This is a genomic window from Pilimelia columellifera subsp. columellifera, assembly GCF_039532605.1.
In the GTDB taxonomy this organism is placed as follows: domain Bacteria; phylum Actinomycetota; class Actinomycetes; order Mycobacteriales; family Micromonosporaceae; genus Pilimelia; species Pilimelia columellifera.
In genome coordinates this window covers 1-57,671 of record NZ_BAAARY010000010.1, presented here as the reverse complement: position 1 = coordinate 57,671, position 57,671 = coordinate 1, and the positions used below count along the sequence as shown (strand labels likewise).

At 72.8% G+C, this 57,671-nt stretch carries 46 protein-coding genes (1 of these 46 running past the window's edge); 26 read left to right on the top strand and 20 right to left on the bottom strand.

Features of this window, described 5'->3' with window-relative positions; translation table 11 throughout:
- From ABD287_RS12040 to eno, 4 genes are all read right to left on the bottom strand, one after another.
- Positions 1-696, bottom strand: partial view of a Ppx/GppA phosphatase family protein gene (locus tag ABD287_RS12040; RefSeq protein ID WP_344172459.1) — the 5' portion only. The gene continues 213 nt to the left of window position 1, outside the view; 696 of the gene's 909 nt are visible here — the first part of the coding sequence; its start codon is at positions 694-696; its stop codon lies beyond the left edge, outside the window.
- A gap of 58 nt (positions 697-754) precedes the next feature.
- On the bottom strand, positions 755-1,339 hold the full coding sequence (locus ABD287_RS12035; protein WP_425565608.1) for a DUF501 domain-containing protein: 585 nt from the start codon (positions 1,337-1,339) through the stop codon (positions 755-757).
- A complete protein-coding gene (locus tag ABD287_RS12030) occupies positions 1,336-1,962 on the bottom strand; it encodes an FtsB family cell division protein (RefSeq protein ID WP_344172298.1) in 627 nt (208 codons plus the stop codon). Before ABD287_RS12030 ends, ABD287_RS12035 begins: the two co-directional genes overlap by 4 nt.
- A gap of 61 nt (positions 1,963-2,023) precedes the next feature.
- Positions 2,024-3,307 carry a phosphopyruvate hydratase gene (eno, locus tag ABD287_RS12025; RefSeq protein WP_344172296.1) on the bottom strand — a complete coding sequence of 428 codons (1,284 nt, stop codon included), beginning with the start codon at positions 3,305-3,307 and terminating at the stop codon, positions 2,024-2,026.
- A gap of 233 nt (positions 3,308-3,540) precedes the next feature.
- Between eno and ABD287_RS12020 the strand changes: the two genes are divergently transcribed.
- Together ABD287_RS12020 and ABD287_RS12015 are read left to right on the top strand one after the other, a co-directional pair.
- On the top strand, positions 3,541-4,170 hold the full coding sequence (locus ABD287_RS12020; protein WP_344172294.1) for a PilZ domain-containing protein: 630 nt from the start codon (positions 3,541-3,543) through the stop codon (positions 4,168-4,170).
- Positions 4,171-4,213: 43 nt separating this feature from the next.
- Positions 4,214-4,942 (top strand): hypothetical protein, encoded by a 729-nt coding sequence (locus ABD287_RS12015; protein ID WP_344172292.1) that lies wholly within the window; start codon positions 4,214-4,216, stop codon positions 4,940-4,942.
- Between the two features lie 9 nt (positions 4,943-4,951).
- Here the strand turns inward: ABD287_RS12015 and ABD287_RS12010 are convergent, their stop codons facing one another.
- Positions 4,952-5,926 (bottom strand): nucleoside triphosphate pyrophosphohydrolase, encoded by a 975-nt coding sequence (locus ABD287_RS12010; protein WP_344172457.1) that lies wholly within the window; start codon positions 5,924-5,926, stop codon positions 4,952-4,954.
- Between the two features lie 4 nt (positions 5,927-5,930).
- On the bottom strand, positions 5,931-6,716 hold the full coding sequence (locus tag ABD287_RS12005; protein WP_344172290.1) for a hypothetical protein: 786 nt from the start codon (positions 6,714-6,716) through the stop codon (positions 5,931-5,933).
- Positions 6,717-6,825: 109 nt separating this feature from the next.
- Here ABD287_RS12005 and ABD287_RS12000 point away from each other — a divergent pair, with 109 nt between their 5' ends.
- Together ABD287_RS12000 and ABD287_RS11995 are read left to right on the top strand one after the other, a co-directional pair.
- Positions 6,826-7,302 (top strand): RrF2 family transcriptional regulator, encoded by a 477-nt coding sequence (locus ABD287_RS12000; protein ID WP_344172288.1) that lies wholly within the window; start codon positions 6,826-6,828, stop codon positions 7,300-7,302.
- Positions 7,296-8,516, top strand: a complete 1,221-nt coding sequence (locus ABD287_RS11995) for a globin domain-containing protein (RefSeq protein ID WP_344172286.1) — start codon at positions 7,296-7,298, stop codon at positions 8,514-8,516. Before ABD287_RS12000 ends, ABD287_RS11995 begins: the two co-directional genes overlap by 7 nt.
- On the opposite strand, the gene ABD287_RS11990 is transcribed toward ABD287_RS11995, so the two are convergent.
- The 3 genes from ABD287_RS11990 to mfd all read right to left on the bottom strand — a co-directional run bounded on the left by ABD287_RS11990 (position 8,513) and on the right by mfd (position 14,082).
- On the bottom strand, positions 8,513-9,898 hold the full coding sequence (locus ABD287_RS11990; RefSeq protein WP_344172284.1) for an ATP-binding protein: 1,386 nt from the start codon (positions 9,896-9,898) through the stop codon (positions 8,513-8,515). The genes ABD287_RS11995 and ABD287_RS11990 overlap by 4 nt on opposite strands.
- Positions 9,895-10,284 (bottom strand): hypothetical protein, encoded by a 390-nt coding sequence (locus ABD287_RS11985; RefSeq protein ID WP_344172282.1) that lies wholly within the window; start codon positions 10,282-10,284, stop codon positions 9,895-9,897. The genes ABD287_RS11990 and ABD287_RS11985 overlap by 4 nt, the downstream gene beginning before the upstream one ends.
- Before the next feature lie 183 nt (positions 10,285-10,467).
- Positions 10,468-14,082: a transcription-repair coupling factor gene (gene mfd, locus ABD287_RS11980; protein ID WP_344172280.1), complete on the bottom strand. Its 3,615-nt coding sequence runs from the start codon at positions 14,080-14,082 to the stop codon at positions 10,468-10,470.
- 352 nt (positions 14,083-14,434) lie between these two features.
- On the opposite strand from mfd, the gene ABD287_RS11975 reads away from it, so the two are divergent.
- The gene (locus ABD287_RS11975; protein ID WP_344172278.1) at positions 14,435-16,159 is read left to right on the top strand and encodes an enoyl-CoA hydratase-related protein; all 1,725 of its coding nucleotides are present in this window, start codon (positions 14,435-14,437) and stop codon (positions 16,157-16,159) included.
- Between the two features lie 109 nt (positions 16,160-16,268).
- Here the strand turns inward: ABD287_RS11975 and ABD287_RS11970 are convergent, their stop codons facing one another.
- On the bottom strand, positions 16,269-17,054 hold the full coding sequence (locus tag ABD287_RS11970; protein ID WP_344172276.1) for a hypothetical protein: 786 nt from the start codon (positions 17,052-17,054) through the stop codon (positions 16,269-16,271).
- Positions 17,055-17,319: 265 nt separating this feature from the next.
- Between ABD287_RS11970 and ABD287_RS11965 the strand changes: the two genes are divergently transcribed.
- The gene (locus ABD287_RS11965; RefSeq protein WP_344172274.1) at positions 17,320-18,132 is read left to right on the top strand and encodes a hypothetical protein; all 813 of its coding nucleotides are present in this window, start codon (positions 17,320-17,322) and stop codon (positions 18,130-18,132) included.
- A gap of 54 nt (positions 18,133-18,186) precedes the next feature.
- Here ABD287_RS11965 and ABD287_RS11960 read toward each other — a convergent pair whose 3' ends face one another.
- From ABD287_RS11960 to ABD287_RS11940, 5 genes are all read right to left on the bottom strand, one after another.
- Positions 18,187-18,984 (bottom strand): polysaccharide deacetylase family protein, encoded by a 798-nt coding sequence (locus tag ABD287_RS11960; protein ID WP_344172272.1) that lies wholly within the window; start codon positions 18,982-18,984, stop codon positions 18,187-18,189.
- Positions 18,981-20,327 carry a polysaccharide deacetylase family protein gene (locus ABD287_RS11955; protein ID WP_344172270.1) on the bottom strand — a complete coding sequence of 449 codons (1,347 nt, stop codon included), beginning with the start codon at positions 20,325-20,327 and terminating at the stop codon, positions 18,981-18,983. Before ABD287_RS11955 ends, ABD287_RS11960 begins: the two co-directional genes overlap by 4 nt.
- 83 nt (positions 20,328-20,410) lie before the next feature.
- The gene (locus tag ABD287_RS11950; protein ID WP_344172268.1) at positions 20,411-21,913 is read right to left on the bottom strand and encodes a polysaccharide deacetylase family protein; all 1,503 of its coding nucleotides are present in this window, start codon (positions 21,911-21,913) and stop codon (positions 20,411-20,413) included.
- A complete protein-coding gene (locus ABD287_RS11945) occupies positions 21,906-23,354 on the bottom strand; it encodes a glycosyltransferase family 2 protein (RefSeq protein ID WP_344172266.1) in 1,449 nt (482 codons plus the stop codon). The genes ABD287_RS11950 and ABD287_RS11945 overlap by 8 nt, the downstream gene beginning before the upstream one ends.
- Positions 23,355-23,364: 10 nt before the next feature.
- Complete coding sequence (locus tag ABD287_RS11940) at positions 23,365-24,708, bottom strand: nucleotide sugar dehydrogenase (RefSeq protein ID WP_344172264.1); 1,344 nt, start codon at positions 24,706-24,708, stop codon at positions 23,365-23,367.
- A 605-nt stretch (positions 24,709-25,313) separates the two neighbouring features.
- On the opposite strand from ABD287_RS11940, the gene ppc reads away from it, so the two are divergent.
- Entirely contained in the window at positions 25,314-28,037 is a 2,724-nt protein-coding gene (ppc, locus tag ABD287_RS11935) for a phosphoenolpyruvate carboxylase (protein ID WP_344172262.1), read from the top strand.
- Positions 28,038-28,073: 36 nt separating this feature from the next.
- On the opposite strand, the gene ABD287_RS11930 is transcribed toward ppc, so the two are convergent.
- Entirely contained in the window at positions 28,074-29,291 is a 1,218-nt protein-coding gene (locus tag ABD287_RS11930; protein ID WP_344172260.1) for a glycosyl hydrolase, read from the bottom strand.
- A 117-nt stretch (positions 29,292-29,408) separates the two neighbouring features.
- Between ABD287_RS11930 and cysC the strand changes: the two genes are divergently transcribed.
- From cysC to ABD287_RS11895, 7 genes are all read left to right on the top strand, one after another.
- Complete coding sequence (cysC, locus tag ABD287_RS11925) at positions 29,409-30,914, top strand: adenylyl-sulfate kinase (protein WP_344172455.1); 1,506 nt, start codon at positions 29,409-29,411, stop codon at positions 30,912-30,914.
- Between the two features lie 152 nt (positions 30,915-31,066).
- Positions 31,067-32,587 carry a Wzz/FepE/Etk N-terminal domain-containing protein gene (locus ABD287_RS11920; RefSeq protein ID WP_344172258.1) on the top strand — a complete coding sequence of 507 codons (1,521 nt, stop codon included), beginning with the start codon at positions 31,067-31,069 and terminating at the stop codon, positions 32,585-32,587.
- Positions 32,584-33,957 carry a hypothetical protein gene (locus ABD287_RS11915; RefSeq protein ID WP_344172256.1) on the top strand — a complete coding sequence of 458 codons (1,374 nt, stop codon included), beginning with the start codon at positions 32,584-32,586 and terminating at the stop codon, positions 33,955-33,957. Before ABD287_RS11920 ends, ABD287_RS11915 begins: the two co-directional genes overlap by 4 nt.
- Entirely contained in the window at positions 33,954-35,183 is a 1,230-nt protein-coding gene (locus tag ABD287_RS11910; RefSeq protein ID WP_344172254.1) for a hypothetical protein, read from the top strand. The genes ABD287_RS11915 and ABD287_RS11910 overlap by 4 nt, the downstream gene beginning before the upstream one ends.
- Complete coding sequence (locus tag ABD287_RS11905) at positions 35,183-36,058, top strand: sulfotransferase domain-containing protein (RefSeq protein WP_344172453.1); 876 nt, start codon at positions 35,183-35,185, stop codon at positions 36,056-36,058. The genes ABD287_RS11910 and ABD287_RS11905 overlap by 1 nt, the downstream gene beginning before the upstream one ends.
- Positions 36,059-36,204: 146 nt before the next feature.
- On the top strand, positions 36,205-37,680 hold the full coding sequence (locus ABD287_RS11900) for a lipopolysaccharide biosynthesis protein (RefSeq protein WP_344172252.1): 1,476 nt from the start codon (positions 36,205-36,207) through the stop codon (positions 37,678-37,680).
- Positions 37,677-38,435, top strand: coding sequence for a class I SAM-dependent methyltransferase (locus tag ABD287_RS11895; RefSeq protein ID WP_344172250.1), 759 nt, complete (start codon positions 37,677-37,679; stop codon positions 38,433-38,435). Before ABD287_RS11900 ends, ABD287_RS11895 begins: the two co-directional genes overlap by 4 nt.
- Here ABD287_RS11895 and ABD287_RS11890 read toward each other — a convergent pair.
- Positions 38,390-39,217: a WecB/TagA/CpsF family glycosyltransferase gene (locus tag ABD287_RS11890; RefSeq protein ID WP_344172249.1), complete on the bottom strand. Its 828-nt coding sequence runs from the start codon at positions 39,215-39,217 to the stop codon at positions 38,390-38,392. The two genes, ABD287_RS11895 and ABD287_RS11890, sit on opposite strands and share 46 nt — an antisense overlap.
- 54 nt (positions 39,218-39,271) lie before the next feature.
- Here ABD287_RS11890 and ABD287_RS11885 point away from each other — a divergent pair, with 54 nt between their 5' ends.
- From ABD287_RS11885 to ABD287_RS11865, 5 genes are all read left to right on the top strand, one after another.
- A complete protein-coding gene (locus ABD287_RS11885; RefSeq protein ID WP_344172247.1) occupies positions 39,272-40,312 on the top strand; it encodes a sulfotransferase in 1,041 nt (346 codons plus the stop codon).
- On the top strand, positions 40,309-41,220 hold the full coding sequence (locus ABD287_RS11880) for a glycosyltransferase (RefSeq protein ID WP_344172245.1): 912 nt from the start codon (positions 40,309-40,311) through the stop codon (positions 41,218-41,220). The genes ABD287_RS11885 and ABD287_RS11880 overlap by 4 nt, the downstream gene beginning before the upstream one ends.
- A gap of 49 nt (positions 41,221-41,269) precedes the next feature.
- The gene (locus ABD287_RS11875; protein ID WP_344172243.1) at positions 41,270-42,103 is read left to right on the top strand and encodes an alpha/beta fold hydrolase; all 834 of its coding nucleotides are present in this window, start codon (positions 41,270-41,272) and stop codon (positions 42,101-42,103) included.
- On the top strand, positions 42,100-43,425 hold the full coding sequence (locus ABD287_RS11870) for a CysS/YqeB C-terminal domain-containing protein (protein WP_344172241.1): 1,326 nt from the start codon (positions 42,100-42,102) through the stop codon (positions 43,423-43,425). The genes ABD287_RS11875 and ABD287_RS11870 overlap by 4 nt, the downstream gene beginning before the upstream one ends.
- A gap of 128 nt (positions 43,426-43,553) precedes the next feature.
- Positions 43,554-45,428 carry an FG-GAP-like repeat-containing protein gene (locus ABD287_RS11865; RefSeq protein WP_344172239.1) on the top strand — a complete coding sequence of 625 codons (1,875 nt, stop codon included), beginning with the start codon at positions 43,554-43,556 and terminating at the stop codon, positions 45,426-45,428.
- 122 nt (positions 45,429-45,550) lie between these two features.
- On the opposite strand, the gene ABD287_RS11860 is transcribed toward ABD287_RS11865, so the two are convergent.
- Positions 45,551-46,765, bottom strand: a complete 1,215-nt coding sequence (locus ABD287_RS11860; RefSeq protein WP_344172237.1) for an NADP-dependent isocitrate dehydrogenase — start codon at positions 46,763-46,765, stop codon at positions 45,551-45,553.
- 178 nt (positions 46,766-46,943) lie between these two features.
- Here ABD287_RS11860 and ABD287_RS11855 point away from each other — a divergent pair, with 178 nt between their 5' ends.
- Positions 46,944-47,321, top strand: a complete 378-nt coding sequence (locus tag ABD287_RS11855) for a VOC family protein (RefSeq protein ID WP_344172235.1) — start codon at positions 46,944-46,946, stop codon at positions 47,319-47,321.
- 130 nt (positions 47,322-47,451) lie between these two features.
- Here ABD287_RS11855 and mdh read toward each other — a convergent pair whose 3' ends face one another.
- Both mdh and ABD287_RS11845 read right to left on the bottom strand, forming a co-directional pair.
- Positions 47,452-48,402: a malate dehydrogenase gene (mdh, locus tag ABD287_RS11850; protein WP_344172451.1), complete on the bottom strand. Its 951-nt coding sequence runs from the start codon at positions 48,400-48,402 to the stop codon at positions 47,452-47,454.
- A gap of 126 nt (positions 48,403-48,528) precedes the next feature.
- On the bottom strand, positions 48,529-49,407 hold the full coding sequence (locus ABD287_RS11845) for a bifunctional methylenetetrahydrofolate dehydrogenase/methenyltetrahydrofolate cyclohydrolase (RefSeq protein ID WP_344172233.1): 879 nt from the start codon (positions 49,405-49,407) through the stop codon (positions 48,529-48,531).
- Positions 49,408-49,629: 222 nt separating this feature from the next.
- Between ABD287_RS11845 and ABD287_RS11840 the strand changes: the two genes are divergently transcribed.
- The 6 genes from ABD287_RS11840 to ABD287_RS11815 all read left to right on the top strand — a co-directional run bounded on the left by ABD287_RS11840 (position 49,630) and on the right by ABD287_RS11815 (position 57,457).
- On the top strand, positions 49,630-50,106 hold the full coding sequence (locus ABD287_RS11840) for a hypothetical protein (RefSeq protein ID WP_344172231.1): 477 nt from the start codon (positions 49,630-49,632) through the stop codon (positions 50,104-50,106).
- Positions 50,107-50,108: 2 nt separating this feature from the next.
- Positions 50,109-51,707: a SulP family inorganic anion transporter gene (locus tag ABD287_RS11835; RefSeq protein ID WP_344172229.1), complete on the top strand. Its 1,599-nt coding sequence runs from the start codon at positions 50,109-50,111 to the stop codon at positions 51,705-51,707.
- Positions 51,708-51,710: 3 nt separating this feature from the next.
- Positions 51,711-54,584, top strand: coding sequence for a DUF2309 domain-containing protein (locus tag ABD287_RS11830; protein WP_344172227.1), 2,874 nt, complete (start codon positions 51,711-51,713; stop codon positions 54,582-54,584).
- On the top strand, positions 54,581-55,873 hold the full coding sequence (locus ABD287_RS11825) for a proton-conducting transporter transmembrane domain-containing protein (protein WP_344172225.1): 1,293 nt from the start codon (positions 54,581-54,583) through the stop codon (positions 55,871-55,873). Before ABD287_RS11830 ends, ABD287_RS11825 begins: the two co-directional genes overlap by 4 nt.
- Complete coding sequence (locus ABD287_RS11820) at positions 55,870-57,108, top strand: proton-conducting transporter transmembrane domain-containing protein (protein ID WP_344172223.1); 1,239 nt, start codon at positions 55,870-55,872, stop codon at positions 57,106-57,108. The genes ABD287_RS11825 and ABD287_RS11820 overlap by 4 nt, the downstream gene beginning before the upstream one ends.
- A gap of 217 nt (positions 57,109-57,325) precedes the next feature.
- Complete coding sequence (locus ABD287_RS11815) at positions 57,326-57,457, top strand: hypothetical protein (protein ID WP_344172221.1); 132 nt, start codon at positions 57,326-57,328, stop codon at positions 57,455-57,457.
- Positions 57,458-57,671 lie beyond the last annotated feature (214 nt).

Below are 57,671 nucleotides of genomic sequence, written 5' to 3'. Positions count from 1 at the left end.
CAGGACAGTGTGGTGGATGCGGGTGGAGTCATAGGCGTCGAGACCGAGAGCGACCGCGGCCACGGTCGTCACCGAACCGGCCAAACCCACCAGGGTCGCCGCAGGCCCGGCAACGGCCGCGAGCGCCCGGTCGACGGCCGCGACGACGTCGGCGTGGGCGGCCCGCGCCTGCTCCGGAGTCGGCGGGTCGGAGCGCAGGTGCCGTTCGGTCATCCGGACGCAGCCGATATCGATGGAGACCGCCGCCTCGACGGTCGCGCCGCCGCGAACGAACTCGGTGGAGCCGCCGCCGATGTCGACCACCAGACACGGGCCGGTCACGGTCAACCCACGCACCGCTCCCGCGAACGACAGCCGGGCCTCGTCGTCACCGGAGATGACCTCCGGGTCGACGCCGAGGGTGTCGCGCGCCATCCGCTGGAAGTCGTCGGCGTTGTCAGCGTCACGGCTGGCGGACGTCGCGCACATCCGCACCCGGGCAGCGCCCAGCTCGGCGATGATCGCCGCGTACTCGGCCAGCGCGTCGCGGGTCCGGGCGATGGCCTCGGGGGCGAGCCGGCCGGTGCGGTCGACGCCCTCGCCGAGTCTGACAATGCGCATCTGCCGACTCAGCTCCCCAAGCCGGCCGTCGGGCCACAGGTCAGCCACGAGCAGACGGACGGAGTTCGTGCCGCAGTCGATCGCGGCGACCCGCAGCGGCGCCGACGACGCCGCGCTGACGGCGGTGATCGCGCTGACGGCCGACCCGGCTGGCTCACCCATCGGTGGCGTCCGGGGCGGTGCAGCATCCGGTCAGCCACCACGGCCCGACGGCGGCCAGAACCTCGTCGCCGAACGGGTTGACCCCGGGCCCGGCGGCCAGCGCGTGACCCAGATGGACGTGCAGGCACTTCACCCGGCCGGGCATCCCGCCGGCCGAGATGCCCGCGATCTCGGATACCTCGGCGATGGCGGAACGTTTGGCCAGGTAGTCCTCGTGCGCGGCCCGGTACTGGTCGGCCAGCTGCGGATCGGCCGACAGGCGGGCGGCCATGTCCCGCATCAGCCCGGACGACTCCAGTCGGCTGCACGCGGCGGTGGCCTTCGGGCAGGTCAGGTAGTAAAGCGTCGGGAACGGGGTGCCATCGGCGAGCCGCGGGGTGGTCTCGACGACGTCGGGGTTGCCGCACGGGCACCGGTGCGCGACAGCGCGGGTTCCGCGTGGGGCCCGCCCGAGCTGCGCCCCGACGGCGGCCAGATCAGCCTCGGTGGCCGGCTCGCGGCATGGTCCGGGCACGAGGTCAGCCGCGCGTGCTGAAGTGTCCACTGTGGGTTCCTTCTGTGGGGGTACAGCGGTCAGGGTCGGGTCTGCCGGTCGGCTGAGCCGATGCTCGACCACAACGTCTGCGACCAACCCCGCGGCTGCGGCTTCTGCGGCTGGGCCGCCGGGGCTGGCAGCTGGGGGGCGTCCCAGGTGATGTAAGGGCGCTCGCCGGGGCGGACGTAGTAGAACCGTTTACGGGCCTGACTGGCCACATAGGCCGGATCCTGCCAGAGGGCCACCTGCTCCTCAAGGCCCACGATGCGCTGCGCGCGGGCCCGCTGATCGGCCTGGAGCTGGGCGATCTCCGCCTTCTGCGACAGGTAGACCCGCACCGGGTAGGTGTACCCGAACGCCAGCGCCACCAGAATGACCATCAGGACGAGCGCCCGACCGGTGAGCCGACGCTGCCGTGGGGCGGTGGTCCGTTTCGCGGCCGTACGTCGGGCCGAGGCGGGGCGGACGCCAACCGTCGGACGCGCGCCGACCCCGGTGGCGCGCCGGGTGTCGACCCGACCGGAATCCCGCGAGCCGGAACGCCCGCCGGCGGCCACGCCGGCCGAACGGGTGGCGCCGGCCCGGCTGGCCGAACCGCGCGTCGCGGCGACACGCTTCGGGGCCGACCGGCCGGCCGGCCCCGAACCGCTGGTACGACGCTGCATCCACTGATGCTAACCGGCGGCGACGCGCCCCGTCGGGAGGCGGCGCCGCCGACGGCGTGGATCAGGAGACCCGGTACCGGGGGAACGCCCCCGCGCCGGCGTAGCGGGCGGCGTCGCCCAGCTCCTCCTCGATCCGCAGCAGCTGGTTGTACTTGGCGACCCGCTCCGACCGGGCCGGGGCGCCGGTCTTGATCTGGCCGCAGCCCATCGCCACGGCCAGGTCGGCGATGGTGGTGTCCTCAGTCTCGCCGGAGCGGTGGCTCATCATGCAGCGGAAACCGCTGCGCTGGGCCAGCTCGACCGCGTCGAACGTCTCGGTCAACGAACCGATCTGGTTGACCTTCACCAGGACCGCGTTGGCCGACTTCTCGGCGATCCCGCGGGCGATGCGCGTCGGGTTGGTGACGAACAGGTCGTCGCCGACGAGCTGGAGCTTGTCGCCCAGCTGCGCGGTCAGCGCGGCCCAGCCGGCCCAGTCGTCCTCGGCCAGCGGGTCTTCGATCGAGACGATCGGGTACGACTCGGCGAGCTTGGCGTAGTAGGCGCCCATCTCGTCCGCGGACTTCGGGGCGCCCTCGAACTGGTAGGCGCCGTCACGGAAGAACTCGGTGGCCGCCACGTCCAGGGCCAGGACGATGTCCGTGCCGAGGGCGTAGCCGGCGTTGCCGACGGCCTCGGCGATGAGTTCGAGGGCGGCGGCGTTCGTCGGCAGGTCGGGGGCGAAGCCGCCCTCGTCGCCCAGGCCGGTGCTCAGGCCGCGCTTCTTCAGCACCGCCTTGAGCGCGTGGTAGACCTCGGCGCCGCTACGCAGGGCGTCCCTGAAGGTCGGCGCGCCGATCGGCGCGATCATGAACTCCTGGACGTCGACGTTCGAGTCGGCGTGCGCGCCGCCGTTGACGATGTTCATCATCGGCACCGGCAGCAGGTGCGCGTTCGGGCCGCCCAGGTAGCGGAACAGGCTCAGCTCGGCCGACTTCGCCGCCGCCTTCGCCACCGCCAGCGACACGCCGAGGATGGCGTTGGCGCCCAGCTCCGACTTGTCCGGGGTGCCGTCCAGGTCGAGCATCCGCTGGTCGATGGCGCGCTGGTCGCTGGCCTCGTAGCCGACGAGCTGGTCGACGATCCGGTCCTCGATGTTGCTGACGGCCTTCTCCACCCCCTTGCCGAGGTACCGGCCGGAGTCACCGTCCCGCAGCTCCACCGCCTCGAACGCGCCGGTCGACGCGCCGGACGGAACCGCCGCCCCCGCGACGACGCCGTCGTCGAGACCGACCTCGACCTCGACGGTCGGGTTACCGCGGGAGTCCAGGATCTCCCGAGCCAGAATTGCCTCGATGGTGGCCAATGTGTGCCCCTCTCGTGACGGGTCCTCAGGTAGCGGCGGCGCGGCGGAGCAGCGCGGTCGTGGGCGGGTGGCGGAGCCCGTCCGGGCCACCCCGGCCGAGCTTATGCGAGCGGCCGACCGCCGGCAGGCGGGGGCCACAAGCCGGCGCCGCCGGCAGACCGGCTCAAGTCCCCAGGAGCGCGGCCGAAGGGGAAGTGCGAAGCTCGCGCGTGCGATCACAGGGGGAGGGCGCGATGACCGACGTTCCCGTGCCCCGGGTCGGCGACCGGATCACGATCGGGTTCGATGGCGGTGAGACCTACCAGACACGGGTCGACCATGTCGGTGGGGACGTGATCACCGTGACCACCCCCCTGGACGTGCGGGTCACCGACCTGCCCGAAGTCGACACCGTGGTCACCGTGTCGTGGGCCGGACAGCGCGGACGACACAAGGCCGCCTCCACCGTAATCGGCATCACCACCGGGCCGCCGGGCTCATGGAGGCTGCGGCTCACCGGCACGGTGCAGGTCCAACAGCAACGGCAGTTCGTCCGGGGCGGGGGCGGCGAGCCGCTGACCATCCGACGGCTCGGATTCGGTGGAGGGACCTTCTCCGGATACATCGTCGACCTCAGCGAAGGCGGCGTGCGGGGACGGTTCCAGCACCTTGAGCTGCACTCCGGCGAGCACGTCGCGGTCCGGTTCGCGCTGGAGGATACCGAACTGGACCTGCCTGCCACCGTGCTGCGCGTCGCCGACCAGCCGGCGCTGCGGGCCATCGACGTCGTCGCCATCCTCAACCTCGACGAGGCGCAGGCCACCGCGATCCGGCGATACATCCTGCAGGCGCAGTTGCGGGCCCGGCAGGCCGCCGCGGTCTGACCCCGGTTGGGGCCGCCGGCAGACGCTGCGCGACCCTGACCGTATGCCGATCGATCCTGAGCCGCCCGCTGCCCACCGTCCGACCGGGACCGGCCGCTGGCTGGTGGTCCTCGCCGTCGGCGCCACGCTGACCGCCGGATGCCGCCCAGTCGCGGACGCCGACCGGGGGTTCGACCAGGCTCAGCTCGTCAACACTCTGGCCAGCCGCGTCGCCGTCGGCGAACAGCGCGACCACACCGCCGAGTACCAGGCGCTCGGCGGTCCGGCGTGGGTGACCCGGCAGGCCACGCCCCCGCGGACCGTCTACCGGCACCCCGACGGGCTGCTCATGGTCGACCGGAAGGCCACCACCGAATGCGACGCAGGCGCCGCCGTCACCTGCCGGCGGAGCCTGCCGCCGACCGGCGGCGCCAATCCACGCGCCGACCTGTTCGACGAGCCCGGAGCAACCGCCCTCGTGCCGCCACGCCTCGTCATCAGCCTGCTCACCGCGGCGGCGATGGACCCCTCGGCCACGATCGAGCAGGGTCGGTCGTCGGTGGCCGGCGAGCCGGCCACCTGTGTCCGGGCGTCCGGCCTGACCGGGGCGCCGGCCCCGGGGTTCGCCGCCTGCCTCACCGACGGCGGGGTGCTGGCCAGCTTCGACGCGACCGTCAACGGGCGGACGCTGTCCATCCGGCTCAGCCGGCTGACCGACCGGGCCGACGTCGCCCGGTTCGCGCTCCCGGCCGGGTCGGTCGTGGTGGACGAGCGGCCGCCCGGCGCCCGCTGAGCGTCCCGCTCAGCGGGTCTCTGCGGCGCGGACGGCGGCGGCGTGGGCGAGCGCCGCCCGGCGCAGCGCCGCCTCCGGGTCCAGGCCGGCGCGACCGGCGGCGGCCACCAGATCCAGCAGCGCCGCGCCGAGGGCGTCCTCGCCGGCGAACGGGTCCGGCGGAGGGACCGGCAGTGACGGCGGCGCGACGGACCGGGCAGCGCGTTCGAGGATCTTGGCGGCGAGCGCCAGGGCCGGCTGGGCGAGGGCGATGCCGTCCATCGCCGAGGCGCGGGACTTCTCCGCCTGTTTGATCGACTCCCAGTTGTCGACGATCTCGGCCATGTCGGCGACCTTCGCGCCGGCGAAGACGTGTGGGTTACGGCGGATCATCTTGGCGACGAGGTCGCCGGCGACCTCGTCGACCGACCAGCGCTCGTCCTCCGGCAGCTCCTGCGCCAGGCGGGCGTGCAGCACGACCTGGAGGAGCAGATCGCCCAGCTCCTCGCGGAGCGCCTCGGCGTCGTCGGCCACGATGGCGTCGTACGCCTCGTAGCACTCCTCGATGAGGTAGCGGGCCAGGGACCGGTGGGTCTGAGCGCGCTTCCACGGGTCCCCGCCGTCGGGGGCCATAAGGCGATCGATCACGGCGACCGCGTCCAGAAGCCGGGCGCCGGGCGGGTCCCAGGAGCCGTAACACAGCTCCAGCTCGGCCAGACCGGGCTCGCGGGCCAGACGCAGGCCCAGCGTGCGGGCCATCGTCTGGTCGCCGTCCGGGGAGGCCAGCCAGACCACGTCGCCGTCGACGGCGGCGGCCAGCATCGCCTCGATCTGACCGGTCGCGACGATCCGCACCGGCACGCCGGCGGCACGCAGCGCCGCCACCTGCGGGTGTTCGGCCGCGGCCAGGACCGGGCAGGACCGCACCAGATCCCAGGTGTGCGCCGTCAACAGCCCGGCGGGCAGCCGGGGGGAGGTGACGAGCAGGACGATCCGGGGCACGATCCGGTCAGTGGTCGTCGTGTCCGCCGCCCGGGGCGCCGGCCGGCGCCGGGGGCGGAGCCTGGACCACCGCGCCGGCCGGGCCGAAGTGGACGTCGACCGCCGTGACCTTCTGGCCGTCGAGCACGAGCTGAACCGGGTAGCTGCGGTCGTAGCGGGGGTTGATCGAGACGCCCACGTCGGCGGACGCCCCCTCGATCAGCTCACGCTGGGTCACCGGCTTGGCGAGCGCCTCGTCGGTGAGCAGCGGGCGGGCCTCGGCATAGCTGAGACCGGTGGGCTCGCCCTGCGGGCCGCGCAGCTGGGCGTACGCGTCGCGGCGGTCGTCCTCGGTGGGGACGGCCTGCGGGTTCGCCTTCTCGGCGGCCTGATCGAACATGGTGACCGCAGCGACGCCCTGGGCGGCGGCCTGGACGACCTCGGCGGTCTCCGGGAGCCGGAACCGGGCGCCGATCTCGGTGACCGGACCGGCGGGCAGGGTCTGGCCGGTGGTGGCGGCGTAGCTCTTCGCGGCGGCCGTGAGCGCGAAGAACCGCACCAGCTCGCCCCGCAGGCCGGCCACCAGGTCGGGCTGACGCTGCTCGGCCGGGACCTTGGCGAGCAGCTCGTCCATCATCTGGTCGAGCTTGGCCTCGGTGAGCTTCTGACCGCCGGCGTAGACGGCGACCGACGGGTCGGAGCGGCAACCGGTGAGCGTGAGCAGGCCGAGCGTCGCCACCAGCGCGAAGGAGGTGAGCCGACGGACGCCCGCCCGGCTGACGCTGGCGGACCGGCGGAATCGCGCAGAAAGCATAAGCACACTCTCTCACGCGTGCGACGCGCCGGAGACCCGGGGAGCGCGACCCGGTGACACCCCACACAAAACAGGATTGCCATAGTCCTCATTAGTTACGGTGTGGCTCATGCGCCTCAACCGCTCCACCGACATCGGGCTGCGGGTCGTCATGTTCGCCGCCAGCCACGACGGCGGCCAACACACCATCGACGAGCTGGCCGAGGCGCTCGCCGTGCCCCGGCACCACCTGGCCAAGGTCGTCCAACGGCTCCAACGGCTCGGCGCCGTCGGCACCGTGCGGGGACGCGCCGGCGGGGTCCGGATCACCACCGCGGGCCTGGCCACGACCGTCGGGACGCTGGTGCGGGCGTTCGAGGGGGAGGCAGAGGTCGTCGAGTGCGACGAGCCCGTCTGCCCGCTGCGGCACGGCTGCCGGCTGCGCGGGGCGCTGCGGGCCGCCCAGGAGGCGTTCTACCGCAGTCTCGACCCGGTGACCATCGCCGAGCTGATCCGCTCCCCGACCCGTGAGGTGCTGCTGACGCTGCACCCACCGACCGCCCAGGCGCCGCCGGCGCCGCGCCAGACCGAGGAGTCACCATGCTGAGCCAGTCCCACGCGGCGACGATCCAGGCCACCCTGCCCGCGGTCCAGGCCAACGGCGAAAAGATAACCGACGCCTTCTACCGGACCCTGCTCGGCGAGAACCCCGAGCTGATGAACCTGTTCAGCCGCAGCGGGCAGGCCACCGGCGACCAACGGCGGGCGCTCGGCGGCGCCGTCGCCGCCTTCGCCGCCCACCTCATCGACGAACCCGGGCCGGACGCCCCGCACTTCGACCTGATCATGGAACGGATCGCGCACAAACACGCCTCCCTCGGCGTGCGGCCCGACCAGTACACCGTGGTTGGCCGCTACCTCATGCGCGCCGTCGGCGAAGTGCTCGGCGACGCCGTCACCGCCGAGGTCGCCGGCGCCTGGGACGAGGTCTACTGGCTGTTCGCCTGCCGGCTCATCGGGCTGGAATCACGCCTCTACACCCGAGCCGGCGTCGACCCCGAGCAGCCGTGGCGGGAGTACGAAATCAGCCACCGCCGCGTCGAAGCCGTCGACACCGCGTCATTCGTCCTGTGCCCGGTCGACGGTCGGCCGGCGCCCGACTACCGGCCCGGTCAGTACGTGACGGTCGCCGTCGACCTTCCCGACGGCGGCCGTCAGCTACGGCAGTACTCGATGTCGCAGGCCCCCAGCCCCGGCAGCCTGCGGATCACCGTCCGGCGGGTGCGGGGCGTCGACGGGACGCCCGACGGGCTGGTCTCGGGCCACCTGCACGACCACATCCACCCCGGCGACCGGCTCCAGGTCAGCGCGCCCTTCGGCGACCTCGCCCTGATCCCCGGCGACGACCCGGTGCTACTCATCAGCGCCGGAGTCGGCATCACGCCGATGGCGGCGATCATCGACCACATCGCGCACACCCAGCCGTCCCGGCACGTCGTCGCCGTACACGGGGAGCAGAGCCCCGGACGGCACCCGCTGCGGGCAGACATCGTGCGCAGCGGCTCACAGCTGGCGTCGTTCCAACACCTGGTCTGGTACGAGGAGCCCGGCGGCCCCAGCAACGACGTCCAGGTCCACACCGGGCTCGTCGACGCCGACCTCATCCCGCTGCGCCCGGACGCCACCGCGTACCTGTGCGGGCCGGTGCCGTTCATGCGTCACATCCGCGGCGCCCTGCGACGGCGCGGGCTGCCCAGCGAACGAATCCGGTACGAGGTCTTCGGCCCCGACCAGTGGACGGCCACCCGCGGCGCGCGCTAACGCCCCGGTCGGGAGGTCGGGGTCTTCGCGGCCGACCCGGCGCCTGACCCCTCCCGCCCGTCCAGGACCTGGCGGACCGTCGTCAGCAGCAGGCGCGTAGGCACCGGCTTGGTCAGAAACGCCGCGTCGGCGGCGAGCGGGCCGTATCGGGCGACGGTGCTGTCGGGGTAACCGGACACGAACAACACCCGGAGCCCCGGACGGGCGTGAGCCAGCTCGCCGGCCAGCTCCGGGCCGCTCATACCCGGCATGACAACATCGCTGAGCAGCAGGTCGACCGGTCCGCGGTGGGCGGCGCAGCAGTCCAGGGCGGCAGCCGGCGACGCCGCCACCAGCACCTGGTAGCCATGACCCGACAGCACCCGGCGCAACAGATCACGCAGCTGGTCGTCGTCCTCGACAAGCAGGATCGTCTCGTCACCACCGGCCATCTCCGCCGGCGCGGTCGGCGCCGCCTTGACGACCGGCGCCGCCGTGCCGCGGGGCAGGTAGATCCGGAACGTCGCGCCGCGGCCCGGCTCGCTCGCCAACCGGATGGCGCCCCCGCTCTGCTTGAGCACCCCGAAGACCGTGGAAAGACCCAACCCTGTCCCCCGCCCCACGTCCTTGGTGGTGAAGAACGGTTCGAAAACCCGCTCCTGGGTGGCCCGGTCCATGCCGACGCCGGTGTCCGACACGACAAGCATGACGTAATCGCCGGGACGCACCCCGGCGACCCGGGCCTCGGCGCCGGCGCCCACCGTCAGATTCCTGGTCTCGATGACCAGCTGCCCGCCGCGGGGCATCGCGTCCCGGGCGTTGACGACGAGGTTGATGACCACCTGATCGAGCTGGCCACGGTCGGCCACCACCGTCCAGAGGGAATCCCCGGCGACCAGACGCAGGTCGATGTCCTCGCCGACAAGGCGGCGGGTAATCGGAATCAGGCTGGTGAGCAGGTCATTGAGGTCCACCGCGGTCGGGTTCAGCGGCTGCTTACGGCTGAACGCCAGCAACTGCCGAGTCAGGTCCGCCGCGCGTTCGGCTGCGCCGGCGATCGCCTGCAACTCGTCCCGGTCAGCGACCGACAGGTCGTCCAGCAAGATCTCGACATAGCCCTGGATGACGCCCAGCAGGTTGTTGAAGTCGTGGGCGATGCCGCTGGCGAGGCTGCCGATGGCGTCCATCTTCTGGGCCTGCCGTAGCTGGTCCTGCGCGCGTTCGCGCTCCACCCCCCGGAACTCCAGATCCTCCAACAGGATGTTGAGCGCGATAGCCGTGCGAGTGGCCAGATCATCCACATCCGCGTCCTGGGGCACCGCCACCCGCGCGTCCCGATTCCCCACTGACGCCTGGGCCATGACATCGAAGATGTCGTCGAAGCCCGGCTGACCCATGCTCATCGACCGATGCCAAATCCCTTCAGCCACTGCCGGGCCTGCTCCTCGTCGCTGAACCCGATGACCGGCACACCGGTGCCCTGCTCGAACATCCGGGCCGTCACCTGGGCCATCGGGCCAAGGTTGAACACACCGATCGTGGCCTCCGCGCGGTGCCTCCCGAAGAACTCCGCCCACACCGCCCGGTACTCGGCGTCCATGGCGCTCAGGCCGGCGCCGTCGCCGAGGAGCGCGAAGCGACCACCGGCCGTCCCGACCCAGTGCTCCAACGCGTCCACCAGCTCGGCCGCGTCCACCCCGGTCGCGTTCGGGTCCGTGAACCGCAGAGTGGCGACCCGGCCGGACTCGTCCCAGGTGATCCAGGCGCCGCCGGCGACAGCCTCGTGCATCCCCTCATCGTATGGCGCTCGGCCTCGCTGGTCTGCCGGTTGCGGTCAGGCCAACCACCGCCGGCGCCAGCGCGGGCCGGAGCCGCCGCAGCGGGCGGAAAGTGAGGGGCGGCATAGTCCGCCGCCTCCGAAACCCTGACCCGCCCCTTGTTCGTCTTTCCCTGTCGGGAAGGCGACAGACCGTCAGACCGGCGGATCACCGAGCAGATCACGCAGCAGTTGGGCGCACCACTCCAGCAGGGCGGTGTCGCGCAGCGGCTCGCCCCCGACCCGGCGGGTCGTCGGTCGGGGCACGCTGACCTGGTCGGTGGCCAGCTTGTACACCGAGTCCGGGTGGTAGCGCTTGAGACGCAGCTGCTTGGAGTCCGGCAGGACCAACGGCGAGAAACGGACGTGCTTGCCCTGCAACGACACGTCGGTGAGGCCGTACGAACGGGCCAGCAGCCGGAACCGGGCCACCGCCAGCAGGTTCGCCACCTGGGCCGGCGGCTCGCCGTACCGGTCGGTCATCTCGGCGACGACCTCTTCCAGGACGGCGGCGTCGCGGGCCGAGGCGAGCTTGCGGTACATCTCCAGCCGCAGCCGTTCGACGGCGATGTAGTCGTGCGGCAGGTGCGCGTCCACCGGAAGGTCGATCTTGACTTCGGGCTCCTCCTCGGGCCGCTCCCCCTTGAACTGCGACACGGCCTCGCCGACCATCCGCACGTACAGGTCGAATCCGACGCCCTCGATGTGCCCGGACTGCTCCCCCCCGAGTAGGTTGCCCGCGCCGCGGATCTCCAGGTCCTTCATCGCCACGTACATGCCCGCGCCCAGCTCGGTGTGCTGCGCGATGGTGGCCAGCCGCTCGTGTGCCTGCTCGGTGAGCGGCTTTTCGCGCGGGTACAGGAAGTAGGCGTAGGCGCGTTCCCGGCCCCGGCCGACCCGGCCCCGGATCTGGTGCAGCTGGGACAGGCCGAGCAGGTCGGCCCGCTCGACGATGAGGGTGTTGGCGTTCGGGATGTCGATGCCGGACTCCACGATCGTCGTGCAGACCAGGACGTCGTGTTCCTTCTCCCAGAAGCCGACCATGACCTTCTCCAGGGCGTCCTCGCCCATCTGACCGTGCGCCACCGCGACCCGGGCCTCGGGCACGATCTCCCGGATCCGCCGGGCGGCCTTGTCGATCGACTCGACCCGGTTGTGCAGGTAGAAGACCTGGCCGTCGCGCAGCAACTCCCGGTGGATGGCGGCGGCGATCTGCCTCTCGTCCTGGGCGCCCACGTAGGTCAGGACGGGGTGCCGCTCCTCCGGGGGCGTGGCGATGGTCGACATCTCCCGGATGCCGGTGATCGCCATCTCCAGAGTGCGTGGGATCGGGGTGGCGGACATCGTCAGCACGTCGACAGACGCGCGCAGCGACTTCAGGTGCTCCTTGTGCTCGACCCCGAACCGCTGCTCCTCGTCGACGATGACCATGCCGAGCTGTTTGAACCGGGTGGCCTTGGACAGCAGCCGGTGGGTGCCGATGACGATGTCGGCGGTGCCGTCCCCGGCCGCTTCGAGCGTCTGCTCGGCCTCTTTCGGGGTCTGGAACCGCGACAGCTGACGGATCGACAGCGGGAACTGCCCCATCCGTTCGGTGAAGGTGTTGAAGTGCTGCTGGGCGAGCAGTGTCGTCGGGACCAGGACGGCCACCTGTTTGCCGTCCTGAACGGCCTTGAAGGCCGCCCGCACCGCGATCTCGGTCTTGCCGTAGCCGACATCGCCGCAGATCAGCCTGTCCATCGGCGTCTGCTTCTCCATGTCGCCCTTGACCTCGTCGATCGCGGCGAGCTGGTCCGGGGTCTCGGTGTACGGGAAGGCGTCCTCAAGCTCCCGCTGCCAGGGGGTGTCCGGGCCGAACGCGTGGCCACGGGACGCCTGACGGGCGGCGTAGAGCTGGATAAGCTGCGCGGCGATCTCCTTGACCGCCTTCTTGGCCTTCGCCTTGGCCTTCTGCCACTCCGAGCCGCCCATCTTGTGCAGCGCCGGCTGCTCGCCGCCGACGTAGCGGGAGAGCTGGTCGAGTTGGTCGGTGGGCACGTAGAGCCGGTCCCCGGGCTGGTTCTTCTTGCTCGGGGCGTACTCGATGACCAGGTACTCGCGGTCGGCGCCGTTGATGGTGCGCTGCACCAGCTCCACGTACCTGCCGATGCCATGCTGCTCGTGCACGACGTGGTCCCCGGGGCGCAGCTCCAGCGGGTCGATGGTGTTACGGCGGCGGCTGGGCATCTTGCGCATGTCACGCGTGGACGCGCCCCGCCCGCCGGTGATGTCGTTGCCGGTGACCACCACCAGCGCGGCGGCGTCCAGGATGAGGCCGTGTGGGATGGGACCGCAGGTCACGGTGACCGTGCCCGGGGCCGGCGGGGACTCGATCGCCTCAACGAGGGCGGCGCCGATGCCAGCGTCGCCGAGGACCTCGACGGCGCGCTGCGCCGGGCCGTGGCCCTCGAAGACCAACGCGACGGCGTGCCGGGCGCCGGTCCACTGACGCAGGTCGGCGACGAGCCGTTCGGTGTCCCCGTGGTAGAGCGGGGTGGCGTGGGCGCGCGGGGCCAGGGCGATGCCCTCGTCCGGGGCGACGGTGACGGGCTCGTGGTCGCGCCAGGGTTCGGCGGCGGACGGCGCGGCGGCGGGTCCGGTGTCGATGCCGAACGGGGCCACCGTCCACCACGGCATGCCCAGCGCGACGGCGTGACCGCGCACCTCGGCCAGGGTGCGGAACGCGGCCGCCCCGAGGTCGATCGGCGCTGCGGCGTCGTTGGCGCCGGCGGCGGCTGCCCAGCTGGCGGCCAGGAACTCGTCCGAGGTACGGGTGAGGTCGTGGGCGCGGGCCCGGATCCGCTCCGGGTCGCACAGCACGACGTGCGCGCCGCCCGGCAGGCAGTCGACCAACAGCTCAAGCTGGTCGGCGCCGAGCAGCGCCGGGGCCAGCGACTCCATCCCCTCGACCGGGATGCCCTCGGCGAGCTTGTCGCAGATCTCCGCCAGCTCCGGGTGATCGGCGGCCAGCGCCGCCGCGCGCTGCCGGACGTCCTCGGTGAGCAACAGCTCACGACACGGCGGGGCCTCCATGCCGTCAACCGGCGCGATGGTGCGCTGGTCAGCCACGGCGAAGGTGCGGATCTCCTCCACCTCGTCGCCCCAGAACTCGACCCGGTAGGGGTGCTCGGAGGTCGGCGGGAAGACGTCGAGGATGCCGCCCCGGACCGCGTACTCGCCGCGCTTGGTGACCAGGTCGACCCGGGCGTAGGCGAGGTCGGTGAGGCGCCGGGCGACGGTTTCCAGCTCCGCTTCGGCCTTGGTGGCGAGGGCGACCGGAGCCAGGTCGCCGAGTCCGCGCAGCTGGGGTTGCAGCAGCGAGCGCACCGGCGCGACGACGACCCGGACCGGCCCGCCGGCGGCGTCCGGGTGGGCCAGCCGGCGCAGCACCGACAGCCGCTGGCCGACCGTGTCGGAGCGGGGTGACAGCCGCTCGTGCGGGAGGGTCTCCCAGGCCGGGTAGCTGACGACCTGGTCGGCGGGGAGCAGGGCACCGGCGGCGGCGGCCAGGTCGTCGGCCTCGCGGCTGGTGGCGGTGACCGCCAGGACGGGGCGGTCGGCGCCGCCGCGGGCGGCGGTCGCGGCCAGCAGGGCGACCAGGTACGGGCGCGCTGCCGCCGGGGCGGTGAGGTCGACCGCGGCGGCTGGCTCGCCGCCGGCGACGGCGATGTCGCGGGCGCGGGCGAGCGCCGGGTCACCGAGCGCGGCGGGCAGAAGGCCGGCGAGGTTCATGTCCTCTACCTTTCCACGAGCCCGGCGCGGCCGGTCCACCGCCTGCGGGATCGAGCGGCCCCCCGGACCGGGACGTATCGCGGCCATTGTCTTGTTCGAGCGGCGTGGGCGACGGCGACCTCGTCGCACGTCACCGCCGCCGGGGGTTGCAGGACGGTGGCCGGCTGGCGATCGGCGCCGACAGCGTCCGCGGCGGAACAGCGCGCTTCCCGACCGGTACGTCGCCAGAACAATCCAGGCGCCTCAGTCGCTTCCACAATGGCGTCTTACCAGTTGTCACTTGTGGAGGTACTTTCCGTACCGGCGCTGTGTTGGGGGCGATGGGCGCACGCCGCAACCGGGAGGACACATCGTGAAACTGCTGCTGCTGGTCTCTGCCTTCAACGGACTCACCCAACGGGTATGGTGCGAGCTTCGCGCCGGCGGCCACGACGTGGGCGTCCAACTCGCCACCAACGACGCCGCCATCATCAACGCCGTCCGGCGGACAAACCCCGATCTCATCCTCTGCCCCTTCCTGAAGGACCGGGTGCCCGAGGAGGTGTGGCGCCAGCGCCGCACGGTGATCATTCACCCGGGACCGGTCGGCGACCGTGGTCCCTCCTCGCTGGACTGGGCCATCACCGAGGGGGCGTCCCACTGGGGCGTCACCGCGTTGGAGGCCATCGCCGAGATGGACGCCGGCCCGATCTGGGCACACCGGACGTTCCCGATGCCGGCCGAGCCGGTCCGCAAATCGGCGATCTACAACGGACCGGTGGCCGACGCGGCGCTGGAGTGTGCCCGCGAGGTGGTCGCCAAGGCCGTCGACCCGACGTTCCAACCGACGCCGCTGGCCGAAGCCGTGGTGGCGGTCCCGGGGGCCCGGGCGCGTCCGACTATGACGCAGGCGGACCGGCGTTTCGGCTGGGAGGAGAACACCGACCACATCCTGCGGCGGGTGCGGGCCGCCGACGGGGCGCCCGGGGTGCGGGCTCAGCTCGCCGGCCTCGACGTGCTCGTCTTCGACGCCCGTCGTGGCGGGCCGGTAGACGCCGCGCCGGGACAGGTCGTGGCGGTGCGCGACGGGGCGGTCCGGGTCGCCACCGGGGACGGCAGCGTGTGGGTCGGACAGCTCAAGACGCCGGCGGCGGTCGGCGGCGACGTGCCCCGGATCAAACTCCCGGCGACGGCGCTGCTGGGCCGGCGGCTGCGCGGCGTGCCCCGTCAGGCCGCGAGCCTCAACGGCGACGCCGACATCCGCTACCACCGGGATGGGGCGGTTGGCTGGTTGACCATCGACGTCTACAACGGAGCGATGGGGCCGGCGACCTGCCGACGGCTGCTGTCGGCGCTGCGGCACGCCGCCGGTCAGGACACCAGGGCATTGGTGCTGGTCAGCGGCCCCGAGGTGTTCAGCAACGGCATCCATCTCAACCTCATCGAAGCCGACCGCGATCCAGGCGCGTTGGCCTGGGCGAACATCAAGGCGATCAACGCGGTCTGCCGGGCGATCACCACCCTGCGCGGGCAGCCGGTCGTCGCAGCTTTCGGTGGTCCGGCCGGCGCGGGCGGGGTCATGCTCGCCCTCGGGGCGGACGTGGTCGCGGCCCGGGCGGGCGTGGTGCTCAACCCCTACTACGAGATGGGTCTGTTCGGTTCCGAGCTGCACACCTACACGCTGCCCCGGCGGGTCGGCGAGACGGTCGCCCGGCAGTTGCTCGACGGCAGGCTGCCGGTCACGGTCGAGGCAGCTGAGCGGATGGGCCTGATCGACACGGTCGGCCCCCGCCCGTACCCACGGTTCGTGGAGTGGCTGGCTGAACTGGCTGAACGGACGGCCGCCGACGGGGACCGCATCCGCCGGGAGAAGGCGGCCCGGCTGGCGGCGGCCCCGATGCCGCTGGACGCGTACGCGGCGCGCGAGCTGGCCGAGATGAGCCGCGACATGTTCGACAACCGGTCCGACTTCGCCGGGGCGCGCACGGACTTCGTCCACAAGGTCAGGGCGACGGTGACCCCGGCGAAGCTGGCGTTCCGCAGCCCCGGCGGGTTGCCGCGGCGACGGCGGTCGGCGCCGCGGCCGGTCGGCTGCTGACCCGGCCGGTCGGCGTTGGGCACTGGCCGATCAGCGTAGGCAGACATGACGCAGGGGCCGGTCGGCGCAGTGCGCTGACCGGCCCCTGCCCTCGGGGGAGGGTGAGGTCTTACAGGGACGTGACCTGGAACGACTGGAAGAGGAAGTCCGTGTTGTCCCCGCGGATACCGGTCTTGCCGGCGGTGCGGATCGGCGCGCAGCCGGTGCCCTTGTCGGTGATGGTGAGGACCGACTTGCCCGCGCGAGACAGGGTCACCGCGACGGAGCCGTCGGTGTTGGTGCGGATGGACGAGCCGTACGCGGTCCACTGCCCCAAGGCGATCGGGAACCCGGACTTGCTGCCGAGGGTGTGGTAGGTGCCGCCGTTGCTGGGACCGCCGCGGCACTTCTTCTTGAGCACGAGGGCGCCGTCACGCCGGGCGATGCTGGCGTAGTAGAGGCTCTCCTCGCTCTGGTAGCGCAGGAAGACGTGCACGCCGTCCCAGGCGACCGCCGGGGTCGAGGAGGTCGAGGTCTGCTTCTGCACCTTCAGCTTGAAGGCGGTCTGCATGTTCAGGAAGTCGTTCCGCTTGGTGGTGAGGCGGAAGACGGCAGAGTTGGTGCCCTTGCGTGACAACGCGTCGGGCGCCTTGTTGTCCGGGACGCCGGTCCAGTAGGCCGGGCCGTCGACGGTCTGCTTGGCGAACAGCGAGCCGCTGTTGTTCTCCCAGTCGGCCGAGCGGACGGCGCTCGCGGCGGTGGGGTTCCAGAACGCGTATTCGTTGGTGATGAGTTTGTTGGCGTTGGGCGGGTTGACCGCGTAGAGCGTGGTCGCGGCCGAGGCCGCGGGCGCCGCGGCGGTGATGCCGATGGCGGTGACGATGGTGCCGATCAGAAGCTTCAAGCCCCCGTGCATGTATGTCCTCCTGACGAGTGGCGCCTCGGTGGTTCACCGGGCCACTTGTCAGATCGACGCCGGGCTGGGCTGCTGAACCGCAAATCGGGGATAGATGGTCGCGAGTCGGGAGCGCCTGGGGTGCCGCACGGTTTCGCGCTCCCTTACCAGACCGATTCTGGCCTTGTTGTCACGTTCGTGGAACAATAGCCACTTGGCGACCTTTAGGTCCCGTTTGTGATCTTTCATCCCGTCGCCTCATTGTGGAAAGGCACGCATGTTTCACATGACGAAAATCCGAACCCTCGTCGCCGCGCTCAGCGCCGCCGCCCTCGGAGTGGTCGCCATGCCCACGCCCTTGTCAGCCGACGCCGCTGGCGGCCTGGTGCTGTTCTCGCCCACACCCCCGCCGGTCACCGGCGTGGTCACGAACGAATTCGCCTTTTGGAATCCGCGCCTCGGCGCATCCCGGATCTCCGGCGACTGGACGATGAACAGCGGTTCGGTGTTCTCCGCGACCACACCCCTCGGGTACAGCTACTACAGCGGAAACATTGATGACAATAATCCTGACGCCCTGTCGCGCGGCGGCACCCATTCAGCGATCTTCCGGATGACGTCACGGCGCGACGACTTCCGGGACGTCACCGTCAACATGGCGCTCTCGATCGCCGGATTCGGCGCCACCGAGTCCACGCCGGCCAAGACGTGGGACGGCGTCCACCTGTGGCTGCGATACCAGAACGACCGGCACACCTACTACGCCAGCCTCGCCCGCCGCGACGGCCGCGTCGTGATCAAGAAGAAGTGTCCGGGCGGCTGGGTCAACGGCGGCAGCTACCACGAACTGTCGGAGGAGGTCGACGGCTTCCCCATGCGGCGCAACCTGTGGAAGGACTTCAGCGTCACCACCCGCAACAACCCCGACGGCTCCGTCGCCATCCAGATCAAACGGGAGGGGGACGTCGTCGTCAGCGCCGTCGACCACGGCGTCGGCTGCGCGCCGATCACCCAGCCCGGCGCCCTGGGCCTGCGCGGCGACAACTCGCGCTTCTACTTCCGCGACTTCGAGGTCCGGACCGCCGCGGCGATCGGATAGGCGCGGACAGCGATGTGGGCGGCGACCTGAGGTCGCCGCCCACATCGTCGTGGATCACCGTGGCGGGTCCGGCAACGCGGCGGTGCAGAACCCGCGAGCCCGCAGCCCCTCGATGATGCCCGGGAGCGCCCTCACCGTGTTCGTGGCGTCAGCCGCTCCGTCGTGCAACAGGATCACCATGCCCGGACGGGCGTGCTGGACCACCGCGGCAGCGATGTCCTGCGGCTGACGGCCACGCCAGTCCTCGCTGTCATACGTCCAGTCCGAGACCCGCAGGCCCAGCGAACGGGCCACCGAGCCCACCACCGGGCCGCTGCTGCCGAACGGCGGCCGCAGCAACGCCGGCGCGGGAACGCCGACCGAGGTGATGGCGCTCTGGGTCTCAGCCAGTTGGGAACGGATCTCCGCGGCGGTCAGGTCCGCCAGATGGGGGTGGTCCCAGCTGTGGTTGCCCACCACGTGGCCATCCGCCACCATCATCCGCAGCGTGTCCTGACCCGGCGACACCTTGTTCCCGAGCACGAAGAAGGTCGCCCGCGCCCGGTAGGCCCGCAGCACCGCCAACACCGCCGGCGTGTACGGGCCGGGACCGTCGTCGAACGTCAGCGCGATCTTGCCCCGTACGCAGCGGTTGATCAACGCCTTCGGGTCGACCGTCGTGGTGGCCACCACCGGCACGTTGACCCCGGGCTCCCTGGCCGACGAGGACGTCAGCGGGCCGACCAGCAGCACCGCGGCCACACCCAGGGCCACCAGGGCCGCGACCAGCTCGGCGAGCGAGCGTCGCAGCGACCGGGGACGGGCGGGACGGGCCGGAGCCCGCCCCGCCCCCCGGCGGAAACGCCGGATCATGGCGCCTCCGAGACCGCGTAGTCGTCGGTGATGAGCGTGCCGTTGCCGGTCATCGCCAGACCGAAGCTGACCGCGTCCGCGCCGGCCGGGGCGGCCGGAGTGACGTAGTCGGGCATCTTCGTCCAACCAGCGCCGGTCGGCAGCACCGGGCCGGTGCGCCAGTACTTCCAGACGCCGCCGGCCCGGTAGTAGGCCACCAGGCGCACGCTCGTGGCCGGACCCCAGGAACCCTTGTACCAGACGCCCAGCCGGTACGCCGTGCCCGGCGTGGCCTTGGGGGCGCAGGTCGCCGAGTTCTGGGCGATCACCAGTTTGCGGTCGCCGCTGGTGTAGCCGTTGATCGTCAGCTGCTCGGCGAACGAGCCGCTGTGCGCGTCGGTGGTCCGGCTCCACGAGAACGTGTTCGTCCCGAAGCCGCCCAGCTGGAAGCAGCTCGGCACGTAACCGGCGCCGAACGACTCAAGCGAGGGGTTGAGCACCAGGTTGCCCGGCGCCATCGGCAGCGGCGGGCCGGGGACGGCTGGCTTCACCTCGCCGCCCATGACCTCGTGAACGGTCTTGACCACGGTGTTGTCGTCGGCACGCGGGGCCAACCACGTCATGAAGTCATCGAGCAGGTCCGGCTTCATGGTGTAGACGCCGCCACAGTCGGCCTCGCACACGTGGTGGATGACGAACTGGACCCAGCCGCCGCCGTTGCTCTCGGCGTTGGTGACATACGCCTTGAGGTCGTCGAGAGTAGTGGTGTTCTTCACCGACGCGGTGGCCCGGGTGAGGAACTTCTTGGCCGGCGGCACCGACTCCGACCACGGACAGCCGTGGCAGGCGGTGGCGGTGCGCAGACCTCCGACGCCACGGGCGCTGTGGTAACCACACTCCTGCGCGATCTGCTCAGTGGTCGCGGTGGCGTCGCCGAACGGGTACGCCAGGCTGGTGACCGGGAAGCCGCGCGCGATGAGGTCCGCCCGGTCGTTGCAGATCGAGCGCCGTTGGTCGTCCGGGGAAAGGGTCGGCAGGTCGGCGTGGTCGACGGTGTGGCCGCCGATCTCGTGACCGGTGGCGTCCATCTCCTCAAGGTCTTCCTGGGTGAGGAAGTTCGTCGCCCCGATCCGGCCGCTGTTGACGTAGAACGTGCCACGGGCGCCATGTTCGTCCAGGATGGGGGTTGCCTCGGTGTAGTGGTTGCGCACACCGTCATCGAACGTCAGCGACACCACGGTCTGGCCGTTGGTCTCCGCCGAGACGCCGACGCCGGTGATCGCCGGAAGGGCGACCAGGGCCATCGCGGCGGCGAGAGCGACCAGCACCGGGACGCTGACTCGTCGTGCTCGTGGGGGAAGCATCCGATCTCTTTCCGTTGCCGCCGGTCACTCAGCCGGCGGGGTTCTGGGGGGGTGGTGTGGCGGCGCTGAGGCGCCGCGGAACGTCAGCGGTAGGCGACCATGCGCGGGCTGGCGAAGCCGACCGAGCAGTCGCGGGCCGTCTCCAACCCGAGCGCCACCCCGCCGATGGCGAGCCGCCGGTCGATCGTCGCCCGGACCGGCCTGGCGCCGGGAACCGTCACGATCACCGTTCGGTTGTGGACGACGATGTCCAACGACCGCCGCGCGCCCGGCTTCACCGCGCCGCTGGCCAGGGTGACCCGGGGCTGGCTGAGGATCTGCTGCCGGATCGCCACGTTGGCGTTGCCGAGCGCGATCTCGACCCGCCCGTAGTGCCCGGTGCCGGTGCCGGTGCGGACCGCGACGATCGCGGTGCACCTACGGTCCACTCCGCTCACCGTGGTGGCCAGGTCGTAGTTGGTCCACCGGGTAGTGTTGATGTCCCGGTCCTCGCACAAGGAGTAGCCGGCGGCCCGCACCGTCACCCCGGCCGCGGTCGACACGCATCGGACCGCCTCACCGGGCGGTGGCGACCAGGACAGCGCGGTGAGCTGCGCCGGCGGGAGGATCGGCTGCGCCCGGTAGATCATTTCCATGAGCCGCTCAGCGCTGGTGGTCGTGCGCACCCCGATCCGGGGCAGCCGCCACTGCGGCGAGTGGTCGGTCAGCGCGTCGACGTGCCCGGTCGGGACGCCCTCGCCGACGAACGCGAACCGGAACCCCGCCTCGGCGAGCAGGTCGGACAGCTCGGCGCGGATCTTCGGGTCGTTGGCGGTCAGGCCCCAGTCGCCGAACGGGTAGGCGAAGGCTGTCGCCGGTCCGCCCACCCCCGATCTGAGCTGTTGCTGGGAGCGGTCCAGGTCGGCCCGGACCCGGGCCCGCCACTGCTCGATCGTCTCCCAGCCGCCGTCGTCGACCAGCCGGTGCGTCAACGCCGGGCGGATGTTCCCCGGCACCGGCGCCATCGTGTCCAGGGCGTGGCTCCGGGAGCCGAACTCCCACCGTCCGGTGTCCCTGAGCCGGCCCAGCTGCCGGGTGGACAGGTATGTCGACGGGGTGCCAGGCTGCACGATCCGTCCGGTCGGCACGAACGCGACCGCGCTGTAGCCGTAGGTCGCCAGCATCGGGTCCACCGTGGTCCAGTCGGTGAGCGAACCGCCGTCGAAGGTCAGCAGCAGCGCCCGATCCGGCAGGTCGACCCTCTCCCCGCTGAGCATGGCGTCGATGTCGTCGAGGCGGACCGTCTCGTACCCGGCGGCCCGCAGCGCGGCCAGGTGCTCGGCGAAGGTCTGCCGGCTCACGGCGCTGGACTCGGTCGGTCGGTCGCTCACCCCGTGATAAGTGAGGACGGTGACCGCTCCCTGCACCGCCGCCGGGACCCGGTCCAGCGCCGGCGTGGCGGCGATCCGGGCGGCGATCTGCTCCGGGTCAAACGGTCGGCTCAGCTCCACCCAGGCCAGCACCGCCGCCCCGAGCGTCGCCACGGCCAGGGCGCCGGTGACCAGGCGGGTGGCTCCACCGGCCAGCAGCCGCAGACGCTCACGCATGTCGCGCCACCGCCGGCTCGGCGGCCCGGCCAGCGGCGCGCGGCCGTGGCGGGGTGGGCGTCGGGTTCGACGTGTCGCGGGTGCCCCACTTGCCGTCGCGGATACGCAGGATGGCCCAGAGCAGCTGCGGCGAGAACGTGATGTAGAAGAAGGCGCCGAGGAACGCGTACGGCCACAGGCCGTCGTCGCGCAGCGCGCGGTACAGCAACGCGTACGCCCCGGAGATGAGGTACAGGCCGACGAAGTAGACGACCGGGAAGCGGCCGTGGGTGAGCGGCTGGACCAGGCTGTAGAGCAGGACGACGGGGCTGAGCAGCCCGGCCAGCGTCTGCACGAACACCGCCGGAAGCGCCCGGGTGCGGGAGCGCCAGATGTGGCCCAGCAGCAGCGGCCCCTCCCGGCTCCAGGACTTCTTCCACCGCAGCTGCTGCTTGAAGAACTTGCCGTACTGGTCGGGGGCATCGGTCCACGCCTCGGCCCGCGAGTCGTACTTGGCGGTCCAGCCGGCCCGGATGACGCGGTTGGTGAGGGCACGGTCGTCGCCGTAGGTGCACTCGACGCCGAGGAACCGCTGGTGTTCCCACCGTTCCAGCAGTGGCGCGACGGCCTCCCGTCGGTATGCGGCGAAGCAACCTGAGCAGCAGGTGACCGCGCCGAGCACCGACTCGGCGCTCTTGAGCAGCTGGAACGAGATGTAGTAGCGGGTGGCCTGCATCCGGGTCAGCGTGTTGGCGTAGGCGTTGCGCACGTACGTCAGCCCGGAGATCGCCCCGACGTTCGGGTCGGCGAAACCCTGCACCAGGCGCCGGATGGCGTCCGGGGCGGGCATCGAGTCGGAGTCAACGAAGACCAGGATCTCGGCGGTGGTGGCCCGGATTCCGGCCGCCATCGCGGCCCGCTTGCCTTGGTTGCTGCCGAGGTCGACACAGCGCACCGCGCCGGCCGGGTAGCGTCCGGCGGCCTCGATCATCTGTTGCCAGGTGTCGTCCGAGGAGCCGTCGTTGACCACGACGATCTCCAGTTTGTGGCCGGGGTAGTCGAGCTCCCGGCAGGCGTGGATGGTGCGCGCGACCGCCTCGCCCTCGTTGTAGGCCGGCACCACGATCGCGACGGCGGGCTCCAGCCCGACGTCCCGGGGCGGGCGGTAGAAGGCCGCCAGCGCGAACCGGCTCAGGACGTAGCTGCTGACCACAATGGTGTATCCAGCGGCGAACAGGTTGCCGCGCAGGTAGGAGACCTTGATGCCGATGTGCCAGGCGATGAGGGCGCAGATCGCGCCGACGGTGACGAGCGCCAGCACGGCCAGGACGCCGCGCCGCTGGGTGCGGTACAGGCGGCCGTTGCGCGGCGGCGGCGGCGCCGGCGACAGGTAGCTGGCTGGGGTGGTGACGGCGCCACGTTCGGCGGGCGCCACGCCACCTTGGCGGGGGAACTGGTACACAGGCAGGACCTCAGAGCTTCTGCACGTGGGCGGCGGTCGCGCAGCGGTTGCGGGTGTCCAGGACGCGACGGGCCGCCTCGCTGATCGCCGCGTAGTCGAACTCGTCGTGGTCGGTCACCAACACGCACAGGTCGGCGAGCTGCGCGGCGTCCAGGACGTCCGCCGGGGCGATCGGCTTGACGCCCGGGTAGTCGCGCTCCAGCTGCGCCGGCAGATCCCGCACCAGCGGGTCGCAGACCGAGACCGACGCGCCGTTGCGGCACAGCAGCTGGATGAGGCTGTTGGTGGGCGTCTCGCGGGTGTCTCCGCTGTTGGCCTTGTACGCCAGACCCAGGACCAGGACGCTGGCGCCGTTGACGGCGATGCGGTGGTTGTTGAGCAGGGCGGTCACCCGGTCGAAGACGTACCGGGGTTGGGCGGCGTTGACCCGCATCGCCAGGTCGACGAAGTCGAACGGCCGGCCGAGGCTCCGCTCGATCCGGTCGGACAGGTAGGCCGGGTCGACCGGCAGGCAGTGGCCGCCCACCCCCGGACCGGGGTTGAACCGCTGGAAGCCGTAGGGCTTGGTGGCGGCGGCGTCGAGCACGTCCCAGATGGACACGCCCAGCTCGTGCGCATGCCGCCCCAGCTCGTTGACCAGGGCGATGTTGACGTGCCGGTACGTGTTCTCCAGCAGTTTCGCCATCTCGGCGGTGGCCGGGGACGGGCAGGTCACCACGGTGTCGCAGATCGTCGAGTAGAACTGTCGGACGGCGGCCCGGCTGGCCCCGTCGGCGCCGGCGACGAGCTTCGGCGTGTTCGCGAAGTGCCAGCGGGTGTTGCCGGGGTCGATGCGTTCCGGGGAGAAACCGACGAGCAGCTGACCATTGTCGACGGTGCAGCCGGCCGCGTTGCGTTCCAGGGTGGCCCGGAACTCGCCGTCGGTGGTGCCGGGCGCCACGGTCGATTCCAGCACGACGAGCGCGCTGGGCGTGACGTGCTCGGCCAGGACCGAGGCGGCGGCGATGACAGCCCCGAGATCGGGGTGGCCCTCGCGTAGCGGAGTGGGCACCGTGACCAGCGCGACCTGGAATCCGGCGAGGTCGGCCGGGTCGGCGGTCGGCTGGTACCGGCCGGAGGCGAGCATGGACGCGATGTCGGCGTCGGTGAGGTCGTCGATCGGCGATTGTCCGGCCCGCAGCGCGGCGATCTTCGCGGTGTCGATGTCGTAACCGACGACGGCGTGCCCGGCGTCGACCGCGGCGCGGGCGGCGGGCAGCCCGACGTAGCCCTGGCCCACCACCACCACCCGCTGGCGGTCGGCCAGCGGGTGGCCGAACGCGACGCGCTGACGGGTTGGCGTACCGCTGGACATAGGCGCAGCCTTTCTACAAAGGACATGAGCTGACAAATCGGCCCTTATGCGCAGCCGGAAGTCTTGGCAGACATGGCCGGTTTGATGCGACTCAGGCGCTCACCGCAGGCTCGGACGCGACAACGCATGGCGCAGAGTGCCACTGTATGGCACAAAATGTCCGCTTTACGGCCCGTACTAGTTAACACCCGACACGGCGACAGCGGAAGCCGGAGTGGTCCCCCGGCACCTCCTGGATGGAAGTTCCACCGGAAGAGGTCGCCGTTCCGGTTAAAGAGCACCCCGATCCGGTGACCACCCGTGACGCCGCAGTCGACAGCGAAGATCCACTTCGGAAAGTGGACCCCTGTTCAGTAACGCGTGTAAATCGCCCGAGATATGGCGTGTACCCGAATCGTGCCGCCGATTGCCGGTCTGATTGCAGTGATATGAACGATTTAGAGGGTCTATCCATCCTCCACGCGCAGCGGCGCCGCGCCTTCTCACCCAGCGAGGGCGCCGTCGGCAACCGGCCGGCGGGGGCCGCCGCCGCGAAAAGGATCAGCTCGGGAGGTTGGGTGGCGGGAGGCGCCCACGCGGGCCAGTTCCGTGGCACGGTGGGTGGCATGCGCGACGATGACGCGGCGCTACGCGCCGATATCCGACGGCTCGGCGCCCTGCTGGGGCAGACGCTGGCACGCCAGGAGGGCCAACCGCTGCTCGACCTCGTGGAGCGGGTGCGGCTGCTGGTCCGCAGCGACCATGATCAGGCAGCCGAGCTGCTCGGCGGTCTCAGCGACGACGAGTCGACCCGACTCGGTAGGGCCTTCGCCGCGTACTTCCATCTGGCGAACGTCACCGAGCAGGCGCACCGGGCCCGGGAACTGCGTCGGCAACGACTCGACAGCGGCGGCTGGTTGGAGCAGACCGCCGACCGGATCGCCGGGCGGGCTGTCCCGCCTGAGCAGATCGCCGCGGCGGCGGCCCGGCTGGCCGTCCGTCCGGTGTTCACCGCCCACCCCACCGAGGCCGCCCGGCGCTCGATTCTCACCAAGCTACGGGCCGTCGCCGACACCCTCGACGCCGAAGCCGCCGACGCGGCCCTCCTCGGTCGGGATGCCAAGGGGGACGAATCGACCGACCGCCGGCTGGCCGAGCTGGTCGAGGCGCTCTGGCAGACCGACGAGCTGCGGATCCACCGCCCCGAGCCCACCGACGAGGCCCGCAACGCCGTCTACTACCTGCGTGACCTCGCGGGCGGCGCGGTCGGCACGGTGCTCCGGGACCTCGCCGACGCCCTCGGCCGGCTGGGCGTCGACGCGGCGACGCTGAACCGACCGCTGACGTTCGGCAGCTGGATCGGCGGGGACCGCGACGGCAATCCGTTCGTCACCCCGGAGGTCACCACCCAGGTCCTGTTGTTGCAGCACGAGTACGGCATCCAGGCCGCCGAGGCGACTGTCGAGGGACTGGTCAGGGAGTTGTCGATCTCCGCCCAGCTCCGGCCGCCCAGCGGCGGGCTGAACGCCAGCCTGGCCGCCGACCTCGCGGCGTTGCCCGAGGTCGGGGAGCGTCAGCGGCGCATCAACGGCGCCGAGCCGTACCGGCTGAAGCTGCGCTGCGTGGCGGCGAAGCTGGCGAACACCAGACGCCGGCTGGCCGCCGACTCCCCGCACGAGCCGGGGCGCGACTATCTGGGCGTGGTCGGGCTGCTGTCAGACCTGGAGCTGGTGCGGGACTCGTTGACCGCCTGCCACGGCGAGCTGAACGCCGCCGGCCCCGTCACCGACGCGATCCGCACCGTGGCCGCGTGCGGTCTGGGTCTGGCGACCCTGGACGTCCGCGAGCACGCCGACGCCCACCACCAGGTGCTGGCGCTGCGCTACGCCGAGCTGGGCGAGGTCGAGGACTACGCCACGCTGAGCCGCGAGCGCCGCGTGGCGCTGCTGGCGGCCGAGCTGGCCGGCCGCCGGCCGCTGTGGGGGTCGGATCTGACGCTGCCGCCGGAGCCGGCGCGCACCGTCGCCGTCTTCGAGACGATCGCTGCGGCCCAGCGACGGTTCGGGCCCGAGGTGATCGAGTCGTACATCGTGTCGATGACCCGGGGCGTCGACGACGTGCTGGCCGCGGCGGTGCTGGCCCGCGAGGCGGGATTGCTGGACGTGCCCGGCGGACGGGCGTCGATCGGGATCGTGCCGCTGCTGGAGTCCGCCGCGGAGCTGGACGCTGGCGGCGAGCTGCTCGACGAGTTGCTCGCGCTGCCGGCGTACCGGACCATCGTGGCCGCCCGGGGCGACGTGCAGGAGGTGATGCTCGGCTACTCGGACTCCAACAAGGAGGCGGGTATCGCCGCGTCGCAGTGGCGGATCCACAAGGCGCAGCGGGCGTTGCGGGACACCGCCGCCCGGCACGGGGTGACGCTGCGGCTGTTCCACGGCCGGGGCGGCACCATCGGACGGGGCGGCGGCCCGACGCACGAGGCGATCCTGGCCCAGCCGCACGGCACCCTCGACGGCGCGATCAAGGTGACCGAGCAGGGCGAGGTGATCTCCGACAAGTACACCCTGCCGACGTTGGCCCGGGAGAACCTGGAGCTGACCGTCGCCGCCGCCGTCGAGGCGACCGTGCTGCACACCGAGCCGACCGTCGCCCCGCAGCAGCTGGCCCGCTACGAGGCCGCGATGGACGTCGTCGGCGACGCGGCGTTCGCCGCGTACCAGGAGCTGGTGGCCCGGCCGGACCTGGCCGACTACTTCTGGGCCTGCACCCCGACGTCGCTGCTCGGCGCGCTCAACATCGGGTCCCGGCCGGCGAGACGACCCGACGCTGACGCCGGTCTGGCCGGGTTGCGGGCGATCCCGTGGGTGTTCGGCTGGACCCAGTCCCGGCAGATCGTGCCCGGCTGGTTCGGGGTGGGCGCGGGCCTGGAGGCGGCACGCGGGGCCGGGCTGGGCGAGACGCTGACCCAGATGCACCGGCGGTGGCGCTTCTTCCGCACGTTCCTGTCCAACGTGGAGATGACGCTGGCCAAGACGGACCTGGCGATCGCCCGGCGGTACGTCGACGCGCTGGCGCCGCCGGAGCTGCACGGGGTGTTCGCGCTGGTGCGCGCCGAGCACGACCGGACCGTCGCCCAGGTGCTCGCGGTGACCGGCCAGACGACGCTCCTGGAGGGCCAACCTGGGCTGCGACGGACGCTGACGGTCCGCGACTCGTACCTGGAGCCGCTGCACCACCTCCAGGTGGCCCTGTTGCGCCGTCACCGGGCGGGCCAGCGCGGCGAGGCGCTGGAGCGGGCGCTGCTGACCACCGTCAACGGCATCGCCGCGGGTCTCCGCAACACCGGCTGACCGTCGCGCGCGGCGTCCGGTGGCTTGCGGGCGGGATCAGCTGGTCAGTCTGACGGTGAAGGCGGGATGGTTGCCCAGGTCGCGGAAGGCGTCGAGGCCGATCGTGGTGCGCTCTACCCGGGAGTCGCGTCCGCGTTGGTCGGACGGGGTGTCGAAGTAGACCAACGCCTTGATCTTCGGGAACCGGGAGATCTGCGCGGCGACGCTGCGGAACAGCGCCGCCTGGTGTGAGGCGTTGGCCTTCGAGTGCCACACTCCCCACTCGGCGACCATGAGCGGTTTCTCGGGGTGGCGGATGCTGGCCCAGGTGTAGAAACCGGGCCAGCCGGTGCGGGTGGAGCGCCGGTTGACCAGCTCGGCGAAGTCGCCGTAGCCGTAGCCGGGGGTGCTGTAGGCGTACGCGTCGAAGCCGATCCAGTCGACGACGTCGTCGCCGGGGTACAGGTCGCCGAACCAGTGCATGCTGGTCAGCCTCGGGTAGGCCATGTGCACGAGGACGGTGACGAGGTTGTCGACGCCCCGGGCCCGGAGCCGGTTGATGACGTGCCGGTACATCGCGGCGTAGTCGCGGGCGGTGTATCCGGAGCCACGGCGGGGTCTGACGTCGTCCTCGGGCTCGTGGTGGACGGTGAAGAACATCTGGGCGCGGTGGTGGGCGCGCAGGTGGCGGGAGAGTCGGTCCAGGTAGTCGTCGGTGGGCCGGTGGCCGCGGGCGATACGTGCCCAGCTGGCGCCGGTGGGTTTCCAGTTGAGGAACAGCACCCGGGGTCCGCGGGCGATGGCCAGCTCAGCCGGGGTGGGGAACATCTCGTGTTGCCCGCGATGGTAGCCGTGGTAGAGATCCTGGACGCGTCCGGTGCGCCGTTCGAACGCGGCGAGCGCCGCCGGCCCGCGCTCGGGGGTGTGCGCGCCGGGGGCGACGCCCCAGAGCACTCCGCAGCTGGGGACGAGCTTCAACCCGACCTGGCAGTGGTTGGCCGCGGGCGGGGCGGTAGGACTGGGGCGGGGGGCGCGGGTGGTGGGGGCGAGACCGAATCCGGTGGCGCTGTCGGGGGTGTGGGTGGGCCCGGGCCCGGTCCCTTCCTGGACGGCCGGGGCGCCGCGGTGGGGGCGGCGGCGGTCCTCTGGCGGGTTAAGCGCCCAGACGGCCGCGCCGAGGGCGAGCGCGCCAGTCGTGGCGAGCGCGACCGTCCGATGTCGCCGACTGAGCCGGCCGAATGTGGCGGTGGCGCGAAGGCGCCAGGCGCGGAACATGGTGAAACTGTACATAAGATGGCAAAGTTGTCCTCATCTCGACCAGCGCGGGCCCTGCTGACAGACTGGGTGCGGCCGACGCAGGACGTCTGGGAGGTGCGCGGCATGGGAGGGGCGATGGACGGCGCGACGCTGCCGGAGGACGTGCTGCGGGATGCTCCGTCGTACACGCCACGCGAGACGGAGCTGGCGGACCTGGAGCTGATGCTGTCGGGAGCGTACGCCCCGCTCGGCGGGTTTCTCACCCGGGCCGATCTCGACGCGGTGGCCAGCCGCGGCCAGCTCGCCGACGGCACCCCGTGGCCGGCGCCGGTCACCCTGGAGCTTCCGGCGGCTACCGTCGAACGGCTGGGCGGTAAGCGCCTCGTCGTTCTCACCGACCCCGAGGGCGCGCCCGTGGCGGCGCTGGAGGTCACCGATTCATGGCCGACGTCCCAGGGGATGGTCGGCGCCGGCGGCCCGCTGCGCCGGCTCGGCGACGGCGGACGGCACACCTTCGCCCGGCTCCGGTTGACCCCGCAGGAGGTCCGTCGGTCGCTGCCGGCAGGCCGGGTGCTCGGGGTTGTCGCCGACCGGCCGCTGCACCGGCCCCAGCTGGCCCAGATCACGCACGCCGCGCGCACCCTGTCGGCGCATGTGCTGGTCTTCGTGCCGGTGCATGGTCCCGGCCCGGACGGGTTGGCGCCCGAGGTGCTCATGCGCACCGTGCTGGCCGCCGGAGACCGCCTGCCGAAGGCGACCGTGGTGGCGATCCCGCTGAGCCTGCGTGGCAACGAGATCAGCACCGCGCTGAGGCGGGCCCGGGTGGCCCAGGCGTACGGGGTGACGCACCTGCTCTCCACCGGCGAGACGATCGTCTCGGGCGGCGGGCCGCGGGTGCTGGTGCCACGGGAGCTGGCCTACGACAAGCGGGACGGGCAGTGGCGCTCCCGGGACGAGATCCCGGCCGGCGCCCGCCGCCTGCCGATGCGGCAGGCGGAGATCAACGATCTACTCGAACGGGGCTTCCCGCTGCCGGAGTGGCACACCCCGCCGGCGGTGGCCAAGGAGCTGGCTCAGGCCCGGCCGCCCCGCCGCCGTCGAGGGTTGGTGCTGTTCTTCACCGGGCTGTCCGGGTCGGGCAAATCCACAGTGGCGCGCAGTGTGGCCGACTCGCTGCGCGAGAGCGGCGCCCGCACCGTCACCCTGCTCGACGGGGACGTGGTGCGCCGGGAGCTGTCGGCCGGCCTGAGCTTCAGCAAAGCCGACCGGGATCTCAACATCCGCCGGATCGGCTGGGTCGCCGCCGAGGTGGGTCGGCACCGGGGACTGGCCATCTGCTGTCCGATCGCCCCGTACGCGCAGGGGCGGGCCACCGCGCGCCGGATGGCCGCCGAGGCGGGCGCCGGGTTCGTCCTGGTGTGGATGTCGACGCCGTTGGAGGTGTGCGAGCGCCGGGACCGCAAGGGCCTGTACGCGCGGGCGCGGGCGGGGCAGCTCAGCGGCATGACCGGCATCGACGACCCGTATGAGGCGCCAGCCGATGCCGAGCTGACGTTGGACACCGGCGCGCTGACGGTGGACGAGGCGGTCGGTCGGGTGCTGGAGCACCTCACCGACGAGGGTTGGATCGAACCCGCTTAATCCGGAAGCCACTCACATTCAGGTGGTAAACCGCCCAAATCTCTACTGAACTCAGCATATCGGTGTTTACTTCACGAGTATTGAATCCACCATATCGGTGGATAACGCCGCCCTGACCGTCGGCGGCGTCCCGCTCGTCGAAGGGCCGACCGATGTCAGCGACACCCGCGACCACCGTGCCGGACTACCTCGGGGTGCTACGCCGGCAGTGGTGGCTGCTGGCGCTGCTCACCGCCGCCGGAATTGCCGGCGCCCAGGCGGTGGCGATGGCCGTCGAGCCCAGCTACCAGGCCACGACGGCGGTGCTCGTCCAGCCGGCCGGCCAGGACACCAACGTCGCCGGGGGGCGCACCCAGAACGCCGTCAACCTCGACACCGAGGCCCAGATCGTCCGCTCCGACGCGGTGCTCACCGCGGCGGCCCAAGCCGCCGGGACCGGCGTCGCCGACCTGGCCCGGGGCGTCACCGTCGAGGTCCCGGCGAACACCGCCATCCTGCGGATCACCGCCAGCGGCGCCACCGACCGGGGCGCGCAGCTGCGGGCGCGGGCGCTCGCCGACGCCTACCTCACCAACCGGTCACAGGTCGCCCAGGAGCTGCGCGCCAGCCGCACCGAGGTGCTGGCCGCCCGGATCAAACAGCTCGACGTCGTCCTCACCTCGGTGAACCGGCGGCTCGCCGCGCTCAGAGCCACCAGCCCGCAACGTCCGCAGCTGGACAGTCAACGCCAGTCGCTCATCAGCCAGCTCAACCGGCTCTCCGAACGGCATAACCAGCTCACCACCGGCAATGAACGCGTCGGCTGGGTGATCGCCGGCCCGCTGCGACCCGCCGCGCCGACCTCCCCGGACCTGGCTCTCTACCTCGCCTCCGGCGCGCTGCTCGGGCTGGTCGGCGGCCTCGTGGCGGCCACGGCGCGGGAACGCGCCAGCGACACGCTGCGCCGGGTCGAGGACCTCGCCCGTGCTGACATCCCGGTGCTGGCCAGCCCGGGCGCCGGCCGGCAGGGCGCCGCCGTGGGGTACGACCGGGTCCGCAACGAGGTCATGGCCGCTGTCGGCGGACGACCGCAGGTGATCGCCGTCATCGGCGCGGCCGCCGGCGGCGCCAGCACGGTCGTCGCGGCGAACCTGGCCGTGGCGCTCAGTCAGGCCGGCGAGCCGGCGCTGCTGGTCAGCGCCGCCGGGCCGGACGCCGACAGGGCCACCTGCGCCGGCTTCGACCTGCCCACCGCGCCAGGGCTGGTAGAACTGGCCGGCGACCCGGTCGGCGCCGCCCCACGGGCCACCGCCGCCGGGCCGCTCCTCATCACCGGCGGCGCCACCGACGTCCGGCCAGGCGTCGCCGAGATCCGGGCGGCGCTGACCGAGCTACGCAGGCGCGACGGACACCTCATCGTCGACGCCGGGGCCGCCGTCACCGACGCGCACGCCCAGGCCGTCGCCGCGCTCGCCGACGCCGCGATCATCGTGACACCGCTGCGGCACACCCGACGCCGGCAGCTCGCCGACGCCCGGCTGCAACTGGCCCGGGTCGGCGTCCCGACGCTCGGGGTCGTCGTCACGCCGGCCGCCGCCGCCCGCGGCGCGGTGACCGTGCCGGCGACGCGCCCCGCGGTGCCGAAGCCCACCCGGGAGCCGCAACTCGTCGGCGCCGCGCCCGAGGGACGATGACCCGGACCCCCAGCGCCGGCGCCGCGCTCGCCGACCAGACCGGCGGCACAGCCCCGTCGACGCGGCTGTCCAGCTGGCCGGTGACGCTGCCGCTGGCGCTGTTTCCACTGTGGTGGGCGTTGGGGCTCGGGGCGCTCGTCTTCAGCCTCGCCGCCGCGGCAATGGCCGTGCTGCTGGTCCGCGCCCACCACCGTGGACGCGCACTGCGGCTGCCGCCGGGCTTCCCGCTGTGGCTGGTCTTCCTCGCCACCGTCGTCGCGGGACTGGCCGTCCTGGACCTCGACCCCGTCGGCGTCGTGGCCGCCGGGCCGACCGACCGGATCGTCGGGGCCGGGTTCCGGCTCGCCCAGTACCTGGCGGCGACCGCGGTGCTGCTGTACGCGGGCAACCTCACCCGCGCCGAGCTGCCCCAGCGACGGGTCGTCAACCTGCTGGCCTGGCTGTTCGCGGTCACCGTGGCCGGCGGGTTCCTCGGGCTGCTGGCCGGCGGGTTCGAGTTCACCTCGCCGTTCGAGCTGGTGCTGCCCAGACGGGTCCGTAACGACGGGTTCGTCCAGTCGCTCGTCCACCCCTACTCGGCGCAGATCATGGACGTCGGGGCCGGCGCCCAGTCCCGCCCGGCCGCCCCCTGGGGGTACACCAACACCTGGGGCAACAACGTCTGCCTGCTCGTGCCGTGGTTGGCGCTCATCGTCACCGACCGCGCCCGAGGACGCGGAGTACGGGCGTTCGGGCTGCTCGTGCTGGCCGCGGCGACCGTCCCGGTGGTGTTCTCGCTCAACCGGGGCCTGTGGGTCGGGCTGGCGGTGGGCGCCGGGTACGCCGCCATGCGGCTGGCCCTCATCGGACGCCTCGCGGCGCTGGCCGCGGTCGGCGCGGCCGCCGCGGCGGCGACCCTGGCGCTGGCGCTCACCCCGCTCGGGACGGTCGTGCAGACCAGGGTCGACACCGGTAAGTCCAACGGCGTCCGGGCGTACCTGTCCCAGCTGGCCGTGGACGGGATGGCCGGGTCACCGGTGGTCGGCTACGGCTCCACCCGCACCACCCTCGGCGGACGGCACTCCATCACCATCGGAGAGACCCGGGACTGCCCGCGCTGCGGCAACTTCACCATCGGCGGCAACGGGCAGCTGTGGCAGCTCCTGTACGCGCACGGCGCCGTCGGCACGGTGGCATACCTGGGGTTCTTCGGCTACGCGCTGTGGCGGTTCCGCCGCGACCACAGCCCGGTCGGGATCGCCGGCGGGGCCGTCATCGTCGGCTCCCTGGTCGCCGCGCTCTGGTACAACTCGCTGGTCACCCCCCTGATGCTGACCATGATCGGCTACGCGCTGCTGTGGCGGCACAACAGTCAGGGGGAGAACAGATGAGTCCAGTGAGGACCGCGCCGGCCGGGTTGACCGCCGGGGACAGCGACCGCCGGGCCGCGTACCTGGAAGAGGTGCTCGGGGTGCTGTATCCGACCGCGCGCGCCGACCGCACCGGCGGCGACCCGGCCGTCGCCGACTACGCGCTGGTGCCCGACCGGCGCCGACCCCGGCTGCTGGTGCCGTTGGCGTCCCAGCGGGTCGCCGTCGGCGCGGTGCGCCGGTACGCCGAGCCACGCTCGACGCTGGCCCGCCTCAAACGCGGCGCGGTCGTGGCCGCGCTGCGCACCGGGGCGTCCCGGGTGCTGCTGCCAGACCGGGTGCGGGTCAGCGGTGACCCCGCCGACACCATCGACGGTTACCTGCGCGCCGCGCTCGATCGCGACCTGCACGTCAGCGTCCACATCGGTCCCGCCCGGGCCAACCGCAAACCGGTGCTGCAACTACTCACCCCGGGCGGCGAGACGTTCGCCTTCGCCAAGCTCGGCACCGGGCCACTCACCCGCGCCCTGGTCCGGCACGAGGCGGCGGCGCTCACCGCGCTGCGGGACGCCCGGCTCACCCGGGTCGACGCCCCGCAGCTGCTGCACACCGGCCAGTGGCGCGGCCACGACATCGTCGTACAGTCCGCGCTGCCGGTGTGGCAGCCGCGCGCCCCGCTCAACGACGACCGGCTCCACAAGGCGATGCGCGAGGTCGCCGTCGCCGGCCCGTCCGCGATGGGGGCGGTCGGCGACAGCCCGTACTGGCGGGACCTGCGTGGCCGGCTCGCCGGCGTCACCGACCAACCGGACGGCGCCACCCTGGCCGCCGCCGTCGACCGGCTCGTCGCCAGGCAGGGCGACAGGATTCTGCGCTACGGGGCCTGGCACGGCGACTGGGCGCCGTGGAACATGGCGCCGCTGTCCGACACCGTCCTGGTGTGGGACTGGGAGCGGTACCGGGCCGGCGTCCCGCTCGGCTACGACGCCCTGCACCACGAGCTGCAACGCCGCATCGAGACCACCTCGGACGCCGGCGCCGCCGTCACCCGGACGCTGCGCGGCGCCGACCGGCTGCTCGGCGCCTTCGACGTCCCCGCCGACGGGCGGCCCATCACCGCGCTGCTGTACCTGACCCACCTGGCCACCCGGTACCTGGCCGACCGGCAGGCGGAGGCCGGCGCCCGGCTCGGCGTGCTCGGTCGCTGGCTGCTGCCGGTGCTCATCGAACACATGGAGGAACGTTGATCGACGCCACCGCGGTGCCGAGCCCGGTCAAGCGGCTCGCCCACATCGGCTCCCGCGCGTACGGGCTGCTCACCGCCAAGGGGCGGCTGCTGCCGTCTTTCCTCATCTGCGGAGGGCAACGCTGCGGCACCACCTCGCTGTACCGGGCGCTGGCCGCGCACCCGGTGGTCCGCAAGGCGGTGCTGCACAAGGGCGTGCACTACTTCGACCTCAACTACCACCGGGGCATCGACTGGTACCGGGCGCACTTCCCGACGGTGAGGGCGGCAGAACGGTCCCGGGACCGGTACGGGATGGCCGCGCAGACGTTCGAGTCCAGCCCGTACTACCTGTACCACCCGCTGGCGGCCGGCCGGATCGGCGCGGACCTGCCAGACGTGCGCGCCGTGGTGCTGGTGCGGGACCCGGTCGAACGGGCGTACTCGCAGCACGCGCACGAGCTGGCCCGCCGTTTCGAGCCGGAGGCGTCGTTCGCCCGCGCGTTGGAGCTGGAACCGACCCGCCTGGCAGGCGAGGAGGAGCGGCTCATCGCCGACCCGACCTACCACGGTTTCAGTCACCAGCACCACGCCTACCGGGGGCGCGGTGAGTACGCGACGCACCTGGAACGCCTCGCCGGGGCGCTGGGCCGCGAACAGATCCTGGTCGTGGAGAGCGAACGTTTCTTCAGCGCCCCGGGGGACGTCTACGACGAGGTGCTGGCGTTCCTGCGGCTGCCGCGGCTGGACCGGCCCCCGTTCGCCCGCCACAACGCCCGGCCCAGGCCCGCCCCGTTGGACCGCATCCTGCGCGCCGAACTCTCCGCCCACTACGCCCCCCACGACGCCCGCCTGGCCGCCTGGCTCGGCCGCCCGCCGCTGTGGCGCGCCCACTAGCCCCACCCCTGCCCGCCGGTGACCATGACTCGTGCGGGCCAGAAATGCCCTCCCAGGCCCGCACAAGTCATGATCAATGCTCGAAGGGTGGCGGTGAGCGGGGGGTTGTTGGGCGGGCTGGGGGGGCCAGTCTGGTGGGGGCGGGGGTGGCTGCCGCCGCGGGGGTCGGGGTCACCTGGTTGGTGGCCTCGCGGAGCGAGGTGACGGCGGCGGGGACGTTCTTCGCGACGGTCGCCGCTTTCACGCTCGTCGCCGGGGTGGCCCGGCTAGGGGCGCCGACCAGCCTGGTCTACTGGCCGGCCCGGTTGCGCGCCGAGGGGCAGCACGGTCTGCTCGGACCGTGCCTGCGGATCGGGCTCGTCCCGGTCGCGGTGGCTTCGGTGGCGCTCGGCGGGCTGCTGCTGCTGGCCGCTGACCCGATCGCCGCGGTCTTCGCCGATCACGACGGTCGGCCGGCGACGGCCGACGCGCTGCGGGCGTTGGCGCCGCTGCTGCCAGCGGCCGTGCTCACCGAGGCCCTGCTGGCCACCGCGCGCGGGTACCGGGCGGTCCGTCCGACGATCATGCTGGACCGGCTGCTGCGGCCCGGGCTGCAACTGCTGGCCGTCGGCGCGGTCGTCGGGCTCTGGTGGGCCGCGGGCGGGCCGGCGCCATGGGTGTTGGCGCTGGCCTGGGCTGTGCCGTACCTGCCGGTGGCGGTGCTGGCCGGACGTCAGCTCCGACGCGTCCACACCAGCGCGATCGCCAACCCGACAGCGCCGCCGCCCGACCAGACGCAGACGGCGCGGCTGCGCCGGCGGTTCTGGCGGTTCGCCGGACCTCGCGCGGTGGCCTCGGTGCTCCAGCTGGCGTTGCAGCGGGTGGACGTCCTGCTGGTGGCCGCCCTCGGCGGGCTGGCCGCCGCCGCCGGGTACGCGGTCGCCAGCCGGTTCCTGGCCGTCGGACAGCTGGCCAACCAGGGCATCAGCCAGGCTGTGCAGCCGCGGCTGGCGGAGGCGCTGGCCACCGGGGACACCGACCGGGCCCGCGACCTGTTCCAGACCGCCACCGGGTGGCTGGTCCTGCTGGCCTGGCCGCTGCACCTGAGCGTCCTCGTCGCCGCCCCGGCGTACCTGGGCTTGTTCGGCGACGCCTACCGCGACGGCGCCCCGGCGGTGATGACGCTGGCGGCGGCGATGCTGCTGGCCACCGTCTGCGGACCCGTGGACATGGTGTTGGCGATGGGCGGCCGGACCCGGTGGAACCTGATCAATGTCAGCGCCGCGTTGGCGGTGATGGTGCTGATAAGTCTGCTGCTCATCCCGCGTCTGGGCGCGCTCGGCGCGGCCGTCGGGCTGGCCGCGGCGGTCGCGGTCAACAACCTGGCGCCGCTGGCGCAGGTGCGTCGGGCGGTACGGGTGCACCCGTTCGGGGCCGGGACCCGGGCCGCGGCCGCGCTGGCCGCCGGCTGCTTCGGGGTCGTGCCGTTGGCGTCGGTCGCGCTCGGGGGCGGGGCGTTGGCCGGGCTGGCCGTCGGGGGGCTCGGCTACGGCGCCGGCGTCTGGATGTTCCGCCGCCAGCTGGCCTGGCGGGAACTGACCACCTTGGGCCGTCGGCCCACGATCACCAGGGGGAGATCATGACCTACACCGAGGTTTTCCAGGACGCCGCGGCGGTGGACAAGTACGCCGATGTCGTCTACGCGCCGGGCTCGTACGGCGACATCGTCAGCGCCCGCCAGCGGCGGTACCTGCGGGCGCTGGTGGCCCGGGAGTTCCCGTACCGGCGGCCGGTCCACCACGACTTCGCCTGCGGCGCCGGCCGCGGTCTGGCGATGCTGGACGGGCTGACCAGGCAGGCGCACGGCTACGACACATCGCGCCCGATGCTGGAACGGGCGAAGGCCGACGGGGTGCTGGCGACGCTTCACGAAGTGCCCGCCGACGGTCCCGTCCCGACGCCGGCCCCGGCTGAGGGCCCGGCGCTGGTGACGATGCTCAGGCTGCTGCTCAACGTCGAGCCGGCGGTCCGGGAGCGGGCGTTGGCGTTCGCCGCGGCGGCGCTGCCCCGGCCAGAGGCGGGCCTGCTGGTGGTGGAGAACCATGGCAACCGGGACTCGCTGCGGCGTCTGGGGGCCCGGCGCCGGGCGGGCCACCGCTGGTTCGCCGAGCTGTCCCACAGTCAGGTGGGCGAGTTGCTGGCCCGGCACGGCTTCGTCATCGAGCGGCGGCGGGGCGTGACGTGGTTCCCGCGCGGCTGGTACGGGCGGCCGTGGCTGCGGGCGGCGGTGCGCCCCCTGGACGCGCTCGGCGCCCGGCTGGGGTGGCTGAACCGGTATGCGGTGACCGTCCTCTATGTGGCGCGGCGGGCGGCGCCGTCGTCGTGCCCGGGTCGCTGACGGCGGCGGCGACCGGCGTCGATCAGTAGACGGCACACGTAGGGCAGGTCATGGCGCAGGTACCGGCTGGCGAGCCGACCCGGTTCGGAGGTCAGCCGGTGCGCCCATTCCAGACCGGCGCGCTGCATCCAGCGGGGGGCGCGGCTCCGGTCGCCGGCGACGAAGTTGATCGCCGCGCCGCAGCCGAGGAACCAGGTCCCCGGCAGCCGGGGGCGCAGCATCGCGATGATCGCCTCCTGGCGGGGGAAGCCGAGGCCGACGAGCACCAGGTCGGGTCGGGCGCCGACGACGGCGTCGAGGGTGGCGGACAGCTCGTCGGGACGTTGGTCGAAACCGTAGCCGGGGCTGTGCGCGCCGGCGATCCGCAGGCCGGGGTGGGCGGCACGGAGCCGTTCGGCAGCCCGGACGGCCCCGGATGGGCCGTCGGCGTCCGGGCTGCCGCCAAGCAGGTAGACGCTGCGCCCGTCGGTGGCCAGGGCCGCGGTCAGGGACCAGATGAGGTTGGCGCCGCACACCCGTTCCGGCAGCGGCGTGCCGGCGATCCGGCTGGCCCAGACCAGGGGCATCCCGTCGGCGACGACGACGGTGGCGTCGTCGAGGTGCTGACGGGCGGCGGGGTGCCGGCGGGCCTGGCGAAGAATGTCCACGTTCGGGGTCACAATCCAGCCACCCTCGTCACGTCCGAGCGCCTCCCGGACAGCGGCGACGACCTGATCCTCGGTGTAGCGGTGCAGCGGAACGTCACCCACCGACACCTGACGCGACGTCACCTGCTCCGACACGACCGACCCCCCGTCTGCTATCTGTCGTTATACGGATGAATCGATTAGAAAGCGGTGAAAGTGCTAACCGTCCTCTTTTTAGGTGGCCTGGGTCGCAGCGGCACCACGCTGCTGGAACGCGCGCTCGGCGAGCTTCCCGGCGTCTGCTCGCTCGGCGAGGTGGTCCACCTGTGGCAGCGCGACGTCCGCGACGACGAACGCTGCGGCTGCGGGGAGCGCTTCTCCAGGTGCGACTTCTGGTCGGCCGTCGGGCACGAGGCGTTCGGCGGCTGGGCCCAGCTCGACGTGTCCCGGGTGCTGGAGCTACGCGAATCGGTCGAGCGCACCCGGCACATCCCCGAGCTGGCACTGCGCCGCCTCGCCGAACGGCGCCGCAGCGACGTGCTCGCCTACGGCGCCTACTACGCGGCCGTCTACCGGGCCGCCGCGACCGTCACCGGGGCCAGCGTCATCGTCGACTCCTCCAAACACAGCGCGCTGGCGCACTGCCTACGCTGGATGCGCCCCGGCGCCCTGGACCTGCGGGTGGTGCACCTGGTGCGGGACCCCCGCGGCGTCGCGTACTCGTGGACCAAGACCGTCAGCCGGCCTGAGTCCGACGACGCCGACGACATGACCCGCTACTCGCCCACCCGCTCGGCGCTGCTGTGGACGGCGCACAACACCGCCATCGGCCTGCTGGGCCGGCGTGGGGTGCCGGTGACCCGGCTGCGGTACGAGGAGTTCCTGTCCGACCCGGCCAGGGCGCTGCGTGGCCTCGCCGCCTTCGCCGGGCTGGAGCTGGCCCCCGACGCGCTGGACTTCCTCAGCGAGGAGCACGTCGATGTCGGGGTCGGCCACACCGCCGCCGGCAACCCGATGCGGTTCCAGACCGGGCGGCTGCCGCTGCGCCTGGACGACGCCTGGCGCACCGACCTGCCGCCGGCCCAGCGTCGACTGGTGGCAGCGCTCTGCGCGCCGCTGCTGCGCCGCTACGGCTACCAGGTCCGGAACACCGCTTCAGCGCCGGTCGACGCGCTGGAGGCCGCTGCGCCGACGCCGACCGACGGGTCGCGGGCGCCAGCCGTGCCGACGGCCCCGGAGCCATCCCGGTGAGCGTCCCGACCGTCGGCGTCGTGGTGCCGACCCGGGACCGGCCCGAGCTGCTACGCCGGACGCTGGCCGCCATCGGCGCCCAGGACTACGTCGGTCCGGTGCGGGTGGTCGTCGTCCACGACCAGTCGACGCCCGACCACAGCGCCGCCGCCGGAGCGCTGCCCACCCTGGTCCTCGGCAACTCGCGCACGCCCGGCCTGGCCGGCGCCCGCAACACCGGCATCGCCGCCCTGGACACCGACCTGGTGGCGTTCTGCGACGACGACGACGTCTGGACCCCCGACAAGCTCAGTCGTCAGGTCGCCATGCTGTCGACCCGGCCGGACGCCCTGGTGGCATCCTGCGCGATCGAGGTCGAGTTCCGCGACGCGGTGATCACCCGGCTCGCCGGGACGGACACGGTGACCGTGGCGGACCTCAGCCGGTCCCGGATGGCGATGCTGCACTCCTCGACCCTGCTGCTGCGGCGCGCGGCCATGCTGTCCGGCGGCGCGATCGGCCCAGTCGCCGAGGACGCACCCGGCGGCCAGAACGAGGACTGGGACCTGCTGCTGCGCGCCGCCCGCCGGGCCCCGATCGCGCATCTGGACGCGCCGCTGGTCCGGGTGCTCTGGGGTCGCACGTCCCAGTTCGCCTACGAGTACCAGAGCAAGATCGCATCACTGCGCTGGATGCTGGACCGGCACCCCGAGATCGCGGCGAGCCGACCCGGGGCGGCCCGCGTCTACGGGCAGCTCGCCTGCTGGTGCGCGGCCGCCGGCGACCGCCGGGCCGCCTGGCGTTGGACCCGCCGGGCGGTCGGGCGGCGCTGGCGGGAGCCCCGAGCGGCGATCGCGGTCGCGGCGATCGCCGGAGTGCCGGTCGAACGGGTCGTGACGGCGCTGCACCGGCGCGGGCGCGGCATCTGACCCGCGCGTAACGCGCCCGCGCACCGGCGGCGGCACTAGCGTTGACAGTATGCGGACCCTGACCGTCGCCTCACCCCGCGGCGGCAAGCTCGCCGTCATCGCCCGCCCGGGCGAACGCCGGCCGTACCTGCTGGTCCACGGCCTGGCCTCACACGCCGGCCTGTGGGACGAGGTGGCGGAGGCGCTCGCGTCGGCCGGCCACCCGGTGTACGCGCTGGACCTGCTCGGCCACGGCGGCTCCGACCCGGCCCCGGCCGGCTACGGGATGGCCGGGGCCGTCGCCGACGCCGAGGCGGTCCTGGACCTGCTCGGGCTCGACGGTCCGGTGCTGGTGGGCCAGTCGTGGGGTGGAAACGTGGTGGTGCGGCTGGCGGCGTCCCGCCCGGCGCACGGCCTGGCCTTGGTGGACGGCGGCTGGATCGACCTGCCGGCCGACTTCGGCTCGTGGGCGGCCTGCGCGGCGACACTGCGTCCGGCTGATGTGGACGGCCAGACCGCCGAGGCGTTGCGAGAGCGGATCCGGGCCGCCCATCCGGACTGGTCGGAGCGCGCGGTGGACGCTACTGTCGCGAGCCTGCGCACCCTGCCGGACGGCACTGTGGAGCGCCGACTGCCGGTGGAGGCCCATATGCGCATCGTCCGCAGCGTGTACGACGACCCGCCACACCGGCACCTGCCACAGATCACGGCGCCGACGCTGCTGCTGCCGGCTATCCCGTCGGACCCCGGTCGGGCGGCCCGGGTGCGGCGCCGGGTTGCCAAAGCCGCCGCGCACCTCAGGCAGCCGACGGTGCGCGAGTACCTGGACGCCGACCACGACCTGCACGCCCAGCACCCGGCCCGGCTCGCCGAGGACCTGCTCACCCTGGCTGGCCCCTCATGAGCGGCCTGTTGGTGATCATGGGTTCGGGCGAGACCGCGCCGACGATGGTCAAGCCGCACCGGGCGATCTTCGAACGCGTCGGGGGCCGGCCAGCGGCGCTGCTGGACACCCCGTACGGGTTCCAGACCAATGCCGACGACATCTCGGCCCGTGCCGTGGCCTACTTCGCCCAGAGTGTCGGGCAGTCGGTCGACGTGGTGTCGTGGCGGGAACGGCCTACCGATCCGGTGGCCCGGGAACGGGCGGTGGCGGCGCTGCGCGCCGCCGGCTGGATCTTCGCCGGGCCGGGCAGCCCCACATACACGCTGCGGCAGTGGGCGGGCACCGCGATCCCGGACGTCATCGCCGCGACCGTGACCGGGGGCGGCGTCGCGGTCTTCGCCAGCGCCGCCGCGCTGACGCTCGGCAGCCACGCGGTGCCCGTCTACGAGATCTACAAGGCCGGCCAACCGCCGGCCTGGACGCCGGGGCTGGACCTGGTGCGGCAGGTCACCGGCCTGCCTGCGGTGGTGATCCCGCACTGGGACAACGCCGAGGGCGGCACCCACGACACCCGCTACTCGTACCTGGGCGAACGCCGGCTGGCCCCGCTGGCGGCGCAGCTGCCCGCCGAGGCGTTCATCCTGGGCGTCGACGAGCACACCGCCGTCCTGCTCGACCTCGCGGACCGGACGGCGTCGGTGGTCGGCAACGGCGGGGCGACGATCCGCCGGGGCGACCGCAGCCGGGTCTACCCGACCGGCACCGAGCTGCCGTTGGATCAGCTCGGCGAGCTGGGCGATGCCCCCGGCTGGACTCCGACCGGCGTCGGGTCGGCCGGCGGCGCCGCCGGGCCAGGAGCGGCCGGCGAGACCGACGCGGGACCGGGTCGCGCGGGCGCGAGCGCTGGCGCTGACACGGGCGGGGGCAGCGCGGGCGGGGCGGGGGCGGGCTCGTTGCGGGAGGCGGCCGACCGGCTGGACGCCGCGTTCGCCGCCGCCCTGGGCGGATCTGATGTGGAGGGGGCCGTCGCGGCGGTTCTGGAGTTGGAGCAGGCGCTCGTCGACTGGTCGTCGGACACCCTGACCGGCGGCGACGGCGCCCACGCGCACAGTCTGCTGCGCGGCATGGTGGTGCGGCTGGGCGAGCTGGCGCGGGTGGGCGCCCGGGACCCGCGCGCGGTGGTGGCGCCATTCGTGGAGGCGCTGCTGGCGGTCCGCCGCGACGCCCGCGCGGCGCGCGACTGGGAGACCTCGGACCGGGTTCGGGACGCGCTCGCCGGGGCCGGCGTCGAGGTGCGGGACGAGCCGTCCGGGGCGACCTGGCTACTGGCACGGCCGTGAGCGGCGGGAACGGCCCGACGCGGCGGCGTGACGGGAGCCCGCCGTCGTCGTGAGATGCCTGGTGATTTGTCCGTTTATATCCTACTTATTTAGGGTGGACATCCCGTCATCGGTTGAAGGAGTCTCTCGTGCCGCACCGACCCGCCCCCAGACGTCACCCCGCCTCGGTGGCCTGCGTCGCCGCTGTCGTCATCACCGGCGGCCTAGCCGGCGCCACGCCCGCCCAGGCCGTCCCGGTCACCTTCGCCAGCCGGGCCCTGCCCGCCCCGGCCACCCTGCTCACCGCCGCCGACCTCGACCGTGACGGCCAGCTAGACCTCGTCGGCCGCACCGACGACTCCACCGTCACCATCATGCGCGGGGCGCCCGGCGGGGTCTTCACCGTCGCCGGGACCATCGGCGCCGGCATGACCGTCAACCACATCGCCGCCGGCGACCTCAACGCCGACGGCGACCCGGACCTGGTCCTGGTCCACAGCGCACAGGACCGGCTCACCGTCCACCACGGCGCCGCCGGCCTCAGCTTCGCCGCCGCCATGCCGCTGACCACCAACGACGTGCCCACCCACGTGGCCATCGGCGACGCCAACGGCGACGGCCGGGCCGACATCGCCTCGGCCTCCGACGGGACGTCGGGCGTCGACTTCTTCCACGGCCAACCCGGCGGCGGCTTCCCGGCGGCCCAGCGCGTGTACACCGGCACCGCCGGCGCCGACCAGGTCATCCTCGCCGACGCCAACGGTGACGGCCGCCCCGACCTGCTCGTGCGCTCCTCCGGCGGCCGCAAGGTCGGGGTCCTGCTCGCGCCGGCCTACGAGAACTCCGACGTGCTCGGCTCCCCCGGCGGCGGACCCGAAGGCATGACCGTCGGCGACGTCAACAAGGACGGCAAGCTCGACATCGTCATCGCCGCCGTCCACGAGGACGAGGCCAGCGCGCTCACCACCCACCTTGGCCGCGGCGACGGCACGTTCGCCGAGCCGCTGGTCATCGCCAACCAGGAACAGGCCGCCCACCCCAAGCTCGCGGACTTCGACGGCGACGGCGACCTCGACCTCGCCTACACCGGCGTGACGTCGGCCGGCGCCGGCGGCCAGCTGCGGCCCGGCGACGGCGCCGGCGGGTTCGGCGCGCCCACCAGAGTCACCGAACGGGCGCTAGACCACGCCGTCGCCGACCTCGACCACAACGGACGCCCCGACCTGACCATCTCCGGCGGCGGCGCCCAGCTAGCCGGCCTTCTGCTCAACCAGACGACCTCAGGCGGCGCCGCGCTCGCCGTCGCCGTCAACGGCGGCCTGTGCGTGGACGACCACCGGGCCACCGTCGACCTCACCGTTGACGGCCCGTCCGCCCGGGCCACCGGCGCCAAGCTGAGCGTCCGCTCGAACAACGCCGCGCTGGTGGCGCCGGCAGCTGTCACCTTCGCCGGGGCCGGCAAGACCCGCACGATGACGTTCCGCGCGAGCGCCGGGCGCACCGGTGTCGCGACCCTCACCGTCGTCGCCGCCGAAGGCGGCGGCGAGGCCACCACGACCGTCGTGGCGCGGGTCGCCGGGGCTGGCGGCAACACCGTCACCGGCGGCGCCGGGGTCGACGTCATCCTCGGCCAGAACGGCCGGGACGTGCTCAACGGCGGACCCGGCGACGACATCGTGTGCGGCGGCGCGGGCGATGACGTCGTCACCGGCGGACCCGGCGACGACGTGCTCTCCGGGGACGTCGGCGCCGACCGCCTCACCGGCGCCGACGGCGACGACATCCTGTTCGGGGCCGCTGGCGACGACCGACTCAACGGCGACGGCGGGAACGACCGGATCTCCGGCGGCGCCGGCCGGGACGCGCTCGACGGCGGCGCCGGCGACGACCGGCTCAACGGCGACGGCGGCGACGACCGGCTGACCGGGGGACCCGGCGCCGACCACCTCTACGGCGACGCCGGCCGCGACAGCGTCACCGACCTCAACGTCCGCGAAGGCGACCTGGCCGGTCCGCTGCCGTAACGGCCCCGGAGCACGACAGGGCGCCGCTGGGCCGCGACGGGCGGCCTGGACACAGCCAGAGCGCCGCTGCCTGGACGTTGTCGGTCCGTCAGCGGCGCCCCTGGCCTGGCATGCTCAGTGGATCAGGCCAGCGTCTTGGCCAGGTTCTCGTCCAGGGCGGCCATGAACTCGTCGGTGGTCAGCCACGGGGCGTCCTTCGCGATGAGCAGCGCCAGGTCCTTGGTCATCTGCCCGCCCTCGACGGTCTCGACGCAGACCCGCTCGACGGTGTTCGCGAACTCGGTGACTGCCGGCGTGCCGTCCAGCTTGCCCCGGTGGGCCAGGCCCCGGGTCCAGGCGAAGATCGACGCGATCGGGTTCGTCGACGTCTTCTCGCCCTTCTGCCACTGGCGGTAGTGCCGGGTGACCGTGCCGTGGGCGGCCTCGGCCTCGACGGTCCGGCCGTCCGGGGTCATCAGGACGCTGGTCATGAGGCCGAGCGAGCCGAAGCCCTGGGCGACGATGTCGGACTGCACGTCGCCGTCGTAGTTCTTGCAGGCCCAGACGTAGCCGCCCTCCCACTTGAGCGCGGCGGCGACCATGTCGTCGATGAGCCGGTGCTCGTAGGTGAGGCCGGCGGCGTCGAACTCGGCCTTGAACTCGGCCTCGAAGATCTCCGCGAAGATGTCCTTGAAGCGGCCGTCGTACGCCTTGAGAATCGTGTTCTTCGTCGACAGGTAGACCGGGAAGTTGCGGGCCAGGCCGTAGCGGAACGACGCGCGGGCGAAGTCGCGGATCGAGTCGTCGTAGTTGTACATGCCCATGGCGACGCCGCCGCCGGGGAACTCGGCGACCTGGAACTCCATCGGCTGCGAGCCGTCGGCCGGCTGGAACGTCATGGTCAGCGTGCCCGGCCTGTCGACCACGAAGTCGGTGGCCTTGTACTGGTCGCCGTGGGCGTGACGGCCGACGACGATCGGCTTGGTCCAGCCCGGGACCAGGCGCGGCACGTTCGCCATGATGATCGGCTCGCGGAAGATGACGCCGCCGAGGATGTTGCGGATGGTGCCGTTCGGCGAGCGCCACATCTTCTTGAGGCCGAACTCCTCGACCCGCGCCTCGTCCGGGGTGATGGTGGCGCACTTGACGCCCACGCCGGCGGCCTTGATGGCGTGCGCGGCGTCGATGGTGATCTGGTCGTCGGTGGCGTCGCGGCTCTCGATCGACAGGTCGAAGTGCCGCAGGTCGACGTCGAGGTACGGGAGGACGAGCTGCTCGCGGATCTGCTTCCAGATGATCCGTGTCATCTCGTCGCCGTCCAGCTCGACGACGGGGTTGTTCACCTTGATCTTCGCCATTCGACGGCGCTCCTTCCGAAGGGACACAGCTGCCAGCCGTACGAGCGTACTGTCCGCGCGCCCACCAGCCCACCCCGGCGCCGGACACCCGAGGGCGCCGCCAACAGGCCCGCCAGCCAACGCGGCCGAAGCTAGCATGACCTGCGGAAGTATCGACCACATTGTCACGGAGGAAACCATGACAGGACGCGTTGTGCACTTCGAACTGCCCGCGGACGACGTCGAGCGGGCCCGCGGCTTCTACCGCGATGTCTTCAGCTGGGTGATCAACCCGATGCCGGAGCTGGACTACACCATCGTCCACACCACGCCCACCGACGCCGACGGCATGACCACCGAGCCCGGCGCCATCAACGGCGGCATCTGCAAGCGGGAGAGCCCGGTCACCGGGCCGGTCATCACCATCGACGTCTCCGACATCGACGCCACGCTCACCCAGATCGAACGCGCCGGCGGCAAGACCGTCAGCGGCAAGGAGCCGGTCGGCGACATGGGCTTCGCCGCCTACTTCAACGACCCGGACGGAAACCTCGTCGGCCTCTGGCAGAACCCCTGACCGGCCCGTTCGCGCTGGCGTGCGCCGACGGCCAAGGCAGCAGGTCGGCTCACCTCACGACGACGCGCCCGCGGCGGAGCCCCGCGGGCGCGTCGGCAACACTCTCGCGCGACGCCACCGCCGCGACGCGTCACATGCTGGCGACGTCCGCCTGCTTCGCACGGACCGCCTCGGCGGCCTCCTTCAGCCCGGCCAGCTCGGTCTCCGTCAGCGCGGTCTCGACGACCCGGCGGATGCCGGTGGCGCCGATCTCGGCCTCGACGCCCAGGTAGACGCCGGCGATGCCGTACTCGCCGTCCACCCACGCGCAGACCGGCATGACGGCGCCGGAGTCCTCCGCGACGGCCCTGGCCATCCGGGCGGCGGCGGCCGACGGGGCGTAGAACGCCGAACCGGTCTTGAGTAGCGCGACGACCTCGGCCCCACCGTTGCGGGTGCGGACCACCAGCTCATCGATCCGGTCGGCGGGCAGCAGCTCAGACAGCGGCTTGCCGTCGACCGTGCAGCGGGACGGGACCGGGACCATGGTGTCGCCGTGCGATCCCAGCGTCAGCGTCTGCACGCTGGCCACCGGAACCTTCAGCTCCTCGGCCACGAAGTTGGTGAACCGGGCGGTGTCGAGCATGCCGGCCTGGCCCATGACCCGGTTCTTCGGGAACTGGGTGGCCAGTTGCGCCAGCGCCGTCATCTCGTCGAGCGGGTTCGACACCACGATGACGACGGCGTTCGGCGCGTACTTCGCCACGTTCTCCGCCACGCCCCGGACGATCTTGGCGTTGGTCTCCAGCAGGTCCATCCGGCTCATGCCCGGCTTACGCGGCAGACCGGCGGTGATCACGACAACGTCCGAGCCCTCGATGACGTCGTAGCCCGACCCGTCCAGGCCGGTCGTCCTGCCGATGATCTTCGTCTCGAAGCCCTCGATCGGGCGCGACTGGTTCAGGTCCAGCGCCAGGCCCTCGGGCTTGCCGTCGATGATGTCGGTGAGCACAACGGTCTCGAAAACGTCGTACTCGGCGAGGCGCTGAGCGGTCGTCGCGCCGTAGAAGCCGGCGCCGACAACAGTGACCTTCTTACCCATGAACACTCCCGGATCGGCAGGGAAACAAGTCGTCACGCGGACCATAGCCCGCCCTGGGCCGCCGGGCGGCCGGAGGGCCGGGTGATATGACGCACGACGCCTGAGACGAGACAGACACGCCGTCCGTCAGAGGCGCTCGGCGCGCTCGACGACGTTGGCCAGCAGCATCGCCCGGGTCATCGGGCCCACCCCGCCGGGCACCGGCGCGAGATAGCCGGCCACCCCGGCCACCGCCGGGTCGACGTCCCCGGTGTAGATGCCCTTGCCGTCCGGCCCGACCACCCGGGTGATCCCGACGTCGACCACCGCCGCGCCCGGCTTGACCATATCGGCCGTGAGGATCCCCGGCACGCCTGCCGCCGCGACGATCACGTCCGCCAGCCGGGTGTGCCCGGCCAGGTCACGGGTGCCGGTGTGGCAGAGGGTGACCGTGGCGTTCTCGCTGCGCCGGGTCAACAGCAGCCCCAGCGGCCGGCCCACCGTCGTGCCCCGCCCAACGACGACGACGTGCGCGCCGACCAGCGGCACCCCGTAGGCGCGCAGCAGGTGGACGATGCCGCGCGGGGTGCACGGCAGCGGCCCGTCGTAACCGAGCACCAGCCGCCCGAGGCTGACCGGGTGCAGACCGTCGGCGTCCTTGTCCGGGTCGATGGCCTCCAGCACCCGCTGGGTGTCCAGGCCCTTGGGCAACGGAAGCTGCACGATGTACCCGTGGCACGCCGGGTCGGCGTTCAGCTCCGCGACCGCCGCGTCGAGCTGGGCCTGGGTGGCGTCGACGGGCAGGTCCCGGCGGATCGAGGCGATGCCCAGCTCGGCGCAGTCCCGGTGCTTGCCGGCGACGTAGGCGTGCGAGCCGGGGTCGTCCCCGACGAGCACCGTGCCCAGCCCGGGGACGATGCCCCGCTCAGCGAGCGCCTTGACCCGCCCGCGCAGGTCGTCCTTGACCGCCGCCGCGGTCGCCCTTCCGTCCAGCACGGTCGCCGTGGTCCGCTGCTCTGCCGTCATGCGCTGCTCCTTGTTCCACCGGGGCCCTGAGTTTCCCATGCCGGACCGGCCAGGCCGGCTGTCGCCCCGTGCCGGCGCATCGGCTGACGACCGCCGGTACACCACACCGTTTCCGGAGGAACCGGTAGCTAATCGACTGTCGTCTATGGAATGATTCTCGCCACAGTAGGCCGCTGACCCTCGGCGCCTCAGCCTTCCGTTGATGCGCGACAAGGAGGAGACGTGCGACTGCCGGGCGTCCTTCTGGTGCTCGCGTTCGTGCTGGCGGCGCTACACCCGCACGGCGCAGCGGACCACCGGAGCCCATCGCCGGCCCTGACGGTCGCATCGACCCTCGCCGACGCTACCGCGTCCCCAACGCGCGCCCAGCCGACCGCGACCGCCCTCGGCGCGCCCGCCGAATCCTGCGCGCCGCGACACGCCACCGCGCAGCTCGACCGCAGCGTCCTCACCTCGACGCCCCTGCCGCGCCTCGCCGACCCGACCACCGAGGAAGCGCTGCCGTCGGCCCGCGCGCACCCCCGCCGCTGTCCGCGTGGCAGCCCCCGGTCTCCACGCCCGGATCGGGCCCCGAGCCGACCCCACAGGCCGGGTGGCGCCAGGGCGCCACCGGAGGCGCCGGTCCGCGACCACCCCGCGCGACCACCGGCCCGCGCGCCACCGCCGCGACGGCGGGCGCATCCGTCGACCAAGGACTGACCATGCCCTCAACGCCCCCGACCACCGCGCCTCCCGTCGGCCGTTTCAACCGCGCCGACCTCAGATCCGGATTCCTCGTCGCGCTCATCGCTCTCCCCCTGTGCCTGGGCATCGCCCTCGCCAGCGGTTTTCCACCCGTCGCCGGCCTGCTCACCGCCATCGTCGGCGGCGTGCTGGTCACCCTGCTCGGCAGCGCCCGCCTGACCATCAAGGGACCCGCCGCCGGCCTCATCGTCATCGCCATCGGCGCCGTCACCGAACTGGGCGGCGGTGATACCGCCCTGGGCTACCGACGGGCGCTCGCCGTCGGAGTGGTCGCCGCCGTCATCCAGATCATTCTGGCGCTGTGCCGCGCCGCCAGCGTCGGCGTGGCCATGTCGCCGTCGGTGGTACACGGCATGTTGGCCGCCATCGGCGTCATCATCATCGCCAAGCAGGCGCACGTCGTCCTGGGCGTCACGCCGGAAGGCGCCGAGCCGCTGGAGCTGCTGGCCGAGATCCCCCGCAGCGTCATCCACGCCAACCCCGCCATCGTGGGGATCGGTCTGCTCTCCCTGCTGATCCTGTTCGGACTGCCGCTGATCCGGGCCCGGTGGGCCAAGGCCGTCCCCGCCCCGCTGGTCGTCCTCGCCGTGGCCGTCCCCCTCGGCCTGCTCCTTCACCTGGCGCAGCCGCACGACTACCAGCTGTTCGGCGCCGGCCACCACCTCGGGCCCGAGCACCTCGTCCGGCTCCCCGGCAGCCTGCTGGACGCGGTCGCCTTCCCCGACTTCTCGGTGATCACGTCGGCCGCCTCGATCAAGTACGTGGTGATGTTCGCGCTCATCGGCAGCATCGAGTCGACCCTGACCGTGCTGGCCGTCGACGCGATGGACCCTGAACGCCGGGCATCGGACTACAACCGGGACCTGCTCGCCCTCGGCGGCGGAAACCTCGTCGCCTCGCTCATCGGCGGACTGCCCATGATCTCGGAAATCGTCCGCAGCCGGGCCAACATCGACGCCGGCGCACGATCCCGCTGGTCGAACTTCGCCCACGGCGCCATCCTGCTGATCCTGGTCGCCGCCGCGCCGGCGGTCCTACAGACCATCCCGCTGGCCGCCCTCGCCGCCATGCTGGTCTACACCGGCGCCCGCCTGGCCTCCCCCAGCGAACTCACGCGCCTGCGACGCATCGGTCTCGACCAGGCGGCGCTCTTCCTCACCACCCTGATCGTCACGTTGGCCACCGACCTGCTCCTCGGCGTCGCCGCCGGCCTGCTGTTGAAACTCGTCGTGCACCTGGTGCGCGGGGCCCCGGCTCGGGCGATCGTGCGGCCCCGGGCCGAGGCGCGTCGCGACGGGGACACCCTCCATGTCCGGGTGCCCGACGCCGCTATCTTCACCGCCCTGACGCCCGTCCGTAACGCGGTCCGACGCGCCGGCGATCCGCCACCGAGGACGGTGACCATCGACGTCGGCGACGCCAGGCTCGTCGACCACACGTTCCTGTCCCGACTTCAGGACATGGCGCGGGAGTGGCCAGGGGTCACCCTCACCGTTCGGGGGCTAGAAAAGCTGCGTGCGACCTCGGACCACCCACACGCCACCCGGCGGCGGTGAGCCATGACTCCCTTCGACGCCACCTCGCTCGACCACCAGCCCGGCGCCACCACCGAGTTGATCGACCACGTCGCCCGGCTCCTGCCGCAGCAGGCGCCGCTGCACGCGTTCGTCCACCACAACACCCTGCACGCGTTCGAGCACCTGCCCTTCACCGTCGCGGTGGAGACCGCCGGCCGCCAGTTCGGCGCCGAGCCATACCTGCCGGAGGCGGCCTACCACCGACTGCGCGCCGACGGGCGGATCACCCCCGCCGACCTCGCCGCGGTCGCCACCGGATCGGGCGCCCCCGGAGCGGACCTCCGCCACGGCGGCGCCGACTACGTGCTGCGCCGCCTGGCGCTCGACCTCGACCTGCCCGCCGGGCCGGCGCTTTCCTGGACGCTGCACGAAACCGATGCGCTGACCAGGCTGCATCCCCAGGTCGACGCCGTGCGACGACGCCACCTGCTGGCCAGCGGCGCCGAACGCGACCTCCTCACGGATCTGTGGGCACGGCTGCGGGCAGTCCCCGTCCCGACCGACCCGCCAACGCCACGGCCCGCCCGCCCGCGCGACCGCATTCTCGAGGCGACCGGCCACGACCCCGACCGGCTCACCCACCCGCTGCTGATCCGGTTCACCGCCGCCTACCTCGACCAGGGCATCGCACACTGGGCCATGCCCGGCAGGGACGCCGGCATGCTCGCCGCCTTCCACAACCTGTACGGCGCCTCCCGGCCGGTCGAACCGTTCCTTCGCGACCTCCCAGCGCTGGTCATCGACCACACGACGGCGGGCCGGCAGGCCGTCGACGTCGTCGAGTGGGCGCTGGACGCCCTCGGCGTGCTCCCGGGCCAACGGGCGGCCGTCATCGAGGCGACCCTGCTGTCGCTGCGGGGCTGGGCCGGCATGGTGCACCACCTTCACCGACGGCCGGACCGGGCGCCGGTCTCCGCGCCCCCCGCCCGCCTCACCGACTACCTCGCCATCCAGCTGACCCTCGACACCCTCGCGGCCCGGCACATCACCCGCCAGACGCTCGGGCCTGGCGCCACCCCCGCCGACACCGATCTGTTGCTGGCCCACCACGACCGCGACGACCTGGGCCTGCGGTACGAGGCGTTCGTGCTGGCCCAGCTCATGCCCGTCGACGTGACGGCGCTCGCCGACCCGGGCGTCGCCGCCCGGTGGCTGCGCACGGTAGCCGGCTGCCCGGAGCTGACCCGGCGGCGGCTGCTGCATCTGGCCTACGAACGGCGACACGCCGTCACCGTCCTCGACGCGCTGTCGGCGCACCAGCCGGACGTCGGTCCGCCACGCGCCCCCGCGCCCGCCCAGGTGGTGTTCTGCATCGACGAACGGGAGGAGTCGGTCCGGCGCCACCTTGAGGAGCTGTCCCCGGCCGTCGAAACGTTCGGCTACGCGGGCTTCTTCGGCGTGCCGATGACCTACCAGGGGCTCGACGACGTACGACCGCGCCCGCTGTGCCCGGTGGTGATACAGCCGCGGCACATCGTGCGGGAGGTGGCCGACGTCCAGGCGTCCGACTGGTGGGCCCGGCGTCGGGCGATGGGGTCGTGGCGCTTCGACGTGGGCAGCCGGACCCTGGCCCGGGGGGCGGCGGCGAGCCTGGTCGGCGGGCCACTGCACCTGGCGCCGTTGCTGGGGCGCACCCTGTTCCCGCGGGCCTACCACCGCTGGGAGCGCCGGGCCACCGGCCGGCAACGACCCACCACGGGCCGACTGGCCCTGGAGTTCGACCACGACGAGGGTTGGGTCGGGCCGCAACCGGGCTTCACCGTGGCGGAGATGGCCGACATCGTCGCCGCTTTCCTGCGCACGACCGGGCTGGCCGGGCGGCTCGGCCCGCTCGTCGTCGTCATCGGACACGGCTCGGCCAGCAGCAACAACCCGCACGAGGCGGCCCACGACTGCGGCGCTACCGGCGGCGGGCGCGGCGGCCCGAACGCCCGGGCCTTCGCCGCCATGGCCAACCATCCGCAGGTGCGGCGGGAACTGGCTGCCCGGGGCCTGCCGATCCCCGCAACGACCTGGTTCCTAGGCGGGTACCACAACACCTGCGACGACGGCCTCGCCTACTACGACGAGGAGCTGGTTCCGGCGGCCAGCCGGGAAGCGGTGGCCCGGGTGCGGACCGACCTGGCCGCCGCCTGCGCCCACTCCGCGCAGGAGCGGTGCCGACGGTTCGCCGACACCCCGGACCATCCGACGCCCGAGGCGGCATTGCGGCATGTGGAGCGCCACACCGTCGACCTCGGCCAACCGCGACCCGAGTACGGGCACGCCACCAACGCCGTCGCGGTGGTCGGCCGCCGCTGGCGCACGCGCGGCCTGTTCCTGGACCGGCGTGCCTTCCTCATCTCCTACGACCCGACCACCGACGCCGACGGCACGGTGCTCACCGGACTCCTCATGGCCGTCGGCCCGGTCTGCGCGGGCATCAACCTCGAGTACTACTTCAGCCACGTCGACCCGACCGGCTACGGGTGTGGCACCAAGCTGCCCCACAACATCAGCGGCTTGCTCGGGGTGATGGACGGCCAGGCGTCCGACCTCCGAACGGGCTTGCCCTGGCAGATGGTCGAGATCCACGAGCCGGTACGGCTGCTGCTGGTCTGCGAGGCCGAGCCCCGGCAGCTCGCCAGCATTCTCGACGCGCAGCCGGACCTGCGCCGGTTGGTGGTCAACGGCTGGATCCGTCTCGTCGCCTGGTCCCCGACCGACAACCGCATGTGCCAGTGGCGGGACGACGGCTTCGTCGCGTACCGACCGGAGTCCACCCGGCTGGACCGGGTGACGCGCTCCGCTGACGCCTACGTGGGACGCCGGGACCCGATCAACCCGGTCCAGGTCATCGCGGGGGTGGCGCGATGACCGCCCTGCTGCTGACCACCGCCGTCGCCGCGCCGCTCATCTCGCTGGTGGCGCTGGCCGCGGCAGCCTGGCTGCACCGGCGCGTCGGGGAGTCGCTGGTGACCGCCGTGGTGGTCGGAACGTTCGGCGTGAGCTGCGCCGCCGTCGCCGTCCTCGGCGCACGGCTGGCCACGGGCACGCCCGGCGGCGGGCCCGACATCGGACGGTGGTGGCCGGTGGGCAGCGATCCGCTGCCCCTGGTCGCCGACGGCGCCTCGGCGCCCTTCGCCCTCACCGTCGGGACGCTGGTGCTGCTCGTGGCACTGTTCTCCCGCCGGTACCTCCACCGCGACCCCGGCTACCTGCGCTTCCACCTGTTGCTCACCGGATTCGGGCTCGGCGCCCTCGTCGTCGCGCTGGCCGGGAGCCTGGCGCTGGCAGTCGTGGGCTGGGAGATCGCCGGGACGACGTCCGTCCTGCTGATCGGGTACTTCTCGGAGCGCCGCGGACCGGTCGAGAGCGCGCTCCATGTGTTCACCGTCTACCGGGTCGCCGACCTCGGACTGCTCACCGCGGTGGTCTACTGGCACCACGTGACCCCTGACGGTCCGCGCTCGGTCACCGACGCCACCGTGCTCGGCGCGGCGCTGCTGTGGGCCGCCATGGGCAAGGGCGCGCTCCTGCCGTGGTGCGGGTGGCTGCCGCGGGCCATGGAGGGCCCTACCCCGTCCAGCGCGATCTGTTATGGGGCGGTGTCGGTGAGCCTGGCCCCGTACCTGCTCCTGCGGTCGTCGCCCGCCTGGGCCGAGTCTGCCGCGGTTGGCTGGGCCATCGTGGCCGTCGGCGCGGCCACCGCCGTGCACGCCACCGTGGTGGGTCGGGCGCAGACGGACGTCAAGAGCGCGCTGGCGTACGCCTCGCTGACGCAGATCGCGCTGGTCACCTGCGAGGTCGGCCTCGGTTGGCACCGGCTGGCGCTGGCGCACCTGATCGGGCATGCCATCCTACGAGGCGCCCAGCTGCTGCGGGCGCCCAGCCGCCTGCACGACCACCAGGTCCACGAGCGCGCGCTCGGCCGCCCGGCGCCACCGGCCCGGAACCGGGCACACCGGCTGCTGCCGGCGCGAACCCAGCTCTGGGCATACCGGTACGCCCTGCACCGGGGCGACCTCGACGCGCGGTGGGAGCGCCTCCTGGACCATGCCGGAGCGGGCCTGCGCTCGCTGGACCGGCTGGACGAACGGTGGCGGCGGCTGCTCGTCAGCCGTCCGGCCGGCCTCGCCCGCCCGGTCCGGGGAGCCGGCCGATGAGCCCGCTGCCCGAACTGGCCCTCGCCGCGATTGTGGCGGCCGGCTCAGCGGCCGTGACCCGGGCGGACCCGCGGGGGGCCCGGCGAACCGCGGCCGGCCTGCTCACCGCCGCCGTGGTGGTGTCGGCGGTGCTCTGGACCGGCGACGCCGGCGGTTGGCCGACCGTTGTCGCCTTCGCGGTAGCGCTCGTGGCGGTGAGCGTGGCACCTGTAGCCGAGCACCCGTCCAGGGTGCTGGGCGCCATTCTCCAGGTGGTGGCCATCTCCGTCGCCGCAGCGGCGGCGCCCCACCCCGCGACGGCGCCGATCGCCTGGGCCGCTCTGACGGCGGTGGTGTGGCTGCGGCTGGGTGGGGAGACCCCGGTTCGGCGGCTGCTGATCATCCACCATGGTCCGGCGGTGGCCCTCCTTGCCGCGGCGGCCCTCATCGGCACACGCCACCCGACCGCGGCGGGCGCGCTGGGCGCCGCGGCCGTGCTGCTGCGGTGGGGCGTCGCGCCCGGCCACGCGTGGCTCCCGAGCCTGGCGGAGGCGGCGCCTGCGGGGCTGGTCGTGGTCTACACGGTCGGGACGCCGCTGACGTTGCTCGCCTTGCCCGAGCATCTTGGCGCCGGCGGACCGCTCGTGGCCGGCGTCGGAGCGGTCACGGCGATGGCCGCGGCCGGGGTGGCCGCGGTGCAGCGACGGGTTCGGCGGGCGGTGGCCTGGATCCTGGTGAGTCAGGCCGGCACCCTGGCCATCGGGCTGGGAGCGGCCGGTCCGGCCACCGTCCGGGTCGGATGGTGCGCCCTGGCCATGGCCGGCGCGGGGCTGGTGATGGCCGTCGCCGCCGTCGAGGCGCGGCGGGGGCCGCTGACGCTGGACGAGCCGGCCGGGGCGTTCGGTCGATTCCCGCGGCTGGCCGCTGGCTTCCTGGTGGCGGGGCTGAGCGTCACCGCCTTCCCGCTGCTGCTCGGTTTCTCCGCGGAGAGCGAGTTGTTGGAGGCCACCGCGGGGACGCCGCTGCTGTGGCTGCCCGTGCTGATCGCCGCCGCGGGCAACGCGGTCACTGTGCTGCGCTGCTACTTCGCGCTGTCCACGGGCGGCCGGGCTCCGGGCGGGCAGCGCGACATCACCCGGTTGGAGGCGTACGGGCTGACCGTCGCGCTGGTGGGTCTGCTCGTCGGTGGACTGGCGCCGCCGGCGCACCGGGCGGACCCAGGGTTGCCACCGGGGGCGGGCGTGCCGTACCGCTGAGCCGACGACTGACGATCTCTATGGCATAGGCAGCCATGCGCACGTGGCACTATCCATAGATCCATGTCGATATGACAATACTTTAGTGACTATACGATCAAGGGTTTCATCAGGGACAACAGCGGCAGGTCAGCGCGGGACACGGCGGGGACGGCCGCCGAAGCCGGTGTCGGCCGGGGCGCAGCGCGCCGGGCAGTTGCGTGATGACGGTCGGTCGTTGTCCGAGATCGCGCACGCGCTCAACCACGAGCGGGTTCCCACCGCGTCGGGGCGCGGCGGGTGGACCAGCAGCAGTGTCCAGTACGCGCTGATCCGGCTGCGCAGCGAGTCCTCCACGCTGCGCGATTGACGTCCCGGTCGTGGACTGGACCACAGCGTCAGGCCCACGACCGGACGTCCAGCGGCCCGGGTCCGTCGAGTCGGCCGTTCGTCGGGGTACGCGACCCGACGCCCGGGTGGCGCCGGGGGACCCTCGGCGTCGCCGGTCGCCAATCGGCCGGCATTGTCGTCCATTCGGACTATTCCAACGTCAGCAACGACAGACAGACCACAATTCAGCCAGA

Coding starts and splice junctions, on each gene's coding strand:
- ABD287_RS11910 (WP_344172254.1), top strand. CDS start 33,954: ATGAGTCCAGTGAGGACCGCGCCGGCCGGGTTGACCGCCGGGGACAGC.
- ABD287_RS11985 (WP_344172282.1), bottom strand. CDS start 10,284: ATGCACGAGGCTGTCGCCGGCGGCGCCTGGATCACCTGGGACGAGTCC.
- mfd (WP_344172280.1), bottom strand. CDS start 14,082: ATGAACCTCGCCGGCCTTCTGCCCGCCGCGCTCGGTGACCCGGCGCTC.
- ABD287_RS11990 (WP_344172284.1), bottom strand. CDS start 9,898: ATGAGCATGGGTCAGCCGGGCTTCGACGACATCTTCGATGTCATGGCC.
- ABD287_RS11830 (WP_344172227.1), top strand. CDS start 51,711: ATGACTCCCTTCGACGCCACCTCGCTCGACCACCAGCCCGGCGCCACC.
- ABD287_RS11835 (WP_344172229.1), top strand. CDS start 50,109: ATGCCCTCAACGCCCCCGACCACCGCGCCTCCCGTCGGCCGTTTCAAC.
- ABD287_RS11955 (WP_344172270.1), bottom strand. CDS start 20,327: ATGCTTCCCCCACGAGCACGACGAGTCAGCGTCCCGGTGCTGGTCGCT.
- ABD287_RS12020 (WP_344172294.1), top strand. CDS start 3,541: ATGACCGACGTTCCCGTGCCCCGGGTCGGCGACCGGATCACGATCGGG.
- ABD287_RS11855 (WP_344172235.1), top strand. CDS start 46,944: ATGACAGGACGCGTTGTGCACTTCGAACTGCCCGCGGACGACGTCGAG.
- ABD287_RS12015 (WP_344172292.1), top strand. CDS start 4,214: ATGCCGATCGATCCTGAGCCGCCCGCTGCCCACCGTCCGACCGGGACC.
- ABD287_RS11915 (WP_344172256.1), top strand. CDS start 32,584: ATGACCCGGACCCCCAGCGCCGGCGCCGCGCTCGCCGACCAGACCGGC.
- ABD287_RS11940 (WP_344172264.1), bottom strand. CDS start 24,708: ATGTCCAGCGGTACGCCAACCCGTCAGCGCGTCGCGTTCGGCCACCCG.
- ABD287_RS11995 (WP_344172286.1), top strand. CDS start 7,296: ATGCTGAGCCAGTCCCACGCGGCGACGATCCAGGCCACCCTGCCCGCG.
- ABD287_RS11845 (WP_344172233.1), bottom strand. CDS start 49,407: ATGACGGCAGAGCAGCGGACCACGGCGACCGTGCTGGACGGAAGGGCG.
- ABD287_RS11895 (WP_344172250.1), top strand. CDS start 37,677: ATGACCTACACCGAGGTTTTCCAGGACGCCGCGGCGGTGGACAAGTAC.
- cysC (WP_344172455.1), top strand. CDS start 29,409: ATGGACGGCGCGACGCTGCCGGAGGACGTGCTGCGGGATGCTCCGTCG.
- ABD287_RS12005 (WP_344172290.1), bottom strand. CDS start 6,716: ATGCTTTCTGCGCGATTCCGCCGGTCCGCCAGCGTCAGCCGGGCGGGC.
- ABD287_RS11870 (WP_344172241.1), top strand. CDS start 42,100: ATGAGCGGCCTGTTGGTGATCATGGGTTCGGGCGAGACCGCGCCGACG.
- ABD287_RS11875 (WP_344172243.1), top strand. CDS start 41,270: ATGCGGACCCTGACCGTCGCCTCACCCCGCGGCGGCAAGCTCGCCGTC.
- ABD287_RS12030 (WP_344172298.1), bottom strand. CDS start 1,962: ATGCAGCGTCGTACCAGCGGTTCGGGGCCGGCCGGCCGGTCGGCCCCG.
- ABD287_RS11950 (WP_344172268.1), bottom strand. CDS start 21,913: ATGCGTGAGCGTCTGCGGCTGCTGGCCGGTGGAGCCACCCGCCTGGTC.
- ABD287_RS11820 (WP_344172223.1), top strand. CDS start 55,870: ATGAGCCCGCTGCCCGAACTGGCCCTCGCCGCGATTGTGGCGGCCGGC.
- mdh (WP_344172451.1), bottom strand. CDS start 48,402: ATGGGTAAGAAGGTCACTGTTGTCGGCGCCGGCTTCTACGGCGCGACG.
- ABD287_RS11960 (WP_344172272.1), bottom strand. CDS start 18,984: ATGATCCGGCGTTTCCGCCGGGGGGCGGGGCGGGCTCCGGCCCGTCCC.
- ABD287_RS11930 (WP_344172260.1), bottom strand. CDS start 29,291: ATGTTCCGCGCCTGGCGCCTTCGCGCCACCGCCACATTCGGCCGGCTC.
- ABD287_RS11965 (WP_344172274.1), top strand. CDS start 17,320: ATGACGAAAATCCGAACCCTCGTCGCCGCGCTCAGCGCCGCCGCCCTC.
- ABD287_RS11860 (WP_344172237.1), bottom strand. CDS start 46,765: ATGGCGAAGATCAAGGTGAACAACCCCGTCGTCGAGCTGGACGGCGAC.
- ppc (WP_344172262.1), top strand. CDS start 25,314: ATGCGCGACGATGACGCGGCGCTACGCGCCGATATCCGACGGCTCGGC.
- ABD287_RS11825 (WP_344172225.1), top strand. CDS start 54,581: ATGACCGCCCTGCTGCTGACCACCGCCGTCGCCGCGCCGCTCATCTCG.
- ABD287_RS11970 (WP_344172276.1), bottom strand. CDS start 17,054: ATGCACGGGGGCTTGAAGCTTCTGATCGGCACCATCGTCACCGCCATC.
- ABD287_RS12000 (WP_344172288.1), top strand. CDS start 6,826: ATGCGCCTCAACCGCTCCACCGACATCGGGCTGCGGGTCGTCATGTTC.
- ABD287_RS11920 (WP_344172258.1), top strand. CDS start 31,067: ATGTCAGCGACACCCGCGACCACCGTGCCGGACTACCTCGGGGTGCTA.